The following is a 56045-nucleotide window of genomic DNA, read 5'->3' as shown; positions in this document are numbered from 1 at the left end:
GGTCGCCGCGGGTCGCGCGTTTGCCGAGGCTCCCGTCGGATCGGGCGTCGACCCCACCTGGCTCGCCCCGCTGCAGGGATGGGTGGCCGTGGTCGAAATCGCGTTCTGGGCGGGAACCATCGGCGGCATGTGGGCGCTCATTCAGGGCATCATCGCGATAGCTCAGAACCGAGGGCGCGTTCCCGGTATCGCGGCCGCAGTGATAGCAGTGGCGGGACCGGTACTGTTCACCGTCGCCGGAACGATGACGATGATCGCAGGCTATGCCACGGCATCCGGGATGCCGGTGGGGTGAGGCCGCTCACGCGCGGGGCGCGTGGTGCTTCTGTTGGGCTGCCAGCAGTCCCTCGTCGATGAGCTGCTCGACGGCGTCGGCGGCATCCGACAGCACCAGCGGCAGCGCCTTGCGCTCGGCGGCGCCGAACGGTGACAGCACCCAGTCCGCTGGATCCTGACGGCCCGGCGGTCGCCCGATCCCGACCCGCACCCGCACGAACTCGGGCGTGTCCAGAGCCTTCGCGATGTCGCGCACGCCGTTGTGCCCGCCGTGGCCGCCGCCGATCTTCAGTCTGAGAGAGTCGAACGGAATGTCCAGCTCGTCATGCACGACCACGACGTGCGCCGGATCGACGCCGTAGAATTTCGCGAGGTTCGCGACCGGTCCGCCCGAGATGTTCATGAAGCAGTTCAGCTTGGCGAGCACCAGCTTGTCGGCGCCCGGCCGCAGCCAGGTCTCCACGACCCGCGCACCCGCTTTGTGCGCCCTGAAGCGTTCGCTCCGCCGCTCGGCGAGCTCATCGACGACCATCTGGCCGACGTTGTGCCGGGTCTGTTCGTACTGCGGCCCCGGATTGCCCAGGCCCACCACCAACCAGGTGTGCGGCATGCGTCATCCCTCCCAATACGCGTCGAGGGGGCGCGCAGAACGCACCCCCTCGACGACGATTGCGGGCTACTCTGCGGCGGTCTCTTCGGCCGGCGCGGCCGCCTCGGCGGCCTCGGTCTCAGTGGCGCTCTCTTCAGGCTCGGCAGCGGCCGACGGCACCGAGATGGCCACGATCAGCAGTTCGGCGTCGGAGACGAGCGAAGCGCCCTTGGGCAGCTTCAGGTCGCCAGCAGTGATGTGGGCGCCCTCTTCGAGGTCGGTGACGTCGATCTCGACATGCTGCGGAATGTGCGTGGCTTCGACCTCGAGTGCGACCGAGACGGCGTCGAGGTTGGCGATGGTGCCGGGAGCCGACTCGCCGTTGACGAGGATCGGAACCTCGACCTGGATCTTCTCGCCCTTCTTGACGACGAGCAGGTCGACGTGCTCGATGATCTGACGCACCGGGTCGCGCTGCACGTCTTTGACCAGGGTCAGCTGGGTGGTGCCGTTCACGTCGAGCTCAAGCACCGCGTTGGCACGCCGCACCAGCAGCGAGACCTGGTGACCGGGGAGGGCGACGTGCACCGGGTCGGTTCCGTGACCATAGATGACGGCGGGGATCTTGCCGGCCGCGCGCAGGCGCCGGGCGAAGCCCTTGCCGAAGTTCTCACGCAGTTCAGCGTGGACCGTGGTGTCCTCAGACATGTGAATCTCCTTGCGGGACCCGCGGGGCGGGTCCGGATGTTTGGGGGTCGTGTTCAACTCGAACGCATGCGCGTGAGGAAAGCCGCCAGGGCCCGCTTCACTGCGTCGATCACGGATGCTGCGCTGCGATATGGCCGCGTGGCATCCCTCGCCGAAGTTGCGGTCCGAGTCTACCAGGCAGACCGCTACGATGAAGACGACGTCTGCACGCACCGCCCCAGGAGGAACACCCATGGATGCCCAGCTCGCTTCGGACCTTCTGCTCGGCTATGTCGGACTGGTCGTCGTGATCGGCATCGTCGGCACCATTGCATCGTTCTGGTTCCTCGGCCGGCAGAGCTACCGCAAGCACTGAGCTCAGCCCTGGTCCCAGTTCGAGGCCCTGGTCTCAGTTCGAGCGCTCACCCGACGCCGAGGTAAGCCTCTTTCACCGCGGGGTCGTTCAGGAGCTCCCGACCGGTTCCCGACCGCGTGATCTCTCCGGTCTCGAGCACGAATGCCCGGTGAGCGCGCGCCAGGGCCTGGTTCGCGTTCTGCTCGACGAGCAGGATCGTGGTGCCCTGCTCGTTGATCTCGGTGATGATCGAGAAGATCTGCTTGATGAACTGCGGCGCCAATCCCATCGACGGCTCGTCGAGCAGCAGCACGCGCGGCCGCGACATCAGGGCCCGCCCGATAGCGAGCATCTGCTGCTCACCGCCCGACATCGTGCCGCCGAACTGCTTCTTGCGCTCGGCGAGTCGCGGGAACAGCGTGTAGACCCGCTCGAACGACTCGTCCACATTCGCTCGGGTCTTCAGACCGAAGGTGCCCATGTCGAGGTTCTCGTGCACGGTCATGCCCGGAAAGATCCCCCGGCCCTCGGGGGCCTGCGAGATGCCCAGTACGACACGCAGATGAGCCTTCAGCTTGGTGATGTCGTCGTCCTCGAAGCGGATCGATCCGCTCGAGGGGTTCAGCAGGCCCGAGATCGTGCGCATCGTCGTCGTCTTGCCGGCACCATTCGCGCCGATGAGCGAGACGATCTCACCCTCCTCGACGGCGAACGAGATGTTGTGGATCGCCTCGATCCGACCGTAGTGGACCGAAACGTCCTTGAGCTCAAGCAACGTCATCTTCAGGCTCTCCGAGGTAGGCGGCGATCACTCGCGGGTCGTTGCGGATGGCGTGCGGCACGTCATCCGCGAGCTTCTTGCCGAACTCCAGCACGACGATGCGGTCGGTCACGCCCATGACCAGCTTCATGTCGTGCTCGATCAGCAGTACCGTGTAGCCCTCATCCCGAATCGTGCGGATGAGCGCCATGAGCTCTTCCTTCTCGGCCGGGTTGAAGCCGGCGGCCGGCTCGTCGAGGCACAGCAGCTTGGGATCGGTGGCCAGGGCCCGGGCGATCTCCAGACGGCGCTGCGATCCGTAAGAGAGCTCGCGCGCACGCTTCTCGGCATGCTGGTCGATGCCGACGAACTCGAGCAGTGCCATCGCACGATCGATCGCCGAGCGCTCCTCGCGGATGTGCCGTGGCAGGCGCAGTAGTGCACCCGGCACCGAGGTGCGGTGCCGGGCGTCCAGCCCCACCACGACGTTTTCCAGCGCCGTCATCTCACCGAACAGCCGGATGTTCTGGAACGTGCGCGCCAGGCCCATCCGGGTGATGCGGTGCTGCTTGCGTCCCTTCAGCGAGACGCCCTCCAGCAGCACATCGCCGCTGGTCGGTCGGTAGACGCCGGTCATGGCGTTGAAGCACGTCGTCTTGCCCGCACCGTTCGGGCCGATGAGCCCCAGGATCTCGCCTCGATTGATATCGAACGAGACGCTGTCCAGGGCCAGCAGTCCGCCGAACCTCATCGTGAGGTCGCGCACCTCGACGAGGCGCTCACCCACATCCACGGCGATGGCACGCTCTGCCTCGGCGCCCTCGACGAGGTTGGGGTCGTCGAACGACTCCTCAGGGGTCGATGTCGTCTCGCTCACGATGCCGCCCCTTCGGTCGTTCCCCCGCGTCTGACCGCCGGAGCGGGCGGCTCGGCGTCACGATGCCGCACCTTGCGCGCATAGGCGAGCAGGCGCACCTTCGCCGGCACCAGGCCCTGCGAGCGGTAGATCATGAGGACCACGAGCGCGACACCGAAGATGAGGTACTTGTAGTCGGCGATCGCGGTGAACCGCAGCGGAATGTATGCGACGATGGCGCCGCCGATCAGCGCGCCCACCTTGTTTCCGGTACCGCCCAGCACGACGGCTGCCAGGAAGAGGATCGAGGTCTGCACATCGAACTTCTGGTTGTTGACGAAGCCGACCTGCCCGGCGAAAAGGGCACCCGACAGACCGCCCACGCACGCGCCGATCGCAAAGGCCCAGACCTTGTATTTGAACGTGGGAACGCCCATCGTCTCTGCCGCGTCTTCGTCTTCGCGAATGGCGATCCAGGCGCGCCCCACCCGGCTGCGCTCGAGGTTGCCGACCAGCAGCGTCACGATGATGATGATCGTCAGCGTCAGCCAATACCACGGCGTCCCGTTGGAGTTCGCGAAGATCGGGATGCCGTCGGCCTGGGTTCCGGGCGGATGCCCGACGTTCTGGAAGCCGACCTGCCCCTTCATCGCCGGGATGATCGTGGCGAGGATCCGCACGATCTCACCGAAACCGAGGGTCACGATCGCCAGATAGTCGCCGCGCAGCCGCAGTGTGGGCACACCGAGGATGACGCCGAAGATCATCGCGACCGCCATTCCCACCGGCAGGGTCCACAGATAGGGGATCTTCATGAGCGGCGAGTCGGGGCTTGTCAACAGCGCCGATGTGTACGAACCGACGGCGAAGAACGCCACGTAACCGAGGTCGAGCAGGCCCGCATAGCCGACCACGACGTTCAGGCCGACGGCGACCAGTGCATACACGGCCATCGAGAAGCATGCCAGCGGCCAGTCGTTGCCCGGTTCTGTCGTCAGTGGGAAGACGTTCAGATACGGCAGCGCGTAGGCGAGTGCCACCACCAGCAGCATCCACGCCCACTGACCCTGCCGGGGCAGGCCGTCCCACTTCTCGCGCAGGCCGACGAACGGGCCGTGCCGCTTGACGACGACGGATTCAGTCTCGATGGCCTCGCGTGCCGATTCCGCGTCGGGCAAGATCCGCGGCCCGTCTGATGACGTGCTCATGCGCGACTCCTTCCCAGAGCGGTTCCCAGGATTCCGGTCGGGCGGATCAGCAGCACGAGCACCAGCACCACGAAGGCCACGACGTCGGCCCATTGCGAGTCGCCGAGCAGGATCTGCCCGTAGTTGCCGATGATGCCCAGCAGCAGGCCGCCCAGCAGCGCACCGCGCACGTTGCCGATGCCGCCGAGCACTGCGGCGGCGAACGCCTTGATGCCGAGGATGAATCCGCCGTTGTAGATGACGCCCGAGGGCACGAGCATGACGTAGAACAGCGCGGCGGCGCCCGCGAGCAGACCGCCCAGCACGAAGGTGATGACGATGATGCGCTCTTTGTTGACGCCCATCAGGGTCGCGGTGTCGGGATCCTGGGCGACGGCACGGATGCCGCGCCCGGTGCGGCCGCGACGGATGAACAGATCCGTGGCCACCATGAGAACGATGGCCGCGATCACGATGATGATCTGCTGGCTGAAGATGATGGTGCCGAACACGTTGAACACCGGCGAATTGACGAACATCGTCACCGCCGGCTCCGCGTTGGCGCCGCGGATCACGAAGATCAGGTACTGCACAGCGAACGAGGCGCCGATGGCGGTGATCAGGAATGCCAGCCGCGGCGCATTGCGTCGCCGCAGCGGTCGGTAGGCGATGCGCTCCAGAAGGAAGGCCATGAGCGCCGAGCAGATCATGCCGACGATCAGGGCCAGCAGCAGATCGGCGATAATCGACCCGATCCCGATCGTCGGGGCACTCGGCCCGAAGCCGAGGGCCGTGAGGGTCATCACGACGCCGTAGGCGCCGACGATGAACACTTCAGAGTGCGCGAAGTTGATGAGGTTCAGCACGCCGTACACCAGCGTGTAGCCGACGGCGATCAGGCCATAGATGGCGCCGAAGGTCAAACCGTCGAAGGTGGCGCTCCAGAAGTTCTGTGCCAGAGCGTTGAAATCGAGGGTGATCCAGGAATTGTCCAGGACGGGATGGGTGGTCAGGAGCAGGTCGAGCATTCAGGCTCCGCTACGGTTCGGGCGACGCGTCGCGCGGGATGGATCGGATTCAGGTGGAAGGGCTGCGGCGCCGACCTGGTGTCGGCGCCGCAGCCCTTCTCTCACTGTCCGATGACCCCGATCGGCACGATCTTGCCGTCCTGAACCTTGTAGCCGTAGACGGCCGGGGCGGCGAGCTCGCCTGTGGAATCCCACTTGTAGTGCTTGCTCAGGCCGTCGGCGTCGTACGACGACACCCACGAGAGCAGATCGGCGCGGGTCTGCTTGCCTGCGTCGATGCCGGCCAGCAGCACCGTGGTGGCGTCGTAGCCCTCAACCGAGTAGGTCCCCGGTGCCGCGTTCGTGAGCTTCTGGTAGGCGTCGGAGAACGAGGGGATCAGCTCGCCCGGGATGCAGGGGCAGGTGAAGTACGCACCGTTGGACGCGTCACCGGCCAGCTTGATGAACTGGTCGTCCTTCACGCCATCGGGGCCGACGAAGGTGCCGGTGTAGCCCTTGTTGACCAGCTGCTGCAAGAAGGGCGCACCCTCGGCGTAGTAGCCGGCGTAGTAGACCGCGTCGGGCTTCGCGTTGATGATCTTCGACGCGACGGCCGAGAAGTCCTTCTGGCCGGTGGTCACCTTGTCGGTGCCGACGAGTGCGTCGCCGAGAGCCTCAGAGGTGGTCTTGGCGAGACCGATGCCGTAGTCCGAGTCGTCCTGGACCAGGTAGACCTTCTTGGCCTGCAGCTTGTCGGTGATGAACTGGGCCGCGGCCGGTCCCTGCACCGAGTCGTTGCCGAGGCCGCGGAAGAAGGTCTTCCAGCCGTTCTTGGTCAGATCGGGGTTCGTCGCCGCCGGGGTGATGTGCACGAGACCGCGCTGGTCGAAGATGTTGCCGGTGGCCTTCGACTCACCCGAGAAGGGCAGACCGACCACGCCGATGATGTCTTTCTCGTTGACGGCCTGCGTCACCGGGCCGGTGGCCTTGTTCGGGTCGCCCTCGGTGTCGAACTTCTTGAAGGCGACCTGGCAATCGGGGTTGTTCTCGTTGTGCTCGTTGATGGCCAGCTGCACGCCGTTGTAGATGTTGATGCCGAGCTGCGCGTTCGGGCCGGTCTCGGCACCGACATAAGCGATGGTGACACCGTCGCACTTCGCGTCACCGCTGCCAGCGGGCAGCACTGCGTTCGCGGGCGTGTCGATCGAGGTGATAGCAGGGATGTCGACCTTGGCGCTGCCGGCGTCGCCGGATCCGCCCGACGTGGTGGCGGCCGGCTGGTTGGCGCAGCCCGCGAGCATGAGCAGGGTCGCGGCCGCGGCCACTCCCGCCAGTGCTGTCTTTCGCAACATGTGATTGCCTTCCGAAATCGGGTCCACGACCGGGTGCGCACGGGCAACCCCGCACAACCGTGGACTGGGTGGGCAAGAGATTACCTCTCCAGGGCACCGATCGCATACTCCACACAGCGATTCGTCGTCATCGGTATCGGCTTGTAACGCAACAGAAACACATTCCGACGTGTCGGTCGGGGTGCGCCCAGTACGCTGAGAGGCACCCCGCCGTCCATCACAAGGAGAGCACTGTGCCCGAAGCCACCGCCAACATCGGAGTCGTCGGACTCGCCGTCATGGGCTCGAACCTCGCCCGTAACCTGGCGTCACGTGAGGGCAACACGGTCGCCGTGTACAACCGCAGCCGCGCCAAGACCGACGAGCTGCTGACCGAGCACCCCGAAGCCGGCTTCGTTCCCGCATTCTCGTACGACGAGTTCGCGGCGTCGCTGACTGTGCCGCGCACGGCGGTGATCATGGTCAAGGCCGGTGCCGGCACCGACGCCGTCATCGATGAGCTCGTGAAGGTCTTCGAGCCCGGCGACATCATCGTCGACGGCGGCAATGCGCTTTTCACCGACACCATTCGCCGCGAGAAGGCCGTGCGCGACACCGGCATCAACTTCGTCGGCATGGGAGTCTCGGGCGGCGAAGAAGGCGCCCTGCTCGGCCCGTCGCTCATGCCCGGCGGCTCCGACGAGTCGTGGGTCACGCTCGGTCCGATCCTGCGGTCGATCGCCGCCGTCGCCGAGGGCGAGCCATGCGTGACGCATGTCGGCCACGATGGCGCAGGTCACTTCGTCAAGATGGTGCACAACGGCATCGAGTACGCCGATATGCAGCTCATCGCCGAGGCCTACGATCTCATCCGGCGCGGCACCGGCAAGACGCCGGCCGAGATCGCCGACGTGTTCGCGCAGTGGAATGAGGGCGAGCTGAACTCGTATCTCATCGAGATCACCGCCGAAGTGCTGCGGGCACAGGATGCCGCCACCGGCGCACCGCTGGTCGATGTCATCGTCGACCAGGCGGGGGCCAAGGGCACCGGCGGCTGGACAGTGCAGACCGCGATCGACCTGGGCGTGCCGGTGTCCGGCATCGCCGAGGCGGTCTTCGCGCGTTCGGTGTCGAGCCACCCCGAGCAGCGCGCGGTCGCCGCGAACCTGCCCGGCCCGGTCGACGAGCTGCGCGTCGACGACGCAGAGGCCTTCATCGAAGATGTGCGCCTGGCCCTGTTCGCGTCGAAGATCGTCGCATACTCGCAGGGCTTCGACGAGATCCGTGCGGGGGCAGCTCAGTACGGATGGACCATCGACCTGGGTGCGGTCGCCAAGATCTGGCGCGGCGGATGCATCATCCGCGCACAGTTCCTCAATCGCATCTCCGACGCTTATGCCGAGGTGCCCGATCTGCAGGTTCTGCTCACGGCGCCGTACTTCGTCGACGCCCTGCAGCGTGCCCAGGATGCCTGGCGCCGGATCGTCGCGCAGGCGGCCGCCGCCGGCATCCCCTCCCCCGCCTTCTCATCATCGCTGGCCTACTACGACGGCCTGCGTGCTGACCGGCTGCCCGCCGCGCTCATTCAGGGGCAGCGCGACTTCTTCGGCGCCCACACCTATCGGCGCGTCGACCGCGAAGGAACGTTCCACACGCTGTGGTCGGGCGACCGGTCTGAGATCACGGCCGAGGACACCCACTGAGCACCACCCGCGTCACGCCCGCCATGCGCGTTCAGCGCACGGCGGCGCGTCTCGTCCTCACGGCGCTGACCGCCGGCTATCTGTGGGCGGTGGCCTGGATGACGCTGCGCGCGCAGCCCTACGGCGCCGACATCGCCACCGGCTTGGACCGTCTGCTGCGCTGGTTCGCCGAACACCCCTCGACCGCGTGGATCACCTTCGACCGCCTCGAGTTCGCCTCGAACATCGCGATGTTCGTGCCGCTGGGAATTCTCGCGGTGCTGTGGTTCGGGGTGCGCGGTTGGTGGGCGGCGATCGTGATCGGCGCCGTGATCAGCGCGATGATCGAAGGCTCCCAGGCGATCCTGCTGAGTACGCGTGTGCCCGACGTGCGCGACATCGTCGCCAACACTCTCGGTGCCACCGCCGGGATGCTCCTGATGCTGCTGCTGGCGTTTCTGCTGACCCCGCGGCGGTCGTGATCCTCAGACCGCGGCGTGTGCGTCGTCACAGGCGAAAGAGCGCCGATAGGCAGTGGGAGCCACGCCCACCTCACGGGTGAAATGGTGCCTCAGCAGCGTCGCGCTGCCGAACCCCGATGACGCCGCTATGTCGTCGATCGAGGCATCCGTCGACTCCAGAAGAAGTCGAGCGTGCAGCACGCGCTGAGCGGTGAGCCACTGCAGCGGCGTCACGCCCGTCTCGGCGACGAAACGGCGGGCGAAGGTGCGTGATGACATGTGGGCGCGTGCCGCCAACGCCGCGATACTGTGCGGTTCGTCGAGGTGAGTGTCCATGTACGCCAGAACGTCGACGAGCGCGTCGCAGTCGGTCTCGGGAACCGGACGGTCGATGTACTGCCGTTGCCCGCCGTCGCGCTGCGGCGGCACGACCATGTTGCGCGCTATCACATTCGCCGCGGCACTGCCCAGCTCCCGTCGCACAAGATGCAGGCAGGCGTCGATGCCGGCAGCGGTACCTGCGCTCGTGATGAGATCGCCATCGTCGACGAACAGCACATCGGCATCGACATGAGCGGTGGGATGCCGCCGCTGCAGTTCGTCGGCGTGGCGCCAATGCGCGGTGCAGGCGCGGCCGTCGAGCAGCCCTGCGGCCCCCAGCACGAACGCCCCCGAGCAGGCGCTGAGCACCGTCGCTCCACGGCGGGCCGCCCGTCGCAGCGCCGCGAGCAGCTCGGGCGGATACTCGTCGTCGTCGCGAATGGTCGTCGCCGGCACGGCGATGACATCGGCATCGTCCATCGCCTCGAGGCCTCGCTCGGGCGTGACCGCAACCCCAGCCTGCGTGATGACCGGACAAGCCGGCTCGACGCCGCACACCCGGAAATCGAGCCGTGGCACGTCGGAGTACCCGCTGCGGTCCAGGCCGAAGACCTCGCCGAACACGCCGAACTCGAAGACCGCCAACCCGTCGATCACGGGAACCGCCACACTGCGCAACATGACCTCAGCATAGTGGCGTGATATTTACGAAGATAGTCCTTCTGCCATCTCGTGGCAGTATCTACATGATCGTAATGTCAGAGCCATGATCAACGACGAAGTCATCGGCTCCTCCTTCCCCACTCCACGGCACCGGTGGTTCGCGCACCCCAGAACCGTGCGGACCGTATCCCAGCGCGACGCGACAGCCGCACGCCCGCGCATCGTCTGGCGCTGGTCGCCCCGCGAGATACTGCACCGCGGCGGCACCGTCACCCGCGACCAAGAGCGCGCGTATCGCGATCTGCAGGCCGCACAGGATCGCAGCGATTGGCGCTGAGGCAGGTTCCCTCATTCACAGGAACGGCATAGTCTCTCCCATAGCTCCCTCACAGTCGGTTGAGGAGAATCGGGGTATGACCATGACCGCATCGGGAACCTCACTGCAGCGCGCCGACGGCTCCGCGCCGCGCATTCTTGTCGTCGACGACGAGCAGATGCTCACGGATCTGCTCTCGATGGCGCTGCGGATGGAGGGCTGGGACGTGCAGTCGGCCGCCAGTGGCTTCGAGGCCCTGCAGGCCGCGCGCGATTTCGCCCCTGACGCCATGGTGCTCGACATCATGATGCCCGATCTCGACGGCATGAGCGTGCTGCAGCGGCTGCGCCACAGCGGCAACAACGTTCCGGTGCTGTTCCTGACCGCCAAAGACGCCGTCGGCGACCGGGTCGCCGGTCTCACCGCCGGTGGCGACGACTACGTCACCAAGCCGTTCAGTCTCGAAGAGGTCGTGGCGCGTTTGCGCGGTCTCATGCGCCGCGCCGGCACCGCACAATCGGCAGAGGCCGAGCCGATTCTGCGCGTGGGTGATCTGTCGCTGAACGAAGACAGCCATGAAGTCGAGCGCGCCGGCCGCGAGATCGAGTTGACCGCGACCGAGTTCGAACTGTTGCGCTATCTCATGCGCAACCAGCGCCGCGTCGTCTCCAAGGCGCAGATTCTCGACCGCGTCTGGAACTACGACTTCGGCGGCCGATCGAGCGTCGTCGAACTCTACATCTCCTACCTGCGCAAGAAGATCGACCAGGGGTTTGAGCCGCTGATCCACACCGTGCGCGGCGTGGGGTACATGATCAAAGCCGCCCAGTGACCCCGCCCGTCGCGCCGGCGCGTCTGGCTCGGCGCCACCTCAACTTGCAGACGCGTCTGATGGCGACGGTCATCGGCATCGTCGCCCTCATCCTGGCTGCCGTCGCCCTGGCCACCGGGGCGATCCTGGGCAGCATCCTGCAGCAGAACCTCGACAACAAGGTGCAGGAGTCGGTCAGCAGCCTGCGGATGCCGCGCCCCTCACTCACCGGCAGCACACTGGCCGCCTACCAGATTCTGCAGGAATCGCCGCCTCGCGCCGGCTTTCTGCTCGTCGCCGGTACCGTGGGCGGGGTGCCCGACGGCGCCTACATCGACGACGACGGCGCCGTACAGCAATTGACCGCCCGCCAGGTCGAGCAGGTCGTCTCGGCCGTGGAACACGCACGCACCGCCACCGTCGAGGTCGACTCATTGGGCGCCTACCACGTGCGCACCGGGGTACTGGGCAACACGTATGCGATCGCCGGCGGACTGCCCATCACCGAGGTCAACCAGACGATCGCCCAGATTCTCACCACGGTCGGGCTGGTCACCTTCGGTGGCCTGCTCCTGCTCGCCGCTGCCATCGCCGTGGTCATCCGACAGGGCCTGCAGCCGTTGCGCGCCGTCGCCGATACCGCCACGCGCGTGGCAGAGCTGCCGATGTCAGAGGGCGAGGTCTCGATCTCCGAGCGTGTGCCGGTCGCGCCCGGCGCCGCCGGAACCGAGATCGGACGGGTCGGCACCGCGCTGAACACGCTGCTCGATCACGTCGGGGCATCCCTTCAGCAACGGCAGCACAACGAAGAGCGCATGCGCAGCTTCGTCGCCGACGCCAGCCACGAGCTGCGCACTCCCCTGGCGTCGATCCGCGGATATTCCGAGCTCTCGCTGCGCGATCCCGAACTGGGCGACTCGACGCAGCAGGCACTCGAACGCATCCAGGCGCAGTCGCTGCGCATGACCGCACTCGTCGAAGATCTGCTGCTGCTGGCTCGTCTCGACGAAGGCCAGGAGCTCGTCTTCGGCGCCGTGGACCTCACCCGGCTGGCCGTGGAAGCCACCGGCGACGCGCAGGTGGCCGGTGGCGACCACTCCTGGATCGTCGATGTCCCCGAAGAGCCGATCATCGTCGCCGGCGACGCCGCCCGCCTGCACCAGGTGATCGCGAACCTGCTGGCCAACGCGAGAACCCACACGCCGGCCGGCACAGAGGTCACCACGCGCGTCTCGCGCGAGGGCACGACGGCGGTGCTCAGCGTGCACGACGACGGGCCGGGCATCGACCCGAGCATCGCCGATGAACTGTTCGAACGCTTCGCGCGCGCCGATCGATCCCGCGCCCGCAAGACCGGTGGGACCGGCCTCGGCCTCTCGATCGCCCGCGCGATCGTCGCCGCACACCACGGCACCATCACGGTGCGCAGCATCCCTCACGACACGACGTTCGAGGTGCGCCTGCCTGCGCGACCCGCCGATCCACCGCCGGCTCAGTAGCCGCTGAAGGCGTCGGTGGTCAGCGACCGGGCCTGCTGCAGCGTCGGCGCGAGATCGGCGAGCAGACCCGCCGGTCCCGATGCGTACGCGTGTCGGGCGGCGATGTCAGGCACCGCGCGGCGCAGAGTCTCGGCATCCAGCCGCGCCCCGCGCGCCCAGAACCAGTTCTCGGCGAGGTCAACGGGCTCGTCGCGGGTGAAGACGATGACCCGTACTCCCGCCTGTTCGAGATCCGCGCGGAATGCGAGCTCGGCGGCCTGACTGGCGACGTAGACGAGAACGATGTCGCGCTGCTGGCCGACAAGCGCCAGATGGCGCAGCTGCGAAACGAACGGCGTCACACCGATACCGGCGGCCACCAGCAGCAGCGGAGCCGACGATTGCCGAGGCAACACGAAGTCGCCCCACACTCCGGTGACCGCCAGAGCATCACCCGGCGCGACAGCGGCCAGCGCCTTCTTGAAGCTCGATTGGGGTCCACCGCCGTCGCGGAACGCTATGCGCACGCCAGGCAGGTCTTCGGGCGCCGAGACGATGCTGAACTCACGGCGGGTCCCTCGCGCGTCGGGGTGGCGGTGCGGTACGTCGAGCTCGAGGAACTGGCCCGCGGCGAACGTGAATCCGCGGCTGGCCCGGAACCGAAGCTCGCGCACTGTCGGGGTCAGCTGTGTGCGGGCCTCGAACACGAGCCGCACGGCTGCGCGCACCGCGAACGCGAAGGCCAGCAGATTGCCCACCAGAACCGCGCGCTCTTGCCCCAGCCCGACCGGGAAGGTTCCGAACAGCGGCGCCCACCCCACGAGCACGCCCACCACCGCAGCCACGATCAGCTGCTGCCATCGCCGCGGCGGCAAGGTCAGGGGTTCCGACAGCACGAACGCACCCAGGAACAGCACGGGCGACGACCACAGCTGCTGCACCAGCAGCGTCCAGGCATCCATCGCCACGCCCTGCTGCGCGTACTGCACGCCCACGGCAACGATGCCGACCACAATCGCCACCACCCAGAACAGCGCTATCACCCGCAGCTTCTCGGTGCGCCAGACCAGAGCAACGCCGAGCAGCAGCACTATCGGCCCGAACAACGGCGAGCCGATCCACCATGACGAGCCGCCCAACTCGTACAGCCCGGTGATGCTGGAGATCAGTGTGAGCACGGTGGCGCCCACCGCGGCCGGGTTGAAGACGTGGCGCCCGCGCCATGCGAGAAGGTACTTCGACGCGGATGCCACGGCTGCGGCGATCGCGACACCCGCAAGCGCAACCGGGCCGATGCCGGGGCGCAGGATGAACAACAGCACACCGGCGGTGATCAGTGACGATTCGACCCGCCACGGCAGATGCAACAGGCGCTGGGATGCCGCATCCACGACCCCGCACACGACCACCAGTACCGCCGCTGTGGCCAGGATCTCGACGGGGGTCGGCCCGGCCAGATCTGCCGCCGACAACAGCAGCGCTATCGCCGCGAGCAGGCCCAGGCACAGCAGCGCCAGGCGGTACATCGACACGCGTCCGAGAACGGCGAAGACGCGATTCCACCCGGCGTTGAGTGCGGCGATCACTCCCCCACCTCGCGCGGAGCGCGACGCCGGCGCAAGGCCTTGAGCAGCTCGACCAAGAGGAACACGGCTATCGACAAGACGATCGGCAGCAGCCATGACTGCACGGCCAGCGGACGCGAGCCGAACAGGTCGTTCATGAACGGTACGTACGTGTACAGAAGCTGCAGCACCACCAGTGCCAGCGCCGACCACCACACCACGGGGTTTCCACGCACGGCATCGACGGTGAGGCTCGATCGCGACAGCAGACGGCAGTTGAAAAGATAGGCGAGCTGCCCGAGAGCCAGCATCGCCACCGCCTCGGTACGCGCGTAGTGGACGTCGACGCCGGTGGCTGCCACCGCATAGAAGACGCCCAGCGTCGCGCCGCCGATGAGCACCGAGACGATCAGCACGAAGCCGAGTTCGCGCAGCGACACTATCGAGCCTCCCGGCGTACGCGGCGGGCGCGACATGATGCCGCGCTCGGCCGGCTCGTATGCGAGCGCGAGCGACAGTGTGAGAGCCGTGACCATGTTCACCCACAGCACCTGCACCGGCGTCAGTGGCAGCACCAAGCCGAACACGATGGCCACCAGGATCACCAGTGACTGCGCGCCGTTGGTCGGAAGCAGAAAGACGACCGACTTGCGCAGGTTGTCGTAGATGCGCCGCCCCGCACGGATGGCGCTGCGGATCGTGGCGAAGTTGTCGTCGGCCAGCACGATCTCGGCGGCCTCTTTCGTCGCCTCGGTGCCCTTGATGCCCATCGCCACGCCCACATCAGCACGAGTGAGCGCCGGGGCATCGTTGACCCCATCGCCGGTCATGGCCACGACCTCACCGCATGACTGCAGAGCGCGCACGATGCGGATCTTGTGTTCGGGACTGGTACGGGCGTACACGTCGACCTCTTGCACGACGTGCTTGAGCTGCTCTTGACTCATCGCCTCGAGCTCGGTGCCGGTCAGCACCGGAGCGTCGGGGTCAGCGACCAGACCCATCTCGCGAGCGATCGCCAGGGCGGTGCCGGCGTGGTCACCGGTGATCATCTTCACCCGGATGCCGGCGTGGTGGCAGTCGGCGATGGCTTCGATCGCCTCGGGGCGGGGCGGGTCGAGGATTCCCCACACGCCGAGGAACTCGAGGTCGTGCAGATCGTCGAGTGCGACATCGGCGCGGTCGGCAGTGACCGGCAGGCGGGCCGCCGCCAGAACGCGCAGCCCCTCGCCACCGAGTCGGGCGATGACCTCTTCCCAGCGCGTCACATCGAGCTCGTCGCGACCGGCCGGGCCGCGCTGGCCGCTCGAACGCTCGAGCAGACGATCCGGCGCTCCCTTGACCAGAATGGCCCGCGAGCCGTCGGCGGCCTGATTCAGCGTGGCCATGAGCTTGTGCGCCGAGTCGAAGGGCACCACGGCGACCCGTGAGGCACCGTCGGCCGATGCGCCGCCCTTCATCGCGACGACCTTCAGCGCCCCCTCGGTGGGTTCGCCGACGAGACTGAATTGCTCGGGACCTTCCGACGCCGGCACGATGTGGGCGTCGTTGCACAGCGTGGCCACAGCGAGGATCGCCGCAAGGTCGCCACCCGCGTCACCAGTGGTGTCGACGCGGGTGATCGAGCCTTCGGGGGCGTAGCCCAGGCCGCTGACCTCATACTCGGCGACCGGCGTGATGATGCGGCGCACCGTCATCTCGTTGCGGGTCAGGGTACCGGTCTTGTCCGAGCACACGGTGGTCACCGAACCGAGCGTCTCGACAGCGGGAAGCTTGCGGGTGATGGCCTTGCGGCGCGCCATCTGCTGCACCCCGATGGCCAGCGTGATCGTCACCAGCGCCGGCAGGCCCTCGGGGATCGCCGCGACGGCGAAGCCGATCGTTGCCGAGATGAGATCGCCGAACGGCATCTGATGAACGAACCGGCCGATCGCGAGCATGATCGCGGCCATGCCCAGGATGACCAGGGTCAGCTTGCGACCGAAGTCGTCGAGCTGCTTGGTCAGGGGGGTGTCCAGCGAACCGGCGTCGCCGACGAGCGCCTGAATCGTGCCGATCTCGGTGTGCATGCCGGTTCCGGTGACGATGCCGCGCCCCTGCCCCGCCGACACTATCGTTCCCGAGAAAGCCATCGAGGTGCGGTCACCCACGCCCGCGTCGGCGGCCACCGGCGCGATGTTCTTCGACGATGGCACGGACTCGCCGGTCAGCGCCGACTCATCCACGCGCAGCTGAAAGGTCTGAAAGAGACGCACATCGGCCGGCACCCGGTCACCGGGCGCCAATCGCACGACGTCACCGGGCACAAGGTCAGCCGCGGGCACTGTCTGCCATCCGCCATCGCGTCGCACCGAGGCATCCGCCGACAGCATCCCACGGATGCCCGCCAGCGCCTTCTCGGCCCGCCCTTCCTGCACATACCCGATCACCGCGTTTATCACGGCGACGGCCACGATGACCCAGAAATCGAGCCAGTCGGCCATGATCGCCTTGATGGCGGCGGCGCCCAGCAGAATGTAGATGAGCGTGTCGTTGAAGTGCAGCAGGAACCGCACGAGAGCGGGTTTGCGCGGCGGCTCGGGCAGCACGTTCACGCCGACCTCGGCCAATCGCTCGCCCGCCTGAACGGTCGTGAGCCCCGCGGTGTCGGTACCCAGCGCCGCGGTGACGTCGTCGACCGACGACGCGAACGGATGCGTGACCGATACTCCCTGGTTCGTGACCACCATCTGCCCGTTTCCTCTCAGGCTGCGGCGCCGATCACGCCTCGCCGTTGAACATGCTGGTGACCGACCCGTCGACGAACACCTCGTGGATGGCCCGCGCCAGCAACGGCGCGATCGGCAGAACCGTCAACGAGGGGAACCGCTTCTCGTCGGGCAACGGAATCGTGTCGGTGACCACGACCTGGTCGATGAGGGGGTCCTGCAGCCGCTCGACAGCCGGGTCGCTGAAGACGGGGTGGGTCGCCGCGACGATGACCCGCTCGGCGCCGTTCGCCTTCAGGGCTTCGGCGGCCTTGAGGATCGTGCCGCCGGTGTCGATCATGTCGTCGACCAACAGACACACCCGGCCGCGCACACGACCGACGATCTCGTTGACGGTGACCTGGTTGGCCACGTTCGGGTCGCGCCGCTTGTGGATGATCGCCAAGGGGGCATCCAGCGAGTCGGACCACTGGTCGGCCACGCGCACCCGACCGGTGTCAGGCGAGACCACGGTGAGGTTCTCTCGATCAGCGGGGCTGAGCGTGCGCTGGAAGTAGTCGAGCAGCACCGGCTTGGCGAACAGGTGGTCGACCGGACCGTCGAAGAATCCCTGGATCTGCGCCGCGTGCAGGTCGACGCTCATCACCCGGTCGGCGCCGGCGGTCTTCAGCAGATCGGCGACCAGCCGGGCGCTGATGGGCTCGCGCCCGCGACCCTTCTTGTCTTGGCGCGAGTAGGGATAGTACGGCGCGACGACGGTGATGCGTTTCGCAGAGGCGCGTTTGGCGGCGTCGAGCATGATCAGCAGCTCCATGAGCCACTCGTTGACCGGTGGGCCGAACGACTGCACCAGAAACACGTCGCAACCGCGCACCGACACTTCGAAGCGCGTGAGGATCTCGCCCGAGGCGAACGTGCGGTACTCGGTGGGCACGATCTCGGTGCCCAGCGCCTTGGCGACTTCGTCGGCGAGCGCGCGGTGCGAGCGCCCCGAGGCGACCACCAGGCGCTTCTTCGTCTTGGCGACCAGTCCCGGCGCTATGCCACGCTCACGATCGAGATCAACCTTCTTGTCCTTGTGGCCCATCGCCCGCCTTCTGTGCGGACCGGGTTGCGACATCCGCCGCCGCCGTGCCCGGTCGGTTCTTCTCGACCCACCCCTCGATGTTGCGCTGGGGTGCCACGCTGATCGCCAGGGCACCGGCGGGCACGTCCTTGCGGACGACGGCGCCGGCGCCGGTCTTCGCGCCATCCCCCAGCCTAATGGGCGCGACCAAGACCGTGTGTGAGCCGGTGTGCACCTGGTCTCCGATCTCGGTGTGGTGCTTGTGCACATCGTCGTAGTTGGCAGTGATGGTTCCCGCGCCGAGGTTGGTGCCCTCGCCCACGGTCGCATCGCCCAGGTAGATGAAATGGGGCACCTTGGTGCCCACTCCGACCTGCGCGTTCTTGGTCTCGACGAACGAGCCCACCTTCACATCTGCCGACAGCACCGTTCCCGGACGCAGGTGCGTGAACGGGCCGACGCTGACCCGGTCACCGATCACGGCGAGATTCGCGTCCACCCGGCGCACCACGGCCTGCTCGCCGACCTCGCAGTCGATCAGGGTCGTGTCGGGGCCGACGGTGGCCCCGGTGGCTATCGTCGTGGCTCGTTCGATATGCGTGTTCGGCAGCACGGTGACGTCGGGGGTCAGGGTCGAAGTCACGTCGATCCAGGTCGTGGCAGGATCCACGATGGTGGCCCCCTCCATCTGCCACCGGCGCACCGTGCGGGCGTTGAGAAGTCGGCCGACCTCGGCGAGCTGGGCGCGGTCGTTCACGCCGTAAGTGAGGGTCACATCGTCGACGACGGATGCCGCGACGTGTTCGCCGGCGCGACGCAGCAGCCCGGCGACATCGGTGAGGTACTTCTCTGCCTGGGCGTTGTCGGTGCCCACGCGCGGCAGCTGCGCGCGCAGTGCCTCGGCACGAAAGACGTAGACCCCGGCGTTGATCTCATCGACGGCGGCTTCGTCGGCCGTGGCATCCTTCTGCTCCACGATGCGCTCGACACCACCCTCGGCATCCCGGATCACACGCCCGTAACCACGCGGATCGTCCACGACCGCCGTCATCAGCGTGACGGCCGCGCCGGCGGAGCGGTGACCTGCGACGAAGTCGGCCAGGGTCGCGGCATCCAGCAGCGGAACGTCGCCCGAGAGCACCAGCACGTCGCCCGCGAAATCGGGCAGCTGCGCGAGGGCGACCTCGACGGCACGCCCGGTGCCGGGGATCTCGTCCTGGTCGACGACCCGAGCCTCGGGAGCCTGTTCGGCGATGGATGCCGCCACCAGATCGCGCTCATGCCGCACGACCACGAGCACCTCGGCCGCGCCCAGCGCACGTGCGGTCTGAAGCACGTGGCCCACCAGCGGCCGTCCGCCGATGGGATGCAGCACCTTCGGCAGCGACGATTTCATCCGCGTGCCCTGACCGGCTGCCAGGATGACGACGGCGAGGTCCTGATCGGTGTTCTCCATGCTCCGCCGCCAGGATTCGAACCTAGACCTCACAGCTCCAAAGGCTGTCGTGCTGCCATTACACCACGGCGGACCGCCGCGACTGCGGCCTCATCAAGTCTGCCAGATCAGAAACGTCACGCTTGCTAGGTGAGAATGGAACCATGGCGCAGCTCAGCGACGAGGTCGATCGGATCGTGGAGGCATGGAACCGGCAACGGCCCGATCTCGACTTCTCTCCGCTCGAAGTTCTCTCTCGGGTCGACCGGCTCTCTCGGCACCTCGACCACGCGCGCCGCGATGCCTTTCGCCGCAGCGAGCTGGAACCGTGGGAGTGGGACGTGCTCTCGGCACTGCGCCGCGCCGGCGAGCCGTTCCAGCTCACACCCAAGCAGCTGCTGCAGCAGACACTCGTCTCGTCAGGCACCATGACCAACCGGATCGACCGGCTCGTGGGCCGGCGGCTGGTGCACCGCGAGGCCGATCCTGCCGACGGACGCAGCATTCTGGTCGTGCTCACCCCCGACGGGAAGATCCGCGTGGATGCCGCCATCACACGGCTCGTCGACGCCGAGGCCGTGCTGCTCGCACGACTCTCACGCACCGACCGTGACCGGCTCGCCGCACTGCTGCGCAAGCTCAGCCTCGGCTTTGACACCTGATCAGTCGATGACCGGCGGCGGGGCCCAGCGGCTCGAGTCCAGCCAGCCCGCCTCCGGGCCGCGATCGAAGAAGTGCCGAAAAGCGTAGATGAGCGGATGCCACACCCTCGGATCGATCTCGCCTGTGCCCTCCGGCACGAGGGCGGGGTCGGCATGCACGCGCAGCACCTGCGCCTCGACCATGAAGTATCCGCCGTCCAGTCCGGGCGTCATGCGGCGCACGGTCGCTTCGAACTGCAGCGCGCATTCCTGCACGCGGGGCGCGTCGACGAGCTCTGAGGCCTGCGGCGTGAGCTGGGCGGCGCCGAACTTGTCCTTCTCGAACCGGTAACGCTTGCTCTTGTCCGCCGGAACCGGATGGCGCCCGGTCAGGTGCGACAGTCGCACAAGAGCAGGCCACAGCGGCGCAGAGGGGAAGTTGACCGTGATCCCGGGGCGATCGGCGATGTTCTGCGCCGTCTGTCCTGCGGCCTCCAGACCCAGGCACAGCATGTCGCCCAGGGCCCAATGCGACGATGCCGCCGCCAGGTTGGGAGTGCCATCCGAGTTCGTCGACGCGATGAGGTAGGCGGGCGTGCCCACGTAGAGCACGTGCGGGTGCGCGACGATGTGCGTCTCGATGGAGGTGGCAGCGGAGGGGTCGGCGGAGGGGTCGGCGGTCATGATGCGAAAATATCAGCGGTGCGCCCGCCCGCGGCCCGGTATGACGGCGCATGATGAACACATGGGCGATGACGAGCGGATGCGGCACGAGCCGCTGATCATGGAGCCTGAAGGCGGGGATGCCGCGTGCTGGCTGCCCGCGCTGTGCGCCGAGTGCGGGGCGATGATCGAGGGAGCACCGGGCACCGCGTGCTGGCGGTGCGGCGGCACCCGGCGCGAGGGCGACTGAGCCGTTCTGGCTACAGTGGGCGAATGGCCGGAATCCGGTACGAGTTCGAGTGCACGCTGTTCCGCTGGGCGGCACGGCGTGAACTGTGGGTGTTCGCCCGCGTGCCGCCCGAGATCTCTGAAGAGATCCACGACATGCCGCTGCCACGCGGCGGCTTCGACTCGGTGAAGATCACCGCTTCGCTCGGCTCGTCGCGCTGGCAGACATCGATCTTTCCCGAATCCGACGGCACCTACGTGCTCGCGATCAAGCAGGCGATTCGCCGGCGCGAGGGCGTGGACCTGGGCGAGACAGTGCGAATGGCGATCGAACCCGTCGTCTGAAGGATCGGCACAGCCGGGTGCCCTAGCCTGAGAACGATATGGCACATCTTCTCGGGGGCGAATCCCTGCATCTGGAATACCCCACCCGGGTCGTCTTCGATTCGATCAGCCTCGGCGTCGACGAGGGCGACCGTATCGGCATCGTCGGTCGCAACGGCGACGGCAAGTCGTCGCTGTTGGGGATGCTCACCGGGCACGTCGAACCCGACGGCGGCCGGGTCACCGTGCGCGGCGGCGTGCGCATCGGGGTTCTCGAGCAGCAGGACACCCTCAGCGATGACGAGACGGTGGGGCACGCAATCGTCGGCGATCTCGCCGAGCACGAATGGGCCGGTGACGCACGGGTGCGCGACATCATCGCGGGTCTGGTGGCCGATCTGCCGTGGGATGGACGAATCGGGATACTGTCGGGCGGCCAGCGCCGGCGTGTCGCGCTGGCCGCGCTTCTGGCGCAGGATCTCGACGTGATAGCCCTCGACGAGCCGACCAACCACCTCGATGTCGAGGGCATCTCCTGGCTCGCGACGCACATGCGCTCGCGCTGGCCGGCACACGCCGGTGCGCTGCTGGTCGTCACCCACGACCGGTGGTTCCTCGACGAGGTGTGCACGGCCACCTGGGAGGTCCACGACCGCACCGTCGAGCCGTTCGAGGGCGGCTATGCCGCATACATCCTGCAGCGCGTCGAGCGCGACCGTCAGGCTGCCACCATCGAGCAGCGCCGGCAGAACCTCGCCCGCCGCGAGCTCGCCTGGCTGCGCCGCGGAGCGCCCGCGCGCACCTCGAAGCCCAAGTTCCACATCGACGCGGCCAACGCCCTCATCGCCGACGTGCCGCCGCTGCGCGACAACGTGGCGTTGCAGGCCCTGGCCACCGCGCGGCTCGGAAAGGACGTCGTCGATCTGCTCGGAGCGTCGGTGAGCTACCCCGACCCCGACACCGGTGCGCCGCGCGAAGTGCTGCACGATGTGCAGTGGCGCATCGCACCGGGCGAGCGCACCGGCATCCTCGGTGTCAACGGCGCCGGAAAGTCCACGCTGCTCGGGCTCGTCGACGGCCGGGTCGCGCCCACCTCGGGGCGCGTCAAGCACGGCAGGACCGTACAGGTGGCCGCCCTCTCGCAACGCATGGACGAGCTCGACGAGCATCTGCACAAGCCGGTGCGGCTGGTGCTCGAGGCCTTGCGCACCACCTACACGTTCGGCACGGGGTCGAAGGCGGCCGAGCTCACGCCGGGTCAGCTGCTGGAGCGCATGGGGTTCTCCAGCGCCCAGCTGTCCACCCCGGTCAAGGATCTCTCGGGTGGCCAGAAGCGTCGGCTGCAGCTGCTGCTCGTGCTGCTGAGCCAGCCGAACGTGCTGATCCTCGACGAGCCCACAAACGACCTCGACACCGACATGCTCGCGGCGATGGAAGAACTTCTCGACTCGTGGCCGGGCACGCTTCTGGTCGTCTCGCACGACCGGTACTTCCTCGAGCGGGTGACCGACCAGCAGTATGGAATTCTCGACGGTCGTTTCCGTCATCTTCCGGGGGGCGTAGACGAGTACCTGCGGTTGCGTGCCGATCAGCGGTCACGTCCGGCGCCGGTGACAAGGCAGGATGCCGCTGCGCCGGCACTCGGTCTGACCGGCGCCGACCGACGCACCGCCGAGAAGGAGGTCGCCTCGATCGATCGGCGGCTGCACAAGCTTGAGGGCGAGATCGCCGCGGTCGACGAACGTCTTGCCACCGCGCACGATGACTACGACGCGTTGATCAGCCTGCAGCGGCAGCGCGAAGCACTCACCGGCGAAAGCGCCACGCTCGAAGAGCGCTGGCTGGAGCTTTCGGAGGCGCTGGAAAGCTGACACGCCCCGCGTGGTCCCTTGAACTTCACCGCGGACGGGGTCACCATGTGCATGAGGGGACTCTCATCGAAGAAGGTTCATCATGCAATTCGCCGTATCGATGTTCCCGCCCCTGGCCCTCGGTTTCTTCGGACTCGGGACCGGCTACCTGATCTATGGCCCGCAAGAGCTGTTCGGGTGGCCGCCACGAGACGAACGGGTCGATCGCGCCACCGGCATCTGGGGCATCTGGTTGCCCGGATTCTGTCAGTTCGTGACAGGCATCATCCTGTTCGTCGGGCTGTCATGGTTCCAAGTGTTCAACGAAGCACCGCTGTACATGGCCGCGCTCGCGTTCTCTGCCTATGGCATTCACTGGTTCGCCATCGGCTACAACCGCTACCGCGGCAATGACCCCCGCCCCAACGCGGGAATGTGCGTGGCGTTCTTCATCATCTCGGTCGTGGGCCTGGTCGTGTTCTTCACGGCCGGAGACTGGCCGGTGGGTCTGCTGTTCCTGGGCCTCGCGCTCATCTACCTGTCGGACTTCTTCGCTGCCATCGGAATGAAGTGGGCAGAACGCGCACTGGGCTTCTGGCACATCGTCACGGGGTTGTGGCTGATGTACCTGATGGTCGCCGTCGCGTTCAACTTCTCGCTGGGCTGGTCACTCGCCGTCTGAGCGCCGCCCGTTGACAGGCGCATCACCCCGCTGCCGCCGAACCGTGTTCCCCTCGAAACGGCGGCGGCGGGGTGATGCGTTCAATTCAGACCGTTGTCGGACAGGAACGCCTTGGCGATGTCGGCTGACGACTTCTTGTCCACCGTGTTCTGCACGTTCATGTCGACGAGCGCTTCGGGCGTGAGCTTGGCCTGCACAGCATTGAGTACGTCGGCGACTTTGTCCTGCACCGTCGTGCTGACCACCGGCACCACATTCGAAGCCAGGATCATACCCTTCGGGTCGTTCAGCACGACGAGGTCGTCGGTCTGGATGCGCGGGTCGGACGTATACACGTCGGCGACGTTCACGGTGCCGGCGACGAGGTCTTCGACGGTGGTGTCTCCGGTGCCCTTGAAGCCGATGTCGATGCCGTAGATACTCTTCAGACCCTTCGGCCCATAGGGCCGATCGGCCAACTCGGGGTTGCCTCCGAGGGTCAGCTTCTCGGTGACGTTCGCCAGGTCGGCGATCGAGGTCAGCTGGTACTTGTCGGCGAACGCCTTGGTCACCGTGTACGAGTCCTGATCGGTGGCCGTGGCCATGTCGAGCACGGCCAGCGAGTCGGGCAACGCGTCTTTCAGCGCGGCATACACGTCGTCAGGGGCAGTGGCGGTGGCGTCTTTGTCGAGGAACTGCAACAGGTTGCCGGTGTACTCGGGGAACACTTGGATCTCACCGCTTTCCAGCGCCGGCATATAGGCGTCGCGCTGGCCGATGCTGAACTTGCGGTCGACCTTCATGCCGGCGCCCTCAAGCGCCTGCGCGTAGATCTCGGCAATCGTCTCGTTGGAGGGATACGACTGTGAGCCGACCACTATCGTCGCCGCGTCACCGCCCGCAGTGCCTTTCGTCGGCTCGTCGAGTGGGTTGTTCGACGCGCATCCGGACAGCGCCACGACCGCGCCCACGAAGGCGGCGGCGATGGCGAGGGTTTTTCGTGCAGAGAGCATGTGATTCTCCTTCTCTCGGGGTTCAGGCGGCGACTGCTTCGAGTCGCGCAGGTTCGGGATGCCGCGGCCGGCCGCCACGCAGGGCGCGCGGGGTCGAGGCCCGCTGCGCCAGGGCGAAGAGCCCGTCGAGCGCGAGGGCGAGCACGGCGACGATGATGGCTCCGCCGAGCACCATGTCGAGCTTGCGCAGCGGAAGGCCGGTGATGATGTATTGGCCGAGGCCGCCGATGCCCACATAGGCGGCGATCGTCACGGTGGCCACCACCTGCAGCACGGCCGAGCGGATGCCGGCGACCAGCAGCGGAAGACCAAGGGGCACCTCGATGCGCCAGAGCACCTGCCAGGGCGTCATCCCCATCGCACGCCCCGCGTCGATCACCGACCGGTCGATGGCCTCGAAGCCGGCGTAGGCACCGGCCAGGATCGAAGGGATGCCCAGGATCACGAACGTGACGACGGCGGCCTCGGGCTTGTGGATGACGCCCATCAGCAAGACAAGCAGGATGAACAGCCCGAACGACGGAATCGCGCGCGCGGCGCCCGAGACGGCCACAGCGATATCCCTCCCCCGGCCGGTGTGTCCGATCAGCCACCCCAGCGGCACGGCGATGACGATGGCCACGAGAACCGACACCAGGGTGAACAGCAGATGGATGCCGATGGCCACCGGAATCGGATCGGTGCCCGACAGCTCGCCGGAGAAGATCCAGCGGATGGCGTCGATGATGAAACTCATGCGATCGCCTCCCGGGTGCGCACGGCGAGAGCGTGACGACGGGCGGGGTGTGCCCAGGGCATGAGCGCCCGACCCAGCAGGACGAGCAGGGCATCGACGATCACGGCGATGATGACGACCGCCACGATGCCCGCGAACACCTCGATGAGAATGCGCCGCTGCAGCCCGTTCGTGAACAGGTAGCCGAGGTTCTCGACGCCGACGAGGATGCCCACGGTGGCCAGTGCTATGGTGCTCGAGGCCATGACCCGGGTGCCGGCGAGGATGACGGGACCGGCGAGTGGAAAGTCCACGGTGAAGAATCGGCGCCACGGACCGTACCCCATGGCGACGGATGCGAGGCGCACATCGTCGTCGACCGAGGCCAGTCCGTCGGCGACGGAGCGGACCATCAGCGCGACGGCGTACAGCGTCAGCGCCACGATGAGATTGACGTCGCTGATGTAGCTCGTGCCCAGGATCACCGGCAGCAGCGCCAGCAGCGCCAGTGACGGGATCGTGTAGAGCAGCCCGGTCACCACCAGCAGCGGGCCGCGCACGAGGCGATACCGCCAGGCGACCCAGCCCAGCGGAACCGAGATCGCGAAGCCCAGCACGATGGGAATAAGGCTGTGCCGCAGATGCTGCAGCGACAGCTCAAGGATCAGTCCGAGATTGTCGGCGACCCAGCTCACCCGGGCTCCTCCACGAGCGCTCCCTGCGTGCGGCCCTGCGCGTCGACGACCACGGTGCCACGTGCGGTCTTCTTCAGTCGCAACGCGCGGCTGCCGCGCTCGGCCCCGATGAAGGTCGCCACGAAGTCGGAGGCCGGGGCCTCGATGATCTCGCTCGGACTGCCCACCTGCGCGATCTGGGCGCCCACCTCGAGGATCACGACCTGATCGCCGAGCAGGAACGCCTCGTCGACGTCGTGCGTGACGAACACTATCGTCTTGCCGATCTCGCTCTGCAGCCGAATGAGCTCTTGCTGCAGCTCGGCCCGCACGATCGGATCGACCGCTCCGAACGGTTCGTCCATCAGCAGGATGTTCGGGTCGGCGGCCAGTCCTCTCGCGACGCCGACACGCTGCTGCTGACCGCCGGACAACTGCCCGGGATACCGCCGGGCCAACGACTCGTCGAGACCGACCGTGCGCATGAGTTCACGAGCCCGGGCTCGGGCATCCCTCTTCTTGATCCCCTGCAGAACAGGCACCGTGGCGATATTGTCTTCGACGCTCTGGTGCGGCAGCAGACCCGCGTTCTGCATGACGTACCCGATGCTGCGCCGCAGGGCCACCGCCGGGCGCGACGCGATGTCGACGCCGTCGATCTCGATCGCCCCCGAGGTCGCGTCGACCATGCGGTTGATCATGCGCAGCAGAGTGGTCTTGCCGCAGCCGCTCGATCCGACGAACACCGTGGTCTTGTGGGCAGGGATGACGAGGTTGAAGTCCCGTACGGCACGCGTGCCGTCGGGGAACTGCTTCGTGACGTTGCGGAACTCGATCATGCGGCGCTCCGTCGACCGCGCACCGGGCTCAGTCGCCCACCTCGACGTCGGGCGCGAACGCGATGTACCCGGAGAAATCCCGGCCGACCTTCTCGATCGCACCGGGATACGGCGTGGGATACGCCCAGGCGCGATCGGCGAAGACCTCGTCGCCGATCTTTATCGAGTAATACTGACAGACGCCTTTCCACGGGCACGTGTAGGGCGTATCGCTCTCGTGCAAGAGGCGGGAATCCACGCTTTGCGGTGGAAAATACCAATTGCCTTCGATACGGACGAGGTCTGCCTCGTCGGCCGTCGCGATGGTGGTCTCACCGAGTCGTGCTCTCATGGTCGTTCCTCCCATGTCGCCTCGCGCGTGTTCACGAGCGTAGTGCAGACCCCCGACACCGCGGGCCGCTGTGTCAGTACCAGAAGCTCAGTCGCGGGCTGACATGCCATCCGAAAAGCCGGGATGACGCAGCCGCATCGGTGGTGCGGATGCGTCCTGCCGCCGCCAGGGTGGCCGGCGAGACGCCGCCCAGGCACAGCGCCGACAGCTCCGTGGTGCCCAGCGTCATGGTCGGCACCTCGCCGGTGTCCACGCCGTCTGCCTCGACGATTCCCGCGGTGCCGTCGTCGGATGACTCGAGCAACCATCGTCCTTCACTCAGCCCCAGCGGATCGGTGACCTCGAGTACCAACTGCCCCGCTCCGGGGTATCGGCGTGCGCCGAGCACTGCAGGAACGTCGAGGATGCGCACGTAGTGGTGATCGGTGACGCTCATGCGCACCGCACGCTGATCGGCGATCATCCACAGCAGCGGCTCGTCGGTCGACAGCTCGCTGGCGGTGAGCGTGGAGATCAGCGGAAGGGAGAGGAGGAACCGCCACAGTCCCGCGTACGCCTCGTCGTCGGCGGCGAGCAGGTACCGCACGCGCGCCGTCGACTTCGTATAGTCGTCGTGGTTCTCGGTGACGGTGTACAGCGCCAGACCGCGCACCTCGCCGGCAGCGTTCGCGTATTGCACGGCGCGCACCGAACCGGGCTTTTCGGCGTCGGGTTCGGTTCCGGTGAACTGCCCCCACTGTGAGCCGGGCATTGCCAGCTCGCCGGGTCGTGACCGCAGGATGCGCGCGTGCAGCCCCGGCGCGAGGGTGCGGGCCAGTTCTCGGGTGATGTAGTCGACGCGTCCAGAGACCTCGGGGCCGATCCAGCCGGCCCGCCGGGTCTCGATCGTCCACGTCGTCGCGGCGGCGGCCTGCCCGAATCCGTAGCGGCCGTACAAGGTCGATTCGCTCACCGTCAGGGCGGCCAGGGGAATGCCCAGGCGCGAGGCATGGCGAAGCTCGCCCTCCATCATGGCGCGCGCGATGCCGCGACCGGCATGGGTCGGCGACACCGTCACGGAGCTCACGGCCAGCGCGGGAACCACGACGTCGCCGGGTAGGGCGAGTTCTGCAACCCAGGTCTCAAAGGTGCCCACCGGCACGTCGTCCTGCGGCGCGGTCGGGTCGTACACGCCGATCCGACGGTGAGAGGCCGAACGATCGAATGAGGCCGCAAGCTGTTCTTCGGTGCGTTCGGAGTCGAGAAATCCTCGCGCGGTGGCCTGCAGCCACCCGTCGAAGGCCGGCCGCTGGTGCGGCACCAGCCGCAGCTGAAGTCCCCGCGCATCGAGGCGGGCGGCCGAGCCCGCGTCTACGGCGCCGTCGCGTTGACGAGCGACCAGGTCGTCGTCCATTGGTTCTCCTTCGGTCAGTCAGTCAGGCAGCACACGCGCGCCCGGCACCGGGCCGTGCACGTGCAGGGCGTTGTGGCCGGCGGCGCTGAGCGCCACCTGCAGTTCGAGAGCGGCTTGTTCGTTCTCGATGAGAAAAGCGAGCGTGGGGCCCGACCCCGACACCAGGGCGGCCAAGGCGCCTTCTTGCAACCCGAGGTTTATCAGGTCGTCCAGGGTCGGGCGCAGGCGCAGCACCGCGGGGGTGAGATCGTTGTCCGACGCCGAGGCCAGCGCCTGCGCATCGCCCTGGCGCAGCGCCTGCAGCACCATCGGGTACACGGCCGGCCGCGCAGGAGCGCGCGGGACGTAGATTCCCGTCCCCGAGCGGTACTCGTCGAGTTCGGCGTAGACCACCGGGGTCGACATTCCCTCGTCGCTGACCACGAGCACCCATTCGAAGCGACCCCGGGCCAGCGCCGGACTGAGCTGGTCACCGCGACCGGTGCCCACTGCTGTCCCGCCCATCAGCGCGAACGGCACGTCGGCACCCAGCCGCGCGCCCAGCCTCTGCAGCTCGGCGGTACCCAGCCCTGCGCCCCACAGCGCGTCACAGGCGACCAGGGCGGCTGCGGCATCCGCAGACCCTCCGCCCATGCCGCCCGCGACGGGAACAGCCTTGTGCACGTGCAAGTGCACACCGGCGTCGTAACCGATCTCGCTGGCCAGCAGACGTGCGGCGCGCACCGCGAGGTTGTTCTCGTCGAGCGGGACATCCGAGCACTGCACCGTTCCGGTCACCTCGATGGTGAACTCGTCAGACGGCGTCGCCCAGACATCCTCATAGAGTGAAACCGCCTGGTACGCCGAGGCCACCTCGTGGTAGCCGTCGGCGCCGGGCGCACCCACCTGGAAGAACACGTTGATCTTTCCAGGTGCGCGCGCGTGCACGCGCTCGGTGATGTAGGCCTGGGTCACAGCTGCGTCGACTCCGCCCACAGATCGACGTCGATGGCGTCCGAGAGGGCGTCGATCTGCTCGAGCTCTTCGGTGTCGAACGCCGGGCCCGACAGCGCCTGCAGATTCTCGTCGAGTTGCGCCGGGCGCGACGCGCCGATCAGCGCAGAGGCGACCACTGCGTCGCGCAGCACCCACTGCAGGGCGAGCTGGGCGAGGGTCTGGCCGCGTTGCTTGGCGATCAGGTCGAGCCCGCGCAGCGCGGCCAGCGCGCTGTCGGAGAGCCGGCCCCCGGGCAGCGACGAGCGCTGCTGAGCACGCTCAGCCGTGCCGTCGCCGAGGTACTTCGAGGTCAGCAGCCCCTGCGCGAGCGGTGTGAAGGCTATCGCGCCCATGCCCTCCTGCTCCAACACCCCGGTCAGGCCGTCTTCGACCCAGCGATTGAGGATCGAATACGAGGGTTGGTGGATCACCAGCGGTGTGCCCAGGCTGCGCGCGATGGCCTTCGCCTCGATCGTGCGCTCGGCGCTGTACGACGAGATCCCCACATACAGCGCCTTTCCGGCGCGCACGAGGCTGTCGAGGGCGCCGATCGTCTCCTCCAGCGGGGTGAGCGGGTCGAGGCGGTGCGAGTAGAAGATGTCGACGTGGTCGAGTCCCATGCGGGCGAGGGACTGATCGGCACTGGCCAGGATGTATTTGCGGCTACCCAGATCTCCATAGGGGCCGGGCCACATGTCCCATCCGGCCTTCGACGAGATGATCAACTCGTCGCGGTAGGGCGCGAAGTCTTCGCGCATCATGCGGCCGAAGTTCGTCTCGGCCGCCCCGTACGGCGGGCCGTAGTTGTTCGCGAGATCGAAGTGTGTGATGCCGTTGTCGAACGCGTGGCGCAACAGTTCGCGCTGACGATCGAACGGGATGTTGTCGCCGAAGTTCCACCACAGGCCGAGCGAGATCGGCGGGAGGAACAGGCCGGATGCCCCGACCTGACGGTACTCGGTCAGCGCATACCGGTCGGCGGCGGCCGTGTATGGCCGATGGATGTCGCGGACGTCGGGCCGGAAGCGGGGTGCGTCGGTCATGCTCCGAGGCTAGCGCGATCGGTCAGCCGGCGGCGGCGATGCGCGCGAAGTCGTCGATGCTCAGCTGCTCGGCCCGCGCGGTGGGGGCGACGCCCGCCGCCTCCAGCACCGCCGAGGCCGCAGCGGCAGAGCCGCCCAGCACCGTCGCCAGTGATTGGCGCAGCATCTTGCGCCGCTGGCCGAACGCCGCCTCGATGATCTCGAAGGTGCGTCGCCGCTCGGTGTCGCTGCCTCGGGGCACCGCGTCGCGTTCGAACGAGACGAGCACGCTGTCGACGTTGGGTACCGGCCAGAACACCTGTCGCGACACCGTTCCGGCCAGCCGCCACCGGCCGTACCAGGCGGCCTTGGCGCTGGGCACTCCGTACACCTTCGATCCCGGTGCGGCCGCGAGCCGCTCGCCCACCTCGGCCTGCACCATGACCACGCCGCGGGTCAGCCGGGGAAATGTCTCGAGGAAGTGCAGCAGCACGGGCACCGACACGTTGTAGGGCAGGTTGGCCACCAGCACGGTGGGATCGCCCGGCAGCTGGGAAATACGCAGGGCATCGGCATCCACCACCGTCAACGCCGCGTCGGGCACGCCGTGCGCCGCCGCGGTCTCAGGCAGTCGCGCCGCCAGCCGATGGTCGATCTCGACAGCCGTCACCGATGCCCCGGTTTCAAGGATCGCCAGGGTCAACGACCCCAGCCCCGGCCCGACCTCGACCACCCGCTCCCCCGCTTGCACGCCGGCGACCTGCACGATCCGGCGCACCGTGTTGGCGTCGACGACGAAGTTCTGCCCGAGCTTCTTGGTCGGGGTCACATCGAGTTCGGCGGCCAGGGCGCGGATCTGGGCCGCGCCCAGCAAGGTCACGGGCATTCCCTTACTGTACCGGCGCGCCGTTCGGCCACCCCCTGACGCGGCGGCGGCCACGTGGCTAGGGTGGCCGGTATGAGCGCGTCAGACTCCGTTCCCACCGGCGCTTTCACCCTGCGCGGCCCCTACGGCCGTCGGGCGATCGGCCTGTCCATCGCCGCCGCCGTGGGCGGCTTCCTGTTCGGCTTCGATTCGTCGGTGATCAACGGCGCCGTCGACTCCGTGCAGCACGACTTCGGTCTGAACGCCTTCGTGACCGGCTTCGTGGTGGCCATCGCGCTGCTCGGCTGTGCAGTGGGCGCGGTCATCGCCGGAAACCTCGCCGACCGGTGGGGACGATTGAAGGTCATGCTGCTGGGCGCTGTCATGTTCTTCGCGAGCTCGATCGGCGCGGGCCTGTGCGTGAGCGTGTGGGACCTCGGCTTCTGGCGCGTGATCGGGGGCCTGGGCATCGGCATCGCGTCGGTGGTGGCCCCCGCGTACATCTCCGAGATCGCACCGCGGCAGATTCGCGGTTCGCTTGCGTCGCTGCAGCAGCTCGCCATCACGCTCGGCATCTTCGTCGCGTTGCTCTCTGACGCGGTGCTGGCGGGGTCGGCAGGCGGCGCCGATAGCGCGTTGTGGCTTGGCATGGAGGCGTGGCGGTGGATGTTCATCGTCGGCGCCATCCCCGCCGCCGTTTACGGCATCCTGTCGTTCCTGGTGCCCGAATCACCGCGGTTCCTCATTTCGAAGGGGCGCGGCGACGAGGCACGGGAGATCTTTGCGCGGCTCGTGCCAGAGGTAGACCTCGACAAGACGATGAACGAGATCACGACGGCGATCGAGGCCGACCGCAAGAACGCCGGGGTCTCGCTGCGCGGCCCTGCCCTCGGACTGCAGCCGATCGTGTGGATCGGCATCATCCTGTCGGTCTTCCAGCAGTTCGTCGGTATCAACGTGATCTTCTACTACTCGACGACGCTGTGGCATTCGGTGGGATTCACCAACGCCCCGCTGATCAGCGTCATCACATCGGTCACGAACGTGCTGGTGACCATCATCGCCATCGTGCTGGTCGACCGGGTAGGCCGCAAACCGATCCTGCTCAGCGGCTCGGCACTGATGACCGTGTCGTTGGCGGCCATGGCCCTGTCGTTCACGTTCGCCACCACGAACGCCCAGGGAGAGGTCTCTCTCAGTGCTCCGTGGGGCCCCGTCGCCCTGATCGCGGCGAACGTGTTCGTCGTGGGCTTCGGCGCGTCGTGGGGCCCGCTGGTGTGGGTGCTGCTGGGCGAGATCTTCCCCAGTCGCATCCGCGGCAAGGCGCTGGGCGTGGCGGCGGGCGCGCAGTGGATAGCGAACTTCCTCATCACGGTGTCGTTCCCCGCGATGTCGTCGTGGTCGCTGCCGTTCACCTACGGCATGTACGCGCTTTTCGCGCTGCTGTCGTTCGGATTCGTCTTCTGGCGCATCCCCGAGACCAAGGGCATGGAACTGGAGCAGACCGAGACACTGTTCGTGCGCAAAGAGAAGACCGCGTAGCGAGGGCTCAGGTGGTCAGGCGACGGATGCTGGGGGTTGCGCTGAGCGCGGCGGCGATCGCCACGAGCAAGCCGGCGAACGTGACCAAAGCGATTTGACCCGAGGCCGCTTGGATCAGGATGCCGGCGGCCAATGGTGCCAGCGGAATCAGAAGGCCAGACGCTATCTGTGCGGCGGCGCCGAGGCGACCTGCGAGGTCTTCCGGCGCCGATCCGAAGACATGTCCCATGAGCGTGCCGTTCAGCGCCGGAACGAACAGTGTGTTCAGAAAGCACGCCGGCAGCACGAACCAGATGTGCGGGAATGTGAGCGCAATCAACAGCCCACCGGTTGCGATCGCCCACGAGGTGATCGCGATCTGGCGGCCCAGCGAGATGCGCCGGTTCATCGGGCCGACCAGCGTGGCCCCGACGATGGCCCCCAGACCGCTGAACGTTTCGACGAGTCCGATGAGGTACACGGGAGTGCCCGCCGCACGCAACCCGAGCACCAGGCCGACTTGAATGCCGATGAACGGCAGATTCAGCACCGCCGCTGCGAGAAAACACGTACGGATCGCCGGAGTACTCCACAAGTGCTTCAGTCCCGCGCCCGCGTCGCGCAGCAGGCCCCGCAGGTATCCGGTGATCGCTCGGCCTTTCTCCGCCGCTTGCCCGGCGGCGCGATTCGGCCCGAGCGAGGTACCGATCACCGCTATGCAGGCGGCAGCGATCAGAAACCCGGCCGAGTCGGCGGCGATCGCGACGGCAGGCCCGAGCACCAGCAGCGCACCACCGATCGGCGCGCCGAGAAGGCTCGCGGTCGTCTCGCGCGCCTGATCGATCGCTATGGCCTGCGACAGCTGCGCGCGCGGCACGAGGTGGCGCACCGCGCCGTTCTGCGCGGGTTGGAAGAAGGTCATCGCCAGCGCCGAGACACCTGCCGCCGCTACCAGGATGCCGAACGACGATGCGCCGATGTGCAGAACGAACGCGGAGACCGCCCAGACGACGGCAGCGACAAGCGCTGCGACCACGAGTGTGCCCCGGCGTGGCCAGCGATCTGCGAACACCCCGGCGACGAGCCCGAGCAGCAGCGTGATCAGCATGGCCATTGCCGACACGCTCCCGGCAGCGGCCGTTGACCCCGTGAGATCGAGGAGCACGAGCGGCAGCGCGATTGCCGCCGCGCTGGTGCCGAGCGAACTGGCGAGTTGCCCGCCCATGAGCAGGCGGAATCCGCGATTGCCCGAGAGGGGGACGGTCACGGTCTCGGGAGATTCCTCAGCACCCATCTTCAACATGACTCCTTCAGTCGTTGATGTGACTTAGACTGTCATATCATGGAGCAGGCAGGACGAAAACCATCGGAGGGATGCGCATGACGTTCGGGGAACGCCTGCGGACCGCCCGCGTGGACCGGCGGCTCTCGCAGACCGAGATCGGCGGCAACCGCTACTCTGCGAGCTACATCTCGCATCTCGAACGCGATCGGCGACGGCCGACCCCAGAGGTCGTCAGTTTCCTCGCGAATCAGCTGGGCGTTCCGCCCAGTTCTCTGGCTACGCCCCCACGTGACGCGATCACCGCCGCGCGCGTCGAGGTCGCGGTCGGGCAGCTTCGCCTGCAAGACGCTCTCTTGCGCCGCGATTTCGACGCGGTGATCACTGAGACGGACGCGATCGCAGCGGAAGCCTCATTGACCGACGCCAGCGCATGGTGGGCGGCCATGAGATTGCGTGCCGAAGCCTTGATCGTCCGTGGCGACTACGACGCCGGCCTGGCCCTTGTCGAACAACTCCTCGGCAGCGAGATGATCCTCGCCTCGCAGCCATTGCGAGCCAGTGTTCTTGTTCTACACTCCCGCACGCTGAGAGCAACCGGACGGTTGCCGGATGCTCTTGACGCGGCAACCAATGCTGTTGACGCAGCGGAGAGTGCATCTGTCGCCGAAGTCCTCGCGGCTGCGCTGCTCGCCAAGGTCGCGGCGCTCGCAGAACTCGGTCAGCGGGACGAACTCGACAAGGCGGCACAGCAGCTGACTGACGCCAGAGCGTCGGTGCCCGTCGGTCAGTTGAGGGGCGAGATCGCCTGGTCACTCGGCAACGTCCGGTTTTTGCAGGGACGCGCGGAAGAAGGAATCGAAGAACACGACCAGGCTGCTGACCTCCTCGACCCCATGGCTGATCTGCGTGCCTGGGCACGGTTCCACAAGGCATCCGCGGCCATGCGTCTGGGCGCCGGCGTCACAACCGGCGTGGAAGAGATGCTCGAACGCGCTCAGACAGGACTTTCGATCGTGGGCACCGCCCACGACTTCGCCGAACTCGACCTCGTACGCGCCGAGTTCCTCATGATGACCGAACCCGACACGTCGATTCGTCTCATCGACGCCGCCATCGCGACACCTGAGCTGCCCGCGCACACCATTGCGGAGGCACACACTCTCAAGGCTCGCGTGCTCGACGAGCAATCCGGCCCCGACGCGGCACGAGCCGAATGGGCCACCGCAGCCGAACTCTACGAAGAATCGGGTGCCCACGAACGCGCCACGGCGATCTGGCGCCGGCTCGCCCGCTGAGCGCGGCGGTCACTGGGCCAGGAGGTCACGCAGCCAGCGCGTGCCGTGCACCGCGGCGCCGGCCTCGCTGCAGCGGCTCGCGAGCTCGCGGTCGCTGGTGACGACGGCCACGGTGCGACCATCGTCGACGAGACGCCGCGCCTCATCGACGATCGTGTCGTCGCCGGATGCCGGGGCCCGCACGATCCGCACCCGATCGTGGTCGGCCACGGCCTTGGCGTGCCCTTCGACCACGACGCTCGTCTCGGGAAACCAAGTGTTCTCGGGCAATCCCAGGGCCGCAGCACCCACCCCCGCGCTCAGCAATTGTGCAACGTCATCGATCAACCGAGCAGCGGCGCCGGCGCGGTCGCGCCACCAGCCGTCGGGCACCGAGCCGACCACGTTGGCCGCGTCGACCACGATCGCCGGGCGCACCTCGAGCACGGCCCGCAGCTGCGGCCACGCGTCGGCGAAACCCGGATGCAACGGCCGATCGGTGATCTTCTCGGCGGGTACCCACTCCAACGCGACACTCTCGGGGTCGCTGATGACGGGTTCGAAGGGCTCAACCACGTCGGCGATCACGGTCGCATACGTCCACACCTCGAGGTCCAGTACGCTCATCAGCCGCGCGCGTACCGCGCCGTCGGGCACGCCGGCCTCTTCCTGCGCTTCGCGCAGGGCGCCGGCACGCGCCGACTCGCCCTGGTGCCGCGCGCCGCCGGGCAGGGCCCAGGTGTCGCCGTGGTGACTCCACGAGACGCGGTGCTGCAGCAGCACCCCGCGATCGCGGTCATAGGCGAGCAACCCGGCTGCTCCGAAGCGCCCCCAGTACCGCTCCCCCGAATCGGCGATCACCCACGCATCGCCGGGGTCGCGCGGGCCGGACGGACGCCGCGGTTCACCGGGACGGGGGTATTCGATCGTCACCCATCCAGCCTGGCACAGCGGACTGGCCCCGGCCCCCGCGGCCGCATTACACGGAAACGAGCGAGGCGGCTTGATGTCTCAATGCGCGTGCGCATGACGCAAAGTCGTCACAAATGGCCCCTCGCCGGCAGCAGAAGGGGCCATATGCGACGACTCAACGCAGACGACGCAACGCAGCCGACGCAACGCAGCCGACGCAACGCAGCTGACACATGTTGCCGCGCGCCATCGGCACGGCGGGCGCCCGACGAGGCTGCGGCTCGCTCAGCGCTGCCGCTTCTCGCGCACCCGCATGTTGATGACGATCGGCGAACCCTCGAACCCGTAGATCTCGCGCAACCGGCGCTGGATGAAACGCCGGTAGCCGGGGTCGAGGAATCCGGTCGTGAACAGCACGAACGTCGGCGGACGTGTACCCGCCTGCGTGCCGAACAGGATGCGCGGCTGCTTGCCACCGCGCAGCGGGTGCGGGTGCTCGGCGACCAGCTCGGCCAGGAACGCGTTGAACTTGCCGGTGGGGATGCGGGTGTCCCACGAGTCCAGCGCGGTCTCCAGCGCCGGCACGAGCCTGTCGAGATGCCGCCCGGTGCGCGCCGAGATGTTCACCCGCGGCGCCCACGCCACGTGCGCGAGATCTTGTTCGATCTCCCGCTCCAGGTAGCGGCGGCGGTCCTGGCTCTCCATGTCGTCGTCGAACAGGCGGTCCCACTTGTTGTAGGCGAGCACGAGCGCGCGGCCCGACTCCAGCACCATGTCGATGATGCGGATGTCCTGCTCGCTGATCGGCTGCGACACATCCAGCACCACAACGGCCACTTCGGCCTTCTCCAGCGCCGTCGAGGTGCGCAGCGACGCATAGAAGTCGGCGCCCTGCTGCAGGTGCACCCGACGGCGGATGCCGGCGGTGTCGACGAAACGCCACATCTTGCCACCCAGCTCGACGATCTCGTCGACCGGGTCGCGGGTGGTGCCGGCCAGCTCGTTGACGACCACGCGCTCTTCGCCGGCGGCCTTGTTCAGCAGCGACGACTTGCCGACATTGGGCCGGCCGAGGATCGCGACCCGCCGCGGGCCGCCGATCTCTTGCTTGGCCACCGCCGAGACATCGGGCAGCACCTTCACGACCTCGTCGAGCAGGTCGGCCACGCCGCGACCGTGGATGGCCGAGACCGGGTGCGGTTCACCGAGTCCCAGGTTCCACAGCGCGGCTGCCTCGGGCTCTTGCCGCACGTCGTCGATCTTGTTCGCGACGAGAAAGACGGGCCTGCCCGCCTTGCGCAGCAGCCGCACGACGTGCTCGTCGGTCGAGGTGGCGCCCACGCGTGCGTCCACGACGAACAGCACCACGTCGCACAGGTCGATGGCGACCTCGGCCTGTGCGGCCACCGAACGGTCGATGCCCTTCGCGTCGGGCTCCCACCCGCCGGTGTCCACGAGTGTGAACCGGCGATCCAGCCACTCGGCCTTGTAGGTGACGCGGTCGCGGGTGACGCCGGGGGTGTCTTCGACGACGGCTTCGCGGCGCCCGAGAATGCGGTTCACGAGGGCCGACTTGCCCACGTTGGGGCGCCCGACGATCGCCACCACCGGCAGCGCCGGAAGGTACTCGATGCCGTCTTCGCCGAGAACCGAGCCGGCCAGCAGCGCGGCGTCTTCGTCTTCGAGCTCATAGTCGTCCAGCGACGCGCGCAGCGCCTCGGCACGCTGCTCGGCGAGCGTCTCGTCGATATCGGCAAGCCGCTCGGCCAGGTGATCCTGACCGGGTTCGTACTCGTCTTCAGCGCCCATGGGCGGTCTCCAGTTTCTCGTGTACGACGCCCAGAACGGCATCGACGGTCTGCGCGAAGTCAAGGTCGGTCGAATCGACCACCTCGACGCCGGGCGCAGCGTTCAAAAAGTCGACGACGGTCGCATCCGACGCGTCGCGCTTGTGCAGGGCGGCAGCCACGGCTGCGGCATCCTGATCGGTCAACTCGGCCGAGCGGCGCGCGGCGCGCACTTCGGGGTCCGCGGTCAGCAGAATGCGCACCGGCGCGTCGGGCGCGACCACGGTGGTGATGTCACGCCCCTCGATGATGACCCCGGGGCGGGTGGATGCCGCCGCCAGCGTGCGGAACAACTCGTTCACCTGCGCCCGCACCTCGGGGATGCGCGCGACCGCACTCACCGCCGACGACACGCGCGGCTCGCGGATGGCGGCGGTGACGTCGGTCTCGCCGACGCGCACCCAGTAGTCGTCGGGGTCGAGCGAGATGGCGTAGGGGAACGCGGATGCCGCGGCGCGCACCGCTGCGTCGTCGGCGGTGTCGGCCCCCTGCGCGAGCACGTGCCAGGCCAGTGCCCGGTAGGCGGCCCCGGTGTCGAGGTAGCCGAAGCCGAGGGCTCGTGCGGCCTGCTTCGAGACGCTGGACTTGCCCGAGCCGGCCGGGCCGTCGATGGCGATGATGGCGATGTCAGTCATTGGTGGTGCTCGCAATCCTCCAGCCGCGCGCGGTCAGGCCGTCTTCCGCGCGCCGCACGGCGCCCGGGTCGACACTGATCTCGGCAAGGCCGAACTGGGCGCCGGGCGAGTGCTCCAGGCGCAGGTCTTCCACGTTCACGTCGAGTTCGCCGAGCTCGCCGAACAGGCGCCCCAGCTGGCCGGGGGTGTCATCGACCATGACGACCAGCTGCGCGAACCGCCGGTTCTGGCCGTGCTTTCCCGGCAGCAGCTCGACGCCCTCGTTGCCGCGGCGGATGGTGTCGGCGACAGTGCGGCGCGCCCCGGGCGCATCGGGGTGGCGCAGCGCGGCGGCGACCTCGCCCAGATCGGCGGCGAGCGCGTCGAGCACCTCGACGACGGGCGCGGCGTTCGAGCCGAGAATCTGCACCCACAGTTCGGGGGCGGATGCCGCGATGCGGGTGGTGTCGCGCACGCCTTGTCCGGCCAGGCGCAGCGAGCCCTCCGGTGCGCCGGCGAATCGGCCGGCCAGAAGGCTGGCCACCAGCTGCGGCACGTGCGAGACAAGTGCGACAGAACGGTCGTGCTCGACGGGGTCCATCTCTAGCGGCATCGCGCCCACGTCAAGGGCGAGCCCTTCGACGACGGCGAGGTCGGCCGGGCTGGTCTGGTCGTCGCGGCAGACGACCCAGGGGCGCCCGATGAAGATGTCGGCGCGCGCCGAGATGGCCCCACCGCGCTCGCGGCCGGCCAGCGGGTGCGAGCCGATGTAGTGAGTGAGGTCGACACCGCGCTCGCGCAGGGCGCGCAGCGGCTCGAGCTTGACACTGGCGACATCGGTGACGACGGCCTCGGGAAAGGCCGCCAGCTCTCGCGCGACGACATCGGCGGTGACATCCGGGGGCACCGCCACCACGATAAGACGCGGGCGGTCGTCATCGCGCGCGACGCGGCCGGCGCCGTAGTCGACCGCCAGGCGCAATTGCCCGGGCGAGGTGTCGGCGAGTGCGACATCGACACCCAGTGCCGACAACGCGTGGCCGATGCTCGATCCGAGCAGTCCCGCACCCACGATCCGCACCGTTCCCGAGGTGCGGGCAGCACCCCGCGCAGGCACGGTGGTGGTCGCTCTCATGGGGTCTCCCGGTCATCTCCCGGCGGTGTCGGCTCCCCCGGCTCACGGCGCGCGAGGGTCAGCAGCGCGCCGCGTTCCACTGTAGTCAATTCACGGGCCTTCCCCGCCGGGAGTGTTCCCAGGTGAAGCGGGCCGAACTGCCGCCGCACAAGCTCTTCGACCGGATGCCCCACCTCGGCCAGCATCCGCCGCACGATGCGGTTGCGGCCCGAGTGCAGCGTCAGTTCGACCAGGCTCGTTGCCGCGGAGCGATCGAGCAGACGCGCCTTGTCGGCGGCGATCGGCCCGTCTTCCAGCTCGACACCTCGGGTGAGCCGCGAGATGGTGCGGGCGGTGACGGTGCCGCGCACCCGCGCCACGTACACTTTCGTGACCCCGAAGGAGGGATGGGCCAGCACATGCGCGAGCTCGCCGTCGTTGGTGAGCACGAGCAGACCGCTGGTCTCGGCGTCCAGCCGGCCGACGTTGTACAGGCGCTCGGGCCACTCGCGCGTGAACTGTCGCAGATCGGGTCGTCCGCGATCGTCGTGCATCGAGCTGACCACCCCCGTGGGCTTGTTCAGCACGACATAGCGCTTCGACTGATCGAACTGGATGGCCACACCGTCGACATCGACGAGGTCGTGTTCGGGGTCGATGCGCGAACCGAGCTGGTCGGCGACGACCCCGTTCACCCGTACCCGCCCCTGCACGATCAGGTCTTCGGCCACACGGCGCGAGGCCACTCCCGCGTTCGCCAGCGCCTTCTGCAGGCGCACGCCTTCGGTGTCGGTCATCGGATCCCCCGTTCATCGAGGCCGTCCAGGCCCACCGTGTCGACATCGTCCAGGAGCGGCGAGATCGGCGGCAGTTCGTCGAGCGAGTTGATGCCGAGGTTCACCAGCAGCGCGTCGGTCGTGCCGTACAGAATCGCCCCGGTCTCGGGGTCGCTGCCGACCTCGGTGACCAACCCTCGAGCCAACAGGGTCCGCACCACGGAGTCGACGTTGACCGCGCGCACCGAGGCGACCTGGCCGCGCGAGACCGGCTGCTTGTACGCGATCACCGCGAGCGTCTCCAGCGCAGCCTGCGACAGCCGCGACGGGGCCTGGGTGTTCACGAACTCGCTGACCAGATCGTCGTAGTCCTCGCGCACGTACAGCCGCCAGCCACCGCCCACCTCGCGCAGTTCGAATCCGCGCTGCGGTCCACCGGTCTCGCCGTCGTAGTCGGCGACCAGTCCCTCAATGGCCTGACGCACCGCCGGCACCGGTTCACCGACGGCGGTGGCCAGGGCCACGAGACTCTGCGGCTCCTCAACGATGAGCAGAATCGCCTCGAGCTTGCGGGCGACGCTGTGCGTGCTATCGGTCATAGTCGGCTCCCAAGGCGGCGAGGTTCTCTTCGGACCAACGCTCGGCGGTCCAGGTCAGGGTCAGATCGCCCAGCGGCTCGACCTGCTCGAACGACAGCGCGGCATGCCGGTACAGCTCCAACACCGACAGAAAACGCGCGATCACGACACCGCGCTGTGTCACCCCGGTGACCAGATCGCGGAACGTGAGGCTTCCCGCCGAACGCAGCATGGTGACCACCACCGCCGCCTGCTCGCGGATGCTCACCAGCGGCGCGTGCAGGTGATCCAAGCCCACGGTGGGGATCTCCTTCGGCGCGAACGCCAGCAGGGCGAGCGCCGCGAAGTCGTCGGCCGAGAGCGTCCAGACGAGCTCGGGCGCCGCGGTGCGATACTTCTCGTCGAGCCGCACCGCGCGGGCATGCCGTCGGTCTTCGCGCACGAGGCAGCGCGCGAACCACGCCGAAACCTCTTTGAAGGCCCGGTACTGCAGCAGCCTCGCGAAAAGCAGATCGCGCGCCTCGAGCAGCGCGACCGATTCGGCGTCGACGAACTCGCCCTGCGGCAGAAGGCCGGCGACCTTCATGTCGAGCAGGGTCGCTGCCACCACGAGGAATTCGGATGCCTCGTCGAGCTCATCATCGGCCTGCAGTTCGCGCAGGTAGGCGATGAACTCGCCGGTCACCTTCGAAAGAGCCACCTCGGTGATGTCGAGTTCGTGGGTGCCCAGCAGGTTCAGCAGCAGGTCGAACGGACCGTCGAAGACGCCCAGCGAGACCCGAAAGCCGGTTTCGGCGCGCTCCTCCTCGTTCTCCGGCGACGGCGCTGTGTTCTCAGGCGACGGCGCCACGCGCGACCAGCTCCCGCGCGAGCCGCAGGTAGGCCTGTGCGGCCGCGTGTTCGGGGGCGAACTCGGTGATGGGCATCCCCGACACCGACGCGTCGGGGAACTTCACCGTGCGCCCGATGACCGTCTCGAGCACGTCGTCGCCGAAGGCCTCGACGACACGCTCGAGCACCTCACGCGAATGCAGCGTGCGCGGGTCGTACATCGTCGCGAGCACACCGTCGAGGGTGATCGAAGGGTTCAGCCGGTCGCGCACCTTGTCGATCGTCTCGATGAGCAGGGCGACCCCGCGCAGAGCGAAGAACTCGCACTCCAGAGGGATGACCACACCGTGGCTGGCCGTCAGCGCGTTCACCGTGAGCAGGCCGAGCGACGGCTGGCAGTCGATGAGGATGACGTCATACTCCTTCGCGACCCCGCGCAGCGCGCGCGCCAACGTCATCTCACGGGCCACCTCATTGACCAGGTGCACCTCGGCGGCCGACAGGTCGATGTTGGCGGGAATGACGTCGAGGTTCTCCACCCGGGTCGGCACGACCACCTCGTGCGGGTCGCGCTTGGCGTCCAACAGCAGATCGTAGATCGTGGGGATCTCGTGGGTAGCGATGCCCAGACCTGCCGACAGGGCCCCCTGCGGGTCGAAGTCGACGGCGAGCACCTTGCGTCCGTAGCCGGCCAGCGCCGCCGCGAGATTGATGGTGGTGGTCGTCTTGCCGACGCCGCCCTTCTGATTGCACAGCGCGATGATGCGTGCCGGACCATGGCCCGTGAGGGTGGGTGGGGTCGGGAAGCCGTGGTACGGACGACCCGTCGGACCGATCGGCGTGTCGCCGGAGGCCTTCGACTTCTGCGTCTTGCTCGCCGTACCCGCCACCGTTCTCCTGACCTTCGTCTTCTCCTCCGGTCGATTCTAGCGATGACCGCCTGTGGACATGGCGCGCGGCGAGGGGATGTCGCAGACCGGCCGTCTGCGGCATCCCGGATATCCGCTCATCGCGCCCGCGGATGCGAGCTCGCGTACACATCGCGCAGGGCGTCGACGCTCACGTGCGTGTAGATCTGCGTGGTGGCCACCGAGGCGTGTCCGAGGAGCTCTTGCACGACCCGCACGTCGGCCCCGCCCTGCAGCAGGTGCGTCGCGAACGAGTGCCGCAGGGTGTGCGGAGACACGTGCGCGGTCAGCTGGGCGCTCTGAGCCGCCGCCTGGATCACCAGCCACACACTCTGCCGCGACAGCGGACCGCCCCGCGCCCCCAGGAACAGCCGCGGACTGGCGTGCCCCCGACGGGACAGTTCGGGCCGCACGCGGGTGAGGTAGGCATCCAGCGCTTCACGCGCATACTGCCCGATCGGCACTATGCGTTCCTTCGCCCCCTTGCCTCGCACCCGCAGCACATCGCCGTGGGTGACGTCGTCGACATCGAGCTGCACCACCTCTGAGACGCGCGCGCCGGTCGCATACAGCAGCTCGAGCAGCGCCCGGTCGCGCAGGCCCAACGGCTCATCGGGCGCGGGGGCGGCCAGCAGCCGCTCCACCTGGTCGATGGTGAGAGCCTTGGGCAACCGCTGCGGCAGCTTCGGCGGGCGCAGCCGACCGGTGGGATCGTCTGCCTCGATCTGTTCGCGCTGCAGATATCGGTGCAGGCCGCGCACCGATGACTGCAGACGCGCGAGACTGGATGCCGCGGGCCGTGGCACCGCGCGGGAACGTTCGGCGATGAACTCGGCCACAAGGTCAGGTGTCACCTGCCCGCTGTCACCCGCCCCGTGCGCCGCCATCCACTGCAGATACCCGGCCAGATCGCGCCGGTACGCGGCGACGGTGTGCTCGCTGAGCCCGCGCTCGACCGTGACATGCCGCAGGAAGGCGTTCACCGCACGGTCGAGCTGCACGGTGCTCAGCCCTCGGCGACGCCGGCTCCCACCGGCTGAGACCGCCGCGGCCACGGCGAGTCGCCGGGGGCGAGCGTCGACCAGCCGTCCGCCCGCGAGGCGTGGGCGGCAAGCGTCCCCACCACCAGCGACGGGTTCTGCACGCGCCGCTGAAGAACCGCGGTCATGACCTCGTCGAGCGGCACCCAGCGCACCTCGATGTCGGCTTCTTCGGCTTCGCGGTCGAACGCCTGCGCGCTCGGACTCAGCTCACGCGCGAGATAGATGCGAATCGCCTCGTCGCTGCCGCCCGGCGTCGTGTAGAACTCGGCGAGCACATCCCAGCGCGCCGCGATAAGGTCTGCCTCTTCGGCGAGTTCGCGCTGCGCCGCGGCCAGCGCATCTTCGCCGGTCACATCCAGCAGCCCCGCCGGGATCTCCCACTCGCGCACCCGCACCGGATGCCGGTACTGCTTGATCAGCAGCATCCGGTCGTCCTCATCCAGGGCGAGGATCGCCACGGCGCCGGTGTGATCCATGTACTCGCGCACGATCGTCTGGTCGTTGTAGGTGAACTCATCACGACGGACGTTCCAGACCCGCCCCGCATACACGGTGTCGCTGCGCGTGACCTCGACCTCGGCCGGTTCGTCGTGCAACGGCTCAGTCATCGTCGCCTTCGTCGTCGAAAAGCTCGCTGGCACGGTGGCGCACGAGCGCGGCCGCGACCAGCCCGCGGAACAGCGGGTGCGGATCGGTCGGCCGCGAGCGCAGCTCGGGGTGCGCCTGCGTCGCGATGTAATACGGGTGCACCTCGCGCGGCAGCTCCACGTATTCGACGAGATTGCGGTCGGGCGAGAGTCCAGAAAACACCAGGCCGGCGTCGGTGAGGCGGTCACGGTACGCGTTGTTGACCTCGTAGCGGTGGCGGTGCCGCTCTGAGACGCGCGCCGAGCCGTACAGCTCGGCGGCCAGCGACCCGTCGGCCAGATCGGCCGGGTACAGCCCCAGTCGCATGGTGCCGCCCAACTCGCCTGCCGCGAGAATGTCGACCTGCTCGGCCATGGTGGCGATCACCGGGTCGGCGGTGTCGGGGTCGAACTCGCTCGACGACGCCTGCGCGATGCCGGCGACGTCACGGGCATACTCGATGACCATGCACTGCAGCCCCAGACACAGTCCGAGGGTCGGAATGCCCTGCTCGCGTGCGAAGCGCAGCGCGCCCAGTTTGCCCTCGATACCGCGGATGCCGAACCCACCGGGAACGACGATGCCGTCCAGGTCAGCCAGTGCATTCTGCGCGCCCTCGGGTGTCTCGCACTCATCCGACGGAATCCATCGGATGTTCACGTGCGTCTCCTGCGCGAAGCCACCGGCGCGCAGCGCCTCGGTGACCGACAGGTAGGCGTCGGGCAGGTCGATGTATTTTCCAACCAGCCCGATCGTCACCTCGTGCTTGGGGTTGTGCACCGCACTGAGCACCTTCTGCCAGCGCGACCAGTCGACCTCGGCGGCCTTGGTCAGGCCGAGGGCGCGCACGATGTAGTCATCGAGGTTCTGCTCGTGCAGCATCGAAGGGATGTCGTAGATGCTGGGCACGTCCACCGCGTTGACCACCGCGCGCTCGTCGACGTCGCACATCAGCGCGATCTTGCGCTTGTTCGCATCTGTGACCGGCCGGTCGCTGCGCAGCACCAGGGCGTCGGGCTGAATACCGATCGAGCGCAGGGCTGCGACCGAGTGCTGGGTCGGCTTGGTCTTCTGCTCGCCCGAGGCGCCCATGTAGGGCAGCAGCGACACGTGCACGAAGAACACGTTGTCGCGGCCGAGCTCATGGCGGATCTGCCGCGCCGACTCGATGAACGGCTGCGACTCGATGTCGCCGATGGTGCCACCGACCTCGGTGATGATGACGTCGGGCTTCGGATCGGCATCGGCCTGCAATCGCATGCGACGCTTGATCTCGTCGGTGATGTGCGGAATGACCTGCACGGTGTCGCCCAGGTACTCTCCGGCCCGCTCGCGGGCTATCACGCGAGAATAGATCTGACCGGTGGTCACGTTGGCGGCCTGGTTCAGGTTCACGTCGAGAAAGCGCTCGTAGTGGCCGATGTCGAGATCGGTCTCGGCGCCGTCGTCGGTGACGAAGACCTCACCGTGCTGGAACGGGTTCATCGTGCCGGGGTCGACGTTCAGATACGGGTCGAGCTTCTGCATGACCACCCGCAGGCCGCGCGCGGTCAGCAGATTGCCGAGGCTCGCCGCCGTCAGCCCCTTCCCCAAAGAGGAGACGACACCGCCGGTCACGAAGATGTGCTTGGTGGTGTCGTCGTCTGTCGCCGTGGTGTCGGCCGGAGGTCGAGAACTGCCTGAGCCTGAACTATGCATCACGGGCTTCGATTCTATCAGCGCGAACCTGGGTGCGCGGTGCGTGCGGGTTTCTTCCGCGACCGTGTCGCGATGATCGCCCAGATCGTCGCGACAAGACTCAGCACCGCCGCGCCGGCCGGGATCAAGAACGCGGGTTCTCCGCCCTCGAGATCCAGCGTCGCCCAGACGAAAAGGATGATGGCCGCCAGCGTGCCACCGGGAGCCAGCCACCGTGCGGCATCCCGAACGATGGGCGAGCGTTTGCCGCCACGCCGCGGCCAGATGGCCACCACGGCTGCGACCAGGGCGAGCATCCCGAACAGCACCGGCAGGGCGACCGGAACAGCCCGCACGACAGCGTCGGCGATGAAGGGCGCGCGCGCTCCCGCCGCGAACGTGCCCGCGGCGAACTGGAACTGTGCGCCCAGTGGGTCGTCGGCCGACGAGAACGAGCCGTCATCGGTGTCGATGTACGGCCAGAGGTCATACTCGTCGGGCGTGAACTCCTCGTGATAATGGATGCCGCCGGTCGCGGTGGTCGCGTCACCGAAGTCGCGCACGCCGGGGTCGGGCCAGCCCTGCCCGCCCAGCCATCCCGTCTCGCCGATCTCGACCTTGACCAGGTCGGCGGGCACCGTCAGCCCGACGGTGACGCGCTCGGGCGCCACGTCGACGCCTCGCCAGGCGCTGCTCCACCCCGGGTTCAACGCGGTCCAGCGCAGCTGCTGCCGCCACGTGCCGTCTTGCCAGACCTGCGCGACCGGGTCGTCGATGGTGTAGGTGATGACCACGTGGTGGTCCCCCGGCCACTCGTCGGGCATCTTCGTCTGCAGCAGAGCCTGATCTTGCGCACGGGTCAGTGTGAATGGCACCGGCGCGTCGTCGACGGTGACCGACGTGACAGTCAGGCCCATGCGGTGGCCGTCGACCACGTCGTGCCACTGCCGCAGCACCTGCGGCACGTCACGGTGCCCGTCGGTGACGGTGCCGGTGAGGTCCTCCTGAACCTCCAGGTTCACCCGTCCGCCGGTCGCGGTGGTCAGCGTCGCCTCCGACGAGAAGTCGGTGACGAAGAAGCCGTAGCTTCCGGGCAGTTCGTCCTGGTAGATGATGTCGTCGTCGGGCAGCCGCGTGCTCGCCGGCACCCAGATGGCCACGGCGATGGCTGCCATCACGGCCAGCACTCCGACCGTGCGCACCGCCAGGCGACCGGTGGTGACGAAATCGGGGTCGAACGCCGCCTCCTTGGCTTTCAGCCCCTCCCGTGCGATGAGTTCGCGCACCAGCCGACCGGCGCGACGCGCCGGCGCGAACAGAACCGTGAACGGCAGCAGCGGGTCGCGCAGAGTGGTGCGCTCGTCCGCGCTGGTCTGCCGCACGTACAGCCGCATGCCCAGCAGCTGTTCCTTCACCAGTGCACCGGTGCGGGTCAGCGGACGTGCGCTGAGGGTGATCGTGAGGATCGCGACGGCGAGGATCGTCGTGACGGCGACGATAGCCACCGGCCACCAGTACACCGACAGCGGCAGCTGGTACGACAGCTGGCGCACGAGGCCCCATTGCAGCACGGTCCACGCCAGTGCAGCCCCGATAAACGAGTCACGCACGAATCCGCGTGGCACGCGCCGGTACCGGCGACGGAACTGCTCACGCCATGCCGACGCCTGCAGATAATGCGTCCCGGCCAACAGCAGATTCCCCAGACGACCGGTGCGATTGGCCGAGCGGATGAGCGCGCGACGGGTCGCCGGGCTCGGCGAAGACCTGTAGGTGTGCAGGGCATCCACCAGCGGCGAGACGAGCACCGCGCGCCACAGTCGCGCCGACAGCGGGGCCGACACTCCATCGGGGGGCTCCTCGCGGTACACGTACCACGCCCGTCCTCGCGCGTCGCCCCAGGCGACGGCGCGTGCGGCGAGGGAGAAAAGCAGGGTGACCGCCAGCAGCAGCAACGGCAGGAACGGCCCGATCAGCTGCACCCAGTACAGGAACGGGGGTGCGGGCATCGTGAAGGTTCCCGCTTGGAACGGCATGCGGAACCAGAACGTCGTGTAGGGCGGCATGTTCTGGTCGTTGGCAACCCGGTAGGTGACCGCATCGGCGGTTTCGCTGTCGGGATGAAGCTGCGACGAGTCGCCCGCCAGCAGCCATTCGATTCCCCCGCGCGGTTGCCGCGAGTAGTCGTCGACGAGATCGCGCGGAACCGTGACCGTCAACTGCGACGCGGCGACACCGTGCGGAAACTCAGGACCGAACACGTTCCATTCGAGAAGATCCTCCTGCCGCCCGGTCGACTCGTTCACGGCGGGATAGGCCAGGTCGCGCAGCGTGTACCGCAGCACCACGTCATGGTCGCCGCGCAGCCGAGAGCCGCCGTCGATGCCGAACGTGGTGCGTGTGGCCGCGGCATCCGTGGTCACTGTCGCGGTCGCCCCGTCGAGGGTCGCCGACACGAGCGTCGGGTGCAGGTCATGCGACTCGTACTCGGAGGGGATGACCCGTGTCAGCCCCGACTCATCGACGTCGTCGGGAAAGAAAGCGGTGATGCGCTCGGTGACGTCGACTCTCAGTGTGCCGTCGGCATCGCGGGCCAGCGTGTACTCGGCGTTGAACGACCGCGCTATCCAGGTGTCGACGGCGTGCCGGGCCGAGCCCATGATGTCGTCGAAGCCGAGCGGCTTGTTGAGCACCGGCCCGAACAGCAGCAGTGCTCCGATACCGATGATGAGGGCCCATCCGAACCCCATCGTCCAGCGCATGTTCGTCGATCCGTGCGAGCGGACCCACCCCTCCACGCGCAGCAGGACCTTCGAGAGCCATCGGTAGAGCGGGGTGGGACGCCGCCGCTCGATGCGGATGGCGTCGGGTGGGGCCTGCCCGGGTTTACCGGCGTCGTCGCTCACGACGGCGCGCCAGCCGTCGCCAGCAGTTCCCGGGCGTGTGTGAGGGCGGCATCCGAATCGGCGAGCCCCGACAGCAGGCGGGCCATCTCTGCCTCGCGGTCCTCACCGACCAGCCGCCGCACGCTCGACGCCGTCACGGTTCCGTCGCTGGCCTTGACCACGGTGAGGTGGTTGCCGGCGAACGCTGCCACCTGGGCCAAATGGGTCACGGCGATGACCTGGGCCGACTCGGCCAGACGTGCCAGGCGGCGACCCACTTCGATCGCCGCGGCCCCGCCGATCCCGGCGTCCACTTCGTCGAAGACGAAAGTAGGCACGGGGTCGGTGCCGGCGATGACCACTTCGATCGCGAGCATGACGCGGCTGAGCTCCCCGCCCGATGCCCCGCGGGCCACCGGACGCAGCTGCGCACCGGGGTGCGGCGCGAGCAGAATGGCGACCTCGTCACGCCCGTACACCGAGCCGGGTGCCGGTTCCACCGTCACCTGCAGGTGGGCGTCGGGCATGGCGAGGGCCTGCAGCTCGGCGGTGACCGCGGCGCCGAGTCGCGCGGCTGCATCCACGCGCGCGGCGGTGAGTGCGGCGGCCGCGTCGTCGAGGGCGGATGCCTCGCTCTCGCGTTGAGCAGAAAGCCGGTCGATGCGCTCGGAATCGTCATCGAGCTCGACAAGGCGCGCCGAGCCCGTCTGCAGCAGATCGATAGCCGTGGCCAGATCTCCGTGCCGGCGCACCAGGGCGGTCAGCTGCGCACGGCGCTCCTCCACCGCCGCCAGCTCCTGCGGACCGGATTCGTCGAGGTCTGCCAGATACCCCGAGAGGCCGGTGGCCAGGTCGGCGGCGCGGTATGCGATGTCTGCGGCCTGGTCGACGAACTCCTCAAGTGCCGGATCGGCGGCGCGCTCGAGCTGTCGTCGCACCTCGCCGATCAACGAACTGACGTCGGGGCGGTCATCGTCGGCCGACAGCGCGGCATGAGCGGTGGCCGCTATCACGCGCAGTTCTTCCATGTTGGCCAACCGCTCGGCGCGCACCGCCAGCTGCTCGTCCTCGCCCGGCTGCGGATCGGTCTGCTCGATCTCGGCGATCAGGGCACGAAGGTCGTCGGCCTCGCGCGCGCGGGCGTCGCGCTGGGCGATGAGATCGGTCAGCTCGCGGTCGATGGCCTGCCATGACGTGAATCGCTTTCGATACGCCGTCAGCGCCTCGGCGACCGGATCACCGCCGAACCGGTCGAGCGCGTCGCGCTGGGCACTGGCCGATCGCAGCCTGAGTTGATCGGATTGACCGTGCATCACGACCAGGTCGTCGGCCAGCTCAGCCAGCACTGCCGCAGGGGCGTTGCGGCCGCCGACGGTGGCGCGGCTGCGCCCCTCGGTGGTCAGCGTGCGCCCGAGGTAGAGCTCTGCGCGTCCGTCTCCGGTCGGCTCGAGGTCACCGCCGGCCTCACGCGCACGGTCGGCCACCGCGCCGGTCTCGGGCACGAGCCAGACCCCGTCGACGGCTGCCTGGGCAGCCCCGGCACGCACCGCACCGGAGTCTGCGCGGCGGCCGAGCAGCAGACTCAGGCCGGTGACCACCATGGTCTTTCCCGCCCCGGTCTCGCCGGTGATCGCGGTGAAGCCGGGTCCGAGGGGCAGGGTCGCCTCGGCGATCACGCCGAGGTCGTGCAGGTGGATCTGTTCGATCACGCCGACGCTCCGCTCGTCGCGGAGCCGCGCCATCCTTCCACGGGCAGCCGGAACTTGCGCACGAGGCGGTCGGTGAAAGCGGCCGGGTGCAGTCGCGCCAGTCGCACGGGGTCGAGTGAGCGGCGCACAATCACCCGTGCTCCCGGCGGCAGGTCGTGCGAGCGTCGGCCGTCGCACCACAGCACGCCGACCCCGTTGGTGCGTTCGAGTACTTCAATGGCGACGGATGCCTCGGGCCCGACGACGAGCGGCTTGGCGAACAGTGCGTGCGCCGACAGCGGCACCACGGCGATCGCCTCGACGGTCGGCCAGATGACAGGGCCACCGGCCGAGAAGTTGTAGGCGGTCGACCCGGTCGGTGTGGAGACGACCATGCCATCGCATCCGAAGGTCGACAACGGCCGTCCGTCGATCTCGACCACGACCTCCAGCATCCGTTCCCGGCTCGCTTTCTCGACAGTCGCCTCGTTCAGCGCCCACGTCGAGTAGATCACCTGGCCTGCGGCATCTTTGACCCGTACCGACAACGCCATGCGCTCCTCGACCCGGTAGTCGCGCGAGATCACCCGACGTACCGCGTCGTCCATGTCGTCGCGCTCGATCTCGGCGAGAAAGCCGACGTGTCCCATATTGATGCCCAGGATCGGGGCGGTGCCCCCGCGCACCAGCTCGGCGGCACGCAGAATCGTGCCGTCACCACCCAGCACGATGGCCAATTCGATGTCGTGGACCGTGACATCGGTGCCCAGGGCCGCCGTGGCGGCGAACTCGCTGCGGCTCACCGCCAGTTCTTCGCGGTCGTCGGCGGCCAGCACCGGCTGTGCTCCCGCGTCGTGCAGAGAGCGGATCACCCGGGTGGCCGCCTCGACGGTGTCGTCGCGCAAGGCGTGCGCGACGACGAGGATACTGCGCTGCTCGTCGGTCATGAGCCCCCTGCCAATTCGTTCACGGTGCCCATCCATTGTGACGGATCGTCACCCGATGCCGGGCGCAGGTGCACCACGTACTCACGGTTGCCGTGGGTGCCCGTCAGCGGAGAGGCGATGAGTCCGCACGTGCCCAGGCCTTCGTCCCATGCCGCCCAGAGCACCTCGGCCACGGCATCCGCGCGCAGTACCGGGGCGGTCACCACACCGCCCTTGACCCCGGTGCGACCGACCTCGAACTGTGGCTTGATCAACAGCACCAGGTCGGCGTCGGGTGCCGCGACGCTGCGTGCCGAAGCGAGCACGTGGCGCAGCGAGATGAACGACAGGTCGCCGGTGATCACGCGTGGGGTCTCGACGATGCCGCTCGCTCCGGCGAGCGATGCGGCCGTCATGTGCCGCACGTTGAACCCCTCGACCACGATGACGTCGGGATCGGCCGCGATCTCGGGGGCGAGCTGGTTGTGTCCGACATCGACGGCTATCACCGGGGCGGCGCCGCGCTCACGCAGCACCTGCGTGAACCCGCCGGTGGAGGCCCCCATGTCGAGCGCGAGACGACCGGCCACCTCGATCCCGAAGGCGTCCAGGCCGGCGATGAGCTTGTGCGCGGCGCGGCTCACATAGTGGTCGGCGCTGACGATCTCGATGCGGGCGTTGTCGCTGACCGGTGCGGAGCCTTTGCGGGCAGGCCGTCCGTCGAGAGTGACAGCGCCCTGCGCGATGAGGGCGTGCGCGTGAGTGCGCGACCGCGCGAGTCCCCGTGCGGCGATCGCCTGATCGAGGCGCTGTGTCATGCGGCCGGAGGCGTCGCCGGGCCGGCGTCGAGCTCGCGGGCGAGGGCGTCATGCAGCTGCGCGTAGGCGTCGGCACGTTCAGCGAGGGGCTGTTCCTCGATCACCCGCAGCCTGCTGATCAGCTCGTCGCGCTCGTCCTGCTCCATGTCCCCATGCTATCCCCGGACCACGCTCTGCCTTGGGAAGCCTCAGGGCCGCACGAACGGGTCGGCGTACAAAGCGTCCTCGACGCGGAATCCGAAGATCGCGCGGCCCGAGTTCCACACCGCGGCGGATCCCGCCCGAACCAGGTCGATCGGCCGGGATCCGGCATCCAGCACCCGCAGATCGGCGCCGTCGATGCGTACCACCGCGTCGCCCACCCGGGTCGTGTCGCCGTCGGTCTGCGTGGCCGGGTACGGCTCGAACAGCTGCCGCAGGTCTTCGAGGATGAAATCGGGCCGGCTTGTCGGCGGCGCCGCCAGCACGTGCTTGGGCCGGTCGACACCGGTCAGGACCAGTACCGAGGGGATGCCGGCGGCCTGCGCGCCCGCAATGTCGGTGTCGAGCCGGTCGCCGATGAAAAGGGGATGACGCGCACCGAACCGCGCCACCGCCTCGCGGAAGATCGCGGGTTCGGGTTTGCCGGCGACAGTGGCCAGCCGGCCGACCGCCGTGTGCACGGCCGAGACCAGCGTGCCGTTTCCCGGTGCGATGCCGCGCGCCTGCGGCAGGGTCCAGTCGGTGTTGGTGGCGATCCACGGGATGCCGCCCTCTTCTTCGGGAACCTTCAGGGCGAAGGCGGCTTCGGCCAGCTGGGTCCATACGATGTCGGGCGAGAACCCCTGCACGACAGCGGCCGGCTCGTCGTCGGCGCTGCCGGTGACCGTGTAACCGGCCCGGGTGACCTCGGAGGTCAGGCCCTCGCCGCCCACCACGAGGATCACCGCGGGAGCGGGCACCATCGTCTTCAGCAGCCGGACCGCGGCCTGCGGACTGGTCACGACGTCTTCGGGCACCGTGCGCGCGAGCCCGAGTTCACGCAGGTGCGCGGCGACGTTCGCGTCGGTGCGCGACGCATTGTTGGTGATGTAGCCCAGCCGCGCTCCGTCGTCGGCCGCGCGGGTCAGGCTCGCCACAGCGTGGGGAAGCGCCCCGGAGCCCGCGTAGATGACGCCGTCCAGGTCAGCCAAGACAGTGTCGACCCCGTCCATGGGCGTGGGCGTGGGAGCGGGCGTGGGCGTGCGGGGTGAGCGGCCGAACAGCGGCATCAGGCCTCGCCTTCCCCGGGCGCGGCGTCTTCGCTCACCGACTCAGACGCGGCGTCGCTGCCCGCAGGCGTGTCTGTCGAGCTGCGCGGTTCCTCCTCGTCGAGCTCTTCGATGACCACGACCTCGCTCTCGTCGACTCCGGATGCCTCATCCAGAGCCTGCGCGGCCACGTCGGCCAGCTTCTGCCAACGCGCCGCCTCGGCGTCTCGTCCCAGCTCTTCGAACACCGTCGCGCGCGCGGCGAACAGAGCGGGGCTCCATTCGAACGCGCGGGCGGGATCGGCCTCCGGGATCTCCAGCTCCTGCAGCGCACGCTCGGCATTGCCCAGGTCGAGCCAGGCGCCCGACATCGCGATGGCCAGGCCCACCCGTACCTCTGTGGGAAGTGCCGCCCGGTCCACGCCGCGCCCTTCCTCGAGAGCACGCTCAGGCCGTCCCATGCCGCGCTCGCTGTCCACCAGCAGCGCCACCTGGTCATCGCGCCCGGTGAGCCGCCGATACGTGCGCAGCTCCCGCAGGGCGAGTGCGAAATCGCCGATGGCGTACGCGGTGATCGCCACGGTCTCACGTGCCACCGGGATCCTCCCGGCATGCCGAGAGGCCGCCAGCGCATGCTCATGCGCCCGTGCCGGATCGTCATCGATAAGACGCGCGGCCATCGCCAGATGCCGCGCCACCTGCTCGGCGTTCTCCTTGCTCAATGTCTTCAGCTCATTGCGCGCGGCGGGATGCAGATCGCGCGGCGTGATGTCGTCGGGCAGCGCCGGATCCAGCGGACGGTCGGCCCGTTCGCTCTGAGGCGGACGCGTCGTCCGCCGGTCGTCCCGCCCCTCGACTCGGGGCTTCCGATCGTATGCCGGCCGGCCGCCGCGCTCCGCGCCGCGGCCCGTAGGCGTGCGATCACCGTAGGGCTTGCGATCGGCACGATCACCATACGGCTTGCGGTCACCGTACGGCTTGCGATCGGCACGATCACCATACGGCTTGCGGTCACCGTACGGCTTGCGATCGGCACGATCTCCATACGGCTTGCGGTCACCGTACGGCTTGCGATCAGCACGATCCCCGGACGCCGGACGAGCCGGCCGATCACCATACGGCTTCCGATCCCCGTACGGCTTGCGATCGCCGTACGGCTTGCGATCCCCGTACGGCTTGCGATCGCCGTACGGCTTGCGATCAGCCCGATCGCCCGCGCCGCGGCCACGCGGCGCGCCGTCCTTCTGAGATCGCGGCGGCTCGCTCGACCGTCGCCGATCCTGACCCCGTCCACGGCTTTCGCCCGGACGTTCTTCGTCTTCAGCCACGTCGATACCTCACCTTGCCGATTCTGCCGCAAAAACAGAAATGGCCACCTCGAGGGTGGCCATTTCTGGTGAAAAGTGTTCGGCGGTGTCCTACTCTCCCACAGGGTCCCCCCTGCAGTACCATCGGCGCTGAGAGGCTTAGCTTCCGGGTTCGGAATGTCACCGGGCGTTTCCCTCTCGCTATGGCCGCCGAAACAATATGGATATGTCAATCAGATTCCCGACCGCACATCGAGAACCACAAAGTGGACGCGTACATCAAAAACGTTGAAGTGTTATCAAGTCATCGGCTTATTAGTACCGGTCAGCTCCACACGTTACCGTGCTTCCACATCCGGCCTATCAACCCAGTAATCTGGCTGGGAGCCTCTCCCCCTCACGGGGATGGAAGTCTCATCTCGAGGCCGGCTTCCCGC

55 protein-coding genes, 1 tRNA gene and 2 rRNA genes (2 of these 58 cut by a window edge) are annotated in these 56045 nt (G+C 68.1%); 14 read left to right on the top strand and 44 right to left on the bottom strand.

All coding sequences use genetic code 11. The features are described 5' to 3' along the window. A protein-coding gene (locus ET475_RS13450) for a hypothetical protein (protein WP_129391237.1) crosses the window boundary here: on the top strand, positions 1-295 show its 3' portion. 161 nt of this gene lie to the left of the window's left edge; only the last 295 of its 456 coding nucleotides appear in the window; its start codon lies beyond the left edge, outside the window; the stop codon is at positions 293-295. 6 nt (positions 296-301) lie between these two features. On the opposite strand, the gene pth is transcribed toward ET475_RS13450, so the two are convergent. Further along, positions 302-886: an aminoacyl-tRNA hydrolase gene (pth, locus tag ET475_RS13445; protein WP_129391234.1), complete on the bottom strand. Its 585-nt coding sequence runs from the start codon at positions 884-886 to the stop codon at positions 302-304. A 66-nt stretch (positions 887-952) separates the two neighbouring features. Further along, positions 953-1573, bottom strand: coding sequence for a 50S ribosomal protein L25/general stress protein Ctc (locus tag ET475_RS13440; RefSeq protein ID WP_129391231.1), 621 nt, complete (start codon positions 1571-1573; stop codon positions 953-955). A gap of 232 nt (positions 1574-1805) precedes the next feature. Between ET475_RS13440 and ET475_RS18275 the strand changes: the two genes are divergently transcribed. Continuing rightward, on the top strand, positions 1806-1928 hold the full coding sequence (locus tag ET475_RS18275; RefSeq protein WP_277985758.1) for a hypothetical protein: 123 nt from the start codon (positions 1806-1808) through the stop codon (positions 1926-1928). Positions 1929-1974: 46 nt separating this feature from the next. Here the strand turns inward: ET475_RS18275 and ET475_RS13435 are convergent, their stop codons facing one another. From ET475_RS13435 to ET475_RS13415, 5 genes are all read right to left on the bottom strand, one after another. Beyond that, positions 1975-2688 carry an ABC transporter ATP-binding protein gene (locus ET475_RS13435; protein ID WP_129391228.1) on the bottom strand — a complete coding sequence of 238 codons (714 nt, stop codon included), beginning with the start codon at positions 2686-2688 and terminating at the stop codon, positions 1975-1977. Next, positions 2675-3418, bottom strand: coding sequence for an ABC transporter ATP-binding protein (locus ET475_RS13430; protein ID WP_242497856.1), 744 nt, complete (start codon positions 3416-3418; stop codon positions 2675-2677). The genes ET475_RS13435 and ET475_RS13430 overlap by 14 nt, the downstream gene beginning before the upstream one ends. A gap of 122 nt (positions 3419-3540) precedes the next feature. Further along, positions 3541-4731: a branched-chain amino acid ABC transporter permease gene (locus tag ET475_RS13425; protein ID WP_129391222.1), complete on the bottom strand. Its 1191-nt coding sequence runs from the start codon at positions 4729-4731 to the stop codon at positions 3541-3543. Then, positions 4728-5738 (bottom strand): branched-chain amino acid ABC transporter permease, encoded by a 1011-nt coding sequence (locus ET475_RS13420; protein WP_129391219.1) that lies wholly within the window; start codon positions 5736-5738, stop codon positions 4728-4730. Before ET475_RS13420 ends, ET475_RS13425 begins: the two co-directional genes overlap by 4 nt. Positions 5739-5839: 101 nt before the next feature. Next, positions 5840-7069, bottom strand: a complete 1230-nt coding sequence (locus ET475_RS13415) for a branched-chain amino acid ABC transporter substrate-binding protein (protein ID WP_129391216.1) — start codon at positions 7067-7069, stop codon at positions 5840-5842. 233 nt (positions 7070-7302) lie between these two features. Between ET475_RS13415 and gndA the strand changes: the two genes are divergently transcribed. Together gndA and ET475_RS13405 are read left to right on the top strand one after the other, a co-directional pair. Continuing rightward, the gene (gene gndA / locus ET475_RS13410; protein ID WP_129391213.1) at positions 7303-8751 is read left to right on the top strand and encodes an NADP-dependent phosphogluconate dehydrogenase; all 1449 of its coding nucleotides are present in this window, start codon (positions 7303-7305) and stop codon (positions 8749-8751) included. A 23-nt stretch (positions 8752-8774) separates the two neighbouring features. Further along, on the top strand, positions 8775-9212 hold the full coding sequence (locus tag ET475_RS13405; RefSeq protein WP_129391210.1) for a VanZ family protein: 438 nt from the start codon (positions 8775-8777) through the stop codon (positions 9210-9212). Positions 9213-9215: 3 nt separating this feature from the next. Here ET475_RS13405 and ET475_RS13400 read toward each other — a convergent pair whose 3' ends face one another. Further along, positions 9216-10193, bottom strand: a complete 978-nt coding sequence (locus ET475_RS13400; RefSeq protein WP_129391207.1) for a helix-turn-helix domain-containing protein — start codon at positions 10191-10193, stop codon at positions 9216-9218. Between the two features lie 85 nt (positions 10194-10278). Here ET475_RS13400 and ET475_RS13395 point away from each other — a divergent pair, with 85 nt between their 5' ends. From ET475_RS13395 to ET475_RS13385, 3 genes are all read left to right on the top strand, one after another. Then, complete coding sequence (locus tag ET475_RS13395; protein ID WP_129391204.1) at positions 10279-10512, top strand: hypothetical protein; 234 nt, start codon at positions 10279-10281, stop codon at positions 10510-10512. Between the two features lie 82 nt (positions 10513-10594). Further along, positions 10595-11323 (top strand): response regulator transcription factor, encoded by a 729-nt coding sequence (locus tag ET475_RS13390; protein ID WP_129393971.1) that lies wholly within the window; start codon positions 10595-10597, stop codon positions 11321-11323. Between the two features lie 59 nt (positions 11324-11382). Continuing rightward, a complete protein-coding gene (locus ET475_RS13385) occupies positions 11383-12801 on the top strand; it encodes a sensor histidine kinase (RefSeq protein WP_129391201.1) in 1419 nt (472 codons plus the stop codon). Here the strand turns inward: ET475_RS13385 and ET475_RS13380 are convergent. The 5 genes from ET475_RS13380 to ET475_RS13360 form a co-directional block, all read right to left on the bottom strand. After that, positions 12795-14366, bottom strand: coding sequence for an FAD-dependent oxidoreductase (locus ET475_RS13380; protein ID WP_165310932.1), 1572 nt, complete (start codon positions 14364-14366; stop codon positions 12795-12797). The two genes, ET475_RS13385 and ET475_RS13380, sit on opposite strands and share 7 nt — an antisense overlap. Continuing rightward, complete coding sequence (locus ET475_RS13375) at positions 14363-17074, bottom strand: cation-translocating P-type ATPase (protein WP_129391198.1); 2712 nt, start codon at positions 17072-17074, stop codon at positions 14363-14365. The genes ET475_RS13380 and ET475_RS13375 overlap by 4 nt, the downstream gene beginning before the upstream one ends. Before the next feature lie 31 nt (positions 17075-17105). Then, complete coding sequence (locus tag ET475_RS13370) at positions 17106-18140, bottom strand: ribose-phosphate diphosphokinase (RefSeq protein WP_129391195.1); 1035 nt, start codon at positions 18138-18140, stop codon at positions 17106-17108. Beyond that, positions 18115-19575, bottom strand: a complete 1461-nt coding sequence (gene glmU / locus ET475_RS13365) for a bifunctional UDP-N-acetylglucosamine diphosphorylase/glucosamine-1-phosphate N-acetyltransferase GlmU (RefSeq protein WP_129391192.1) — start codon at positions 19573-19575, stop codon at positions 18115-18117. The genes ET475_RS13370 and glmU overlap by 26 nt, the downstream gene beginning before the upstream one ends. 1 nt (position 19576) lies before the next feature. Beyond that, a tRNA-Gln gene (locus ET475_RS13360) sits at positions 19577-19648 on the bottom strand. Positions 19649-19718: 70 nt separating this feature from the next. Between ET475_RS13360 and ET475_RS13355 the strand changes: the two genes are divergently transcribed. Then, a complete protein-coding gene (locus ET475_RS13355; protein ID WP_129391189.1) occupies positions 19719-20216 on the top strand; it encodes a MarR family winged helix-turn-helix transcriptional regulator in 498 nt (165 codons plus the stop codon). Here ET475_RS13355 and ET475_RS13350 read toward each other — a convergent pair whose 3' ends face one another. Next, positions 20217-20879, bottom strand: coding sequence for a flavin reductase family protein (locus ET475_RS13350; protein ID WP_207205351.1), 663 nt, complete (start codon positions 20877-20879; stop codon positions 20217-20219). 61 nt (positions 20880-20940) lie between these two features. On the opposite strand from ET475_RS13350, the gene ET475_RS17900 reads away from it, so the two are divergent. From ET475_RS17900 to ET475_RS13335, 4 genes are all read left to right on the top strand, one after another. Further along, a complete protein-coding gene (locus ET475_RS17900; RefSeq protein ID WP_165310930.1) occupies positions 20941-21108 on the top strand; it encodes a hypothetical protein in 168 nt (55 codons plus the stop codon). Between the two features lie 23 nt (positions 21109-21131). Further along, on the top strand, positions 21132-21431 hold the full coding sequence (locus ET475_RS13345) for a DUF1905 domain-containing protein (RefSeq protein ID WP_129391183.1): 300 nt from the start codon (positions 21132-21134) through the stop codon (positions 21429-21431). 38 nt (positions 21432-21469) lie between these two features. Beyond that, entirely contained in the window at positions 21470-23281 is a 1812-nt protein-coding gene (locus ET475_RS13340; protein WP_129391180.1) for an ABC-F family ATP-binding cassette domain-containing protein, read from the top strand. Positions 23282-23363: 82 nt separating this feature from the next. Further along, positions 23364-23942 (top strand): hypothetical protein, encoded by a 579-nt coding sequence (locus ET475_RS13335; protein ID WP_207205350.1) that lies wholly within the window; start codon positions 23364-23366, stop codon positions 23940-23942. A gap of 80 nt (positions 23943-24022) precedes the next feature. Here the strand turns inward: ET475_RS13335 and ET475_RS13330 are convergent, their stop codons facing one another. The 9 genes from ET475_RS13330 to rsmA all read right to left on the bottom strand — a co-directional run bounded on the left by ET475_RS13330 (position 24023) and on the right by rsmA (position 31769). After that, positions 24023-24934, bottom strand: a complete 912-nt coding sequence (locus ET475_RS13330; protein WP_129391177.1) for an ABC transporter substrate-binding protein — start codon at positions 24932-24934, stop codon at positions 24023-24025. Positions 24935-24956: 22 nt separating this feature from the next. Continuing rightward, a complete protein-coding gene (locus ET475_RS13325) occupies positions 24957-25670 on the bottom strand; it encodes an ABC transporter permease (RefSeq protein WP_129391174.1) in 714 nt (237 codons plus the stop codon). Next, positions 25667-26344 (bottom strand): ABC transporter permease, encoded by a 678-nt coding sequence (locus ET475_RS13320; protein ID WP_129391171.1) that lies wholly within the window; start codon positions 26342-26344, stop codon positions 25667-25669. Before ET475_RS13320 ends, ET475_RS13325 begins: the two co-directional genes overlap by 4 nt. After that, positions 26341-27162, bottom strand: a complete 822-nt coding sequence (locus tag ET475_RS13315; RefSeq protein WP_129391168.1) for an ABC transporter ATP-binding protein — start codon at positions 27160-27162, stop codon at positions 26341-26343. Before ET475_RS13315 ends, ET475_RS13320 begins: the two co-directional genes overlap by 4 nt. Positions 27163-27190: 28 nt before the next feature. After that, positions 27191-27493, bottom strand: a complete 303-nt coding sequence (locus tag ET475_RS13310; RefSeq protein ID WP_129391165.1) for a DUF427 domain-containing protein — start codon at positions 27491-27493, stop codon at positions 27191-27193. Between the two features lie 73 nt (positions 27494-27566). Further along, on the bottom strand, positions 27567-28886 hold the full coding sequence (locus tag ET475_RS13305) for a GNAT family N-acetyltransferase (RefSeq protein ID WP_129391162.1): 1320 nt from the start codon (positions 28884-28886) through the stop codon (positions 27567-27569). A gap of 18 nt (positions 28887-28904) precedes the next feature. Further along, positions 28905-29840: a 4-(cytidine 5'-diphospho)-2-C-methyl-D-erythritol kinase gene (locus ET475_RS13300; RefSeq protein WP_129391159.1), complete on the bottom strand. Its 936-nt coding sequence runs from the start codon at positions 29838-29840 to the stop codon at positions 28905-28907. Then, positions 29837-30904, bottom strand: coding sequence for an aldo/keto reductase (locus ET475_RS13295; protein ID WP_129391155.1), 1068 nt, complete (start codon positions 30902-30904; stop codon positions 29837-29839). The genes ET475_RS13300 and ET475_RS13295 overlap by 4 nt, the downstream gene beginning before the upstream one ends. A gap of 22 nt (positions 30905-30926) precedes the next feature. Next, positions 30927-31769: a 16S rRNA (adenine(1518)-N(6)/adenine(1519)-N(6))-dimethyltransferase RsmA gene (rsmA, locus tag ET475_RS13290; protein ID WP_129391152.1), complete on the bottom strand. Its 843-nt coding sequence runs from the start codon at positions 31767-31769 to the stop codon at positions 30927-30929. A 72-nt stretch (positions 31770-31841) separates the two neighbouring features. Between rsmA and ET475_RS13285 the strand changes: the two genes are divergently transcribed. Further along, on the top strand, positions 31842-33290 hold the full coding sequence (locus ET475_RS13285) for a sugar porter family MFS transporter (RefSeq protein ID WP_129391149.1): 1449 nt from the start codon (positions 31842-31844) through the stop codon (positions 33288-33290). A gap of 7 nt (positions 33291-33297) precedes the next feature. On the opposite strand, the gene ET475_RS13280 is transcribed toward ET475_RS13285, so the two are convergent. Continuing rightward, positions 33298-34563, bottom strand: coding sequence for an MFS transporter (locus ET475_RS13280; protein ID WP_165310928.1), 1266 nt, complete (start codon positions 34561-34563; stop codon positions 33298-33300). An 86-nt stretch (positions 34564-34649) separates the two neighbouring features. Here ET475_RS13280 and ET475_RS13275 point away from each other — a divergent pair, with 86 nt between their 5' ends. Continuing rightward, on the top strand, positions 34650-35849 hold the full coding sequence (locus tag ET475_RS13275) for a helix-turn-helix domain-containing protein (RefSeq protein ID WP_165310926.1): 1200 nt from the start codon (positions 34650-34652) through the stop codon (positions 35847-35849). A gap of 9 nt (positions 35850-35858) precedes the next feature. Here the strand turns inward: ET475_RS13275 and ET475_RS13270 are convergent, their stop codons facing one another. The 20 genes from ET475_RS13270 to ET475_RS13180 all read right to left on the bottom strand — a co-directional run. Continuing rightward, entirely contained in the window at positions 35859-36761 is a 903-nt protein-coding gene (locus ET475_RS13270) for an NUDIX hydrolase (RefSeq protein WP_129391141.1), read from the bottom strand. A gap of 264 nt (positions 36762-37025) precedes the next feature. After that, positions 37026-38549 (bottom strand): ribosome biogenesis GTPase Der, encoded by a 1524-nt coding sequence (gene der, locus ET475_RS13265; protein ID WP_129391138.1) that lies wholly within the window; start codon positions 38547-38549, stop codon positions 37026-37028. Next, positions 38539-39222 carry a (d)CMP kinase gene (gene cmk, locus ET475_RS13260; protein WP_129391135.1) on the bottom strand — a complete coding sequence of 228 codons (684 nt, stop codon included), beginning with the start codon at positions 39220-39222 and terminating at the stop codon, positions 38539-38541. The genes der and cmk overlap by 11 nt, the downstream gene beginning before the upstream one ends. Continuing rightward, positions 39215-40336 (bottom strand): prephenate dehydrogenase, encoded by a 1122-nt coding sequence (locus tag ET475_RS13255; protein WP_129391132.1) that lies wholly within the window; start codon positions 40334-40336, stop codon positions 39215-39217. Before ET475_RS13255 ends, cmk begins: the two co-directional genes overlap by 8 nt. Beyond that, entirely contained in the window at positions 40333-41112 is a 780-nt protein-coding gene (locus ET475_RS13250) for a pseudouridine synthase (protein WP_129391129.1), read from the bottom strand. Before ET475_RS13250 ends, ET475_RS13255 begins: the two co-directional genes overlap by 4 nt. Continuing rightward, positions 41109-41690, bottom strand: coding sequence for an SMC-Scp complex subunit ScpB (scpB, locus tag ET475_RS13245; protein ID WP_129391126.1), 582 nt, complete (start codon positions 41688-41690; stop codon positions 41109-41111). Before scpB ends, ET475_RS13250 begins: the two co-directional genes overlap by 4 nt. After that, entirely contained in the window at positions 41680-42519 is an 840-nt protein-coding gene (locus ET475_RS13240) for a segregation and condensation protein A (protein ID WP_129391123.1), read from the bottom strand. The genes scpB and ET475_RS13240 overlap by 11 nt, the downstream gene beginning before the upstream one ends. Then, on the bottom strand, positions 42503-43390 hold the full coding sequence (locus ET475_RS13235; RefSeq protein ID WP_129391120.1) for a ParA family protein: 888 nt from the start codon (positions 43388-43390) through the stop codon (positions 42503-42505). Before ET475_RS13235 ends, ET475_RS13240 begins: the two co-directional genes overlap by 17 nt. A 116-nt stretch (positions 43391-43506) precedes the next feature. Further along, complete coding sequence (xerD, locus tag ET475_RS13230) at positions 43507-44409, bottom strand: site-specific tyrosine recombinase XerD (protein ID WP_129391117.1); 903 nt, start codon at positions 44407-44409, stop codon at positions 43507-43509. 5 nt (positions 44410-44414) lie between these two features. Then, positions 44415-45059 carry an NUDIX domain-containing protein gene (locus ET475_RS13225; RefSeq protein ID WP_129391114.1) on the bottom strand — a complete coding sequence of 215 codons (645 nt, stop codon included), beginning with the start codon at positions 45057-45059 and terminating at the stop codon, positions 44415-44417. Further along, positions 45052-46776 carry a CTP synthase gene (locus tag ET475_RS13220; protein WP_129393967.1) on the bottom strand — a complete coding sequence of 575 codons (1725 nt, stop codon included), beginning with the start codon at positions 46774-46776 and terminating at the stop codon, positions 45052-45054. Before ET475_RS13220 ends, ET475_RS13225 begins: the two co-directional genes overlap by 8 nt. 17 nt (positions 46777-46793) lie before the next feature. Continuing rightward, positions 46794-49661 (bottom strand): DUF2207 domain-containing protein, encoded by a 2868-nt coding sequence (locus ET475_RS13215; protein ID WP_129391111.1) that lies wholly within the window; start codon positions 49659-49661, stop codon positions 46794-46796. Further along, a complete protein-coding gene (gene recN / locus ET475_RS13210; protein ID WP_129391108.1) occupies positions 49658-51349 on the bottom strand; it encodes a DNA repair protein RecN in 1692 nt (563 codons plus the stop codon). The genes ET475_RS13215 and recN overlap by 4 nt, the downstream gene beginning before the upstream one ends. Next, on the bottom strand, positions 51346-52275 hold the full coding sequence (locus ET475_RS13205; protein ID WP_129391105.1) for an NAD kinase: 930 nt from the start codon (positions 52273-52275) through the stop codon (positions 51346-51348). The genes recN and ET475_RS13205 overlap by 4 nt, the downstream gene beginning before the upstream one ends. After that, positions 52272-53072 (bottom strand): TlyA family RNA methyltransferase, encoded by an 801-nt coding sequence (locus ET475_RS13200; protein WP_129391102.1) that lies wholly within the window; start codon positions 53070-53072, stop codon positions 52272-52274. The genes ET475_RS13205 and ET475_RS13200 overlap by 4 nt, the downstream gene beginning before the upstream one ends. Beyond that, positions 53069-53218, bottom strand: coding sequence for a hypothetical protein (locus ET475_RS17895; RefSeq protein ID WP_165310924.1), 150 nt, complete (start codon positions 53216-53218; stop codon positions 53069-53071). The genes ET475_RS13200 and ET475_RS17895 overlap by 4 nt, the downstream gene beginning before the upstream one ends. A 42-nt stretch (positions 53219-53260) precedes the next feature. Continuing rightward, entirely contained in the window at positions 53261-54322 is a 1062-nt protein-coding gene (locus tag ET475_RS13195; RefSeq protein WP_129391099.1) for an HAD-IIA family hydrolase, read from the bottom strand. Continuing rightward, positions 54322-55629, bottom strand: coding sequence for a primosomal protein (locus tag ET475_RS18170; RefSeq protein ID WP_242497639.1), 1308 nt, complete (start codon positions 55627-55629; stop codon positions 54322-54324). The genes ET475_RS13195 and ET475_RS18170 overlap by 1 nt, the downstream gene beginning before the upstream one ends. A 77-nt stretch (positions 55630-55706) precedes the next feature. After that, a 5S ribosomal RNA gene (gene rrf, locus ET475_RS13185) occupies positions 55707-55823 on the bottom strand. A gap of 80 nt (positions 55824-55903) precedes the next feature. Beyond that, positions 55904-56045: ribosomal RNA gene (locus ET475_RS13180) — 23S ribosomal RNA — on the bottom strand (it continues 2967 nt past the right edge of the window).

The organism is Microbacterium protaetiae (assembly GCF_004135285.1).
GTDB classification, from domain to species: domain Bacteria; phylum Actinomycetota; class Actinomycetes; order Actinomycetales; family Microbacteriaceae; genus Microbacterium; species Microbacterium protaetiae.
This window is presented reverse-complemented; position numbering and strand designations above follow the sequence as displayed.

Excerpts from the sequence above, each read along its gene's own strand:
- scpB (WP_129391126.1), bottom strand. The coding sequence starts at position 41,690 with ATGACCGATAGCACGCACAGCGTCGCCCGCAAGCTCGAGGCGATTCTG.
- ET475_RS13390 (WP_129393971.1), top strand. The coding sequence starts at position 10,595 with ATGACCGCATCGGGAACCTCACTGCAGCGCGCCGACGGCTCCGCGCCG.
- ET475_RS13415 (WP_129391216.1), bottom strand. The coding sequence starts at position 7,069 with ATGTTGCGAAAGACAGCACTGGCGGGAGTGGCCGCGGCCGCGACCCTG.
- ET475_RS13405 (WP_129391210.1), top strand. The coding sequence starts at position 8,775 with ATGCGCGTTCAGCGCACGGCGGCGCGTCTCGTCCTCACGGCGCTGACC.
- ET475_RS13435 (WP_129391228.1), bottom strand. The coding sequence starts at position 2,688 with ATGACGTTGCTTGAGCTCAAGGACGTTTCGGTCCACTACGGTCGGATC.
- der (WP_129391138.1), bottom strand. The coding sequence starts at position 38,549 with ATGGGCGCTGAAGACGAGTACGAACCCGGTCAGGATCACCTGGCCGAG.
- ET475_RS13335 (WP_207205350.1), top strand. The coding sequence starts at position 23,364 with ATGCAATTCGCCGTATCGATGTTCCCGCCCCTGGCCCTCGGTTTCTTC.
- ET475_RS13370 (WP_129391195.1), bottom strand. The coding sequence starts at position 18,140 with ATGGGCCACAAGGACAAGAAGGTTGATCTCGATCGTGAGCGTGGCATA.
- ET475_RS13355 (WP_129391189.1), top strand. The coding sequence starts at position 19,719 with ATGGCGCAGCTCAGCGACGAGGTCGATCGGATCGTGGAGGCATGGAAC.
- glmU (WP_129391192.1), bottom strand. The coding sequence starts at position 19,575 with ATGGAGAACACCGATCAGGACCTCGCCGTCGTCATCCTGGCAGCCGGT.
- ET475_RS13225 (WP_129391114.1), bottom strand. The coding sequence starts at position 45,059 with ATGACTGAGCCGTTGCACGACGAACCGGCCGAGGTCGAGGTCACGCGC.
- ET475_RS13345 (WP_129391183.1), top strand. The coding sequence starts at position 21,132 with ATGGCCGGAATCCGGTACGAGTTCGAGTGCACGCTGTTCCGCTGGGCG.
- ET475_RS13325 (WP_129391174.1), bottom strand. The coding sequence starts at position 25,670 with ATGAGTTTCATCATCGACGCCATCCGCTGGATCTTCTCCGGCGAGCTG.
- ET475_RS13310 (WP_129391165.1), bottom strand. The coding sequence starts at position 27,493 with ATGAGAGCACGACTCGGTGAGACCACCATCGCGACGGCCGACGAGGCA.
- ET475_RS18275 (WP_277985758.1), top strand. The coding sequence starts at position 1,806 with ATGGATGCCCAGCTCGCTTCGGACCTTCTGCTCGGCTATGTCGGACTG.
- ET475_RS13330 (WP_129391177.1), bottom strand. The coding sequence starts at position 24,934 with ATGCTCTCTGCACGAAAAACCCTCGCCATCGCCGCCGCCTTCGTGGGC.
- ET475_RS13315 (WP_129391168.1), bottom strand. The coding sequence starts at position 27,162 with ATGATCGAGTTCCGCAACGTCACGAAGCAGTTCCCCGACGGCACGCGT.
- ET475_RS13220 (WP_129393967.1), bottom strand. The coding sequence starts at position 46,776 with ATGCATAGTTCAGGCTCAGGCAGTTCTCGACCTCCGGCCGACACCACG.
- ET475_RS13280 (WP_165310928.1), bottom strand. The coding sequence starts at position 34,563 with ATGGGTGCTGAGGAATCTCCCGAGACCGTGACCGTCCCCCTCTCGGGC.
- ET475_RS13350 (WP_207205351.1), bottom strand. The coding sequence starts at position 20,879 with ATGACCGCCGACCCCTCCGCCGACCCCTCCGCTGCCACCTCCATCGAG.
- ET475_RS17900 (WP_165310930.1), top strand. The coding sequence starts at position 20,941 with ATGGGCGATGACGAGCGGATGCGGCACGAGCCGCTGATCATGGAGCCT.
- ET475_RS17895 (WP_165310924.1), bottom strand. The coding sequence starts at position 53,218 with ATGGAGCAGGACGAGCGCGACGAGCTGATCAGCAGGCTGCGGGTGATC.
- ET475_RS13400 (WP_129391207.1), bottom strand. The coding sequence starts at position 10,193 with ATGTTGCGCAGTGTGGCGGTTCCCGTGATCGACGGGTTGGCGGTCTTC.
- pth (WP_129391234.1), bottom strand. The coding sequence starts at position 886 with ATGCCGCACACCTGGTTGGTGGTGGGCCTGGGCAATCCGGGGCCGCAG.
- ET475_RS13425 (WP_129391222.1), bottom strand. The coding sequence starts at position 4,731 with ATGAGCACGTCATCAGACGGGCCGCGGATCTTGCCCGACGCGGAATCG.
- ET475_RS13250 (WP_129391129.1), bottom strand. The coding sequence starts at position 41,112 with ATGACCGACACCGAAGGCGTGCGCCTGCAGAAGGCGCTGGCGAACGCG.
- ET475_RS13430 (WP_242497856.1), bottom strand. The coding sequence starts at position 3,418 with ATGAGGTTCGGCGGACTGCTGGCCCTGGACAGCGTCTCGTTCGATATC.
- ET475_RS13340 (WP_129391180.1), top strand. The coding sequence starts at position 21,470 with ATGGCACATCTTCTCGGGGGCGAATCCCTGCATCTGGAATACCCCACC.
- ET475_RS13375 (WP_129391198.1), bottom strand. The coding sequence starts at position 17,074 with ATGGTGGTCACGAACCAGGGAGTATCGGTCACGCATCCGTTCGCGTCG.
- ET475_RS13305 (WP_129391162.1), bottom strand. The coding sequence starts at position 28,886 with ATGGACGACGACCTGGTCGCTCGTCAACGCGACGGCGCCGTAGACGCG.
- ET475_RS13420 (WP_129391219.1), bottom strand. The coding sequence starts at position 5,738 with ATGCTCGACCTGCTCCTGACCACCCATCCCGTCCTGGACAATTCCTGG.
- ET475_RS13395 (WP_129391204.1), top strand. The coding sequence starts at position 10,279 with ATGATCAACGACGAAGTCATCGGCTCCTCCTTCCCCACTCCACGGCAC.
- rsmA (WP_129391152.1), bottom strand. The coding sequence starts at position 31,769 with ATGCCCGTGACCTTGCTGGGCGCGGCCCAGATCCGCGCCCTGGCCGCC.
- ET475_RS13440 (WP_129391231.1), bottom strand. The coding sequence starts at position 1,573 with ATGTCTGAGGACACCACGGTCCACGCTGAACTGCGTGAGAACTTCGGC.
- ET475_RS13195 (WP_129391099.1), bottom strand. The coding sequence starts at position 54,322 with ATGCCGCTGTTCGGCCGCTCACCCCGCACGCCCACGCCCGCTCCCACG.
- ET475_RS13295 (WP_129391155.1), bottom strand. The coding sequence starts at position 30,904 with ATGACCGACGCACCCCGCTTCCGGCCCGACGTCCGCGACATCCATCGG.
- ET475_RS13200 (WP_129391102.1), bottom strand. The coding sequence starts at position 53,072 with ATGACACAGCGCCTCGATCAGGCGATCGCCGCACGGGGACTCGCGCGG.
- ET475_RS13285 (WP_129391149.1), top strand. The coding sequence starts at position 31,842 with ATGAGCGCGTCAGACTCCGTTCCCACCGGCGCTTTCACCCTGCGCGGC.
- cmk (WP_129391135.1), bottom strand. The coding sequence starts at position 39,222 with ATGACTGACATCGCCATCATCGCCATCGACGGCCCGGCCGGCTCGGGC.
- ET475_RS13275 (WP_165310926.1), top strand. The coding sequence starts at position 34,650 with ATGACGTTCGGGGAACGCCTGCGGACCGCCCGCGTGGACCGGCGGCTC.
- ET475_RS13385 (WP_129391201.1), top strand. The coding sequence starts at position 11,383 with ATGGCGACGGTCATCGGCATCGTCGCCCTCATCCTGGCTGCCGTCGCC.
- ET475_RS13255 (WP_129391132.1), bottom strand. The coding sequence starts at position 40,336 with ATGAGAGCGACCACCACCGTGCCTGCGCGGGGTGCTGCCCGCACCTCG.
- ET475_RS13205 (WP_129391105.1), bottom strand. The coding sequence starts at position 52,275 with ATGACCGACGAGCAGCGCAGTATCCTCGTCGTCGCGCACGCCTTGCGC.